This is a genomic window from bacterium (genome assembly GCA_035419245.1).
Lineage (GTDB): Bacteria > Zhuqueibacterota > Zhuqueibacteria > Residuimicrobiales > Residuimicrobiaceae > JAKPUX01.
Map to the genome: position 1 here is coordinate 57,672 of DAOLSP010000011.1, position 57,168 is coordinate 114,839.

General features: G+C 61.9%; 50 protein-coding genes and 1 pseudogene (1 of these 51 cut by a window edge). 22 read left to right on the top strand and 29 right to left on the bottom strand.

Going from position 1 to position 57,168, the window contains the following annotated elements; all coding sequences use genetic code 11:
* The 3 genes from PLH32_12810 to PLH32_12820 form a co-directional block, all read left to right on the top strand.
* Positions 1–1,168, top strand: the 3' portion of a protein-coding gene (locus PLH32_12810) for a hypothetical protein (GenBank protein HQJ65487.1). Its footprint begins 920 nt before the window's first position; the window shows 1,168 of its 2,088 coding nt (coding positions 921–2,088); its start codon lies off the left edge, out of view; its stop codon occupies positions 1,166–1,168.
* Positions 1,169–1,244: 76 nt separating this feature from the next.
* Entirely contained in the window at positions 1,245–1,889 is a 645-nt protein-coding gene (locus tag PLH32_12815) for a rhomboid family intramembrane serine protease (protein HQJ65488.1), read from the top strand.
* Between the two features lie 13 nt (positions 1,890–1,902).
* The gene (locus tag PLH32_12820) at positions 1,903–2,469 is read left to right on the top strand and encodes a manganese efflux pump MntP family protein (GenBank protein HQJ65489.1); all 567 of its coding nucleotides are present in this window, start codon (positions 1,903–1,905) and stop codon (positions 2,467–2,469) included.
* On the opposite strand, the gene PLH32_12825 is transcribed toward PLH32_12820, so the two are convergent.
* The 3 genes from PLH32_12825 to PLH32_12835 are packed head-to-tail and all read right to left on the bottom strand — an operon-like array spanning position 2,466 to position 5,375.
* Positions 2,466–3,410 carry an AEC family transporter gene (locus PLH32_12825; GenBank protein HQJ65490.1) on the bottom strand — a complete coding sequence of 315 codons (945 nt, stop codon included), beginning with the start codon at positions 3,408–3,410 and terminating at the stop codon, positions 2,466–2,468. The two genes, PLH32_12820 and PLH32_12825, sit on opposite strands and share 4 nt — an antisense overlap.
* Positions 3,411–3,423: 13 nt before the next feature.
* Entirely contained in the window at positions 3,424–4,797 is a 1,374-nt protein-coding gene (locus PLH32_12830; protein ID HQJ65491.1) for an MFS transporter, read from the bottom strand.
* A complete protein-coding gene (locus PLH32_12835; protein ID HQJ65492.1) occupies positions 4,797–5,375 on the bottom strand; it encodes a nitroreductase family protein in 579 nt (192 codons plus the stop codon). Before PLH32_12835 ends, PLH32_12830 begins: the two co-directional genes overlap by 1 nt.
* A gap of 245 nt (positions 5,376–5,620) precedes the next feature.
* On the opposite strand from PLH32_12835, the gene PLH32_12840 reads away from it, so the two are divergent.
* Both PLH32_12840 and PLH32_12845 read left to right on the top strand, forming a co-directional pair.
* Positions 5,621–6,100 (top strand): nucleoside deaminase, encoded by a 480-nt coding sequence (locus PLH32_12840; GenBank protein ID HQJ65493.1) that lies wholly within the window; start codon positions 5,621–5,623, stop codon positions 6,098–6,100.
* Between the two features lie 16 nt (positions 6,101–6,116).
* On the top strand, positions 6,117–6,548 hold the full coding sequence (locus PLH32_12845; GenBank protein HQJ65494.1) for an HIT family protein: 432 nt from the start codon (positions 6,117–6,119) through the stop codon (positions 6,546–6,548).
* 77 nt (positions 6,549–6,625) lie between these two features.
* Here PLH32_12845 and PLH32_12850 read toward each other — a convergent pair whose 3' ends face one another.
* A complete protein-coding gene (locus PLH32_12850) occupies positions 6,626–7,054 on the bottom strand; it encodes an Hsp20/alpha crystallin family protein (protein ID HQJ65495.1) in 429 nt (142 codons plus the stop codon).
* Between the two features lie 498 nt (positions 7,055–7,552).
* Here PLH32_12850 and PLH32_12855 point away from each other — a divergent pair, with 498 nt between their 5' ends.
* From PLH32_12855 to PLH32_12865, 3 genes are all read left to right on the top strand, one after another.
* Positions 7,553–8,158, top strand: coding sequence for a CDP-alcohol phosphatidyltransferase family protein (locus tag PLH32_12855; protein ID HQJ65496.1), 606 nt, complete (start codon positions 7,553–7,555; stop codon positions 8,156–8,158).
* A gap of 242 nt (positions 8,159–8,400) precedes the next feature.
* A complete protein-coding gene (locus PLH32_12860; GenBank protein ID HQJ65497.1) occupies positions 8,401–9,999 on the top strand; it encodes a L,D-transpeptidase family protein in 1,599 nt (532 codons plus the stop codon).
* 51 nt (positions 10,000–10,050) lie between these two features.
* Complete coding sequence (locus tag PLH32_12865; GenBank protein HQJ65498.1) at positions 10,051–10,995, top strand: D-Ala-D-Ala carboxypeptidase family metallohydrolase; 945 nt, start codon at positions 10,051–10,053, stop codon at positions 10,993–10,995.
* 70 nt (positions 10,996–11,065) lie between these two features.
* On the opposite strand, the gene lysM is transcribed toward PLH32_12865, so the two are convergent.
* Together lysM and PLH32_12875 are read right to left on the bottom strand one after the other, a co-directional pair.
* Positions 11,066–11,509 (bottom strand): peptidoglycan-binding protein LysM, encoded by a 444-nt coding sequence (lysM, locus tag PLH32_12870; protein HQJ65499.1) that lies wholly within the window; start codon positions 11,507–11,509, stop codon positions 11,066–11,068.
* Positions 11,510–11,664: 155 nt separating this feature from the next.
* Positions 11,665–12,894, bottom strand: a complete 1,230-nt coding sequence (locus PLH32_12875) for an anion transporter (GenBank protein HQJ65500.1) — start codon at positions 12,892–12,894, stop codon at positions 11,665–11,667.
* Positions 12,895–13,054: 160 nt separating this feature from the next.
* Here PLH32_12875 and PLH32_12880 point away from each other — a divergent pair, with 160 nt between their 5' ends.
* From PLH32_12880 to PLH32_12895, 4 genes are read left to right on the top strand one after another with little or no spacing between them, the layout of a single operon-like run.
* Complete coding sequence (locus PLH32_12880) at positions 13,055–14,038, top strand: MlaD family protein (GenBank protein ID HQJ65501.1); 984 nt, start codon at positions 13,055–13,057, stop codon at positions 14,036–14,038.
* Between the two features lies 1 nt (position 14,039).
* The gene (locus tag PLH32_12885; protein HQJ65502.1) at positions 14,040–14,660 is read left to right on the top strand and encodes an ABC-type transport auxiliary lipoprotein family protein; all 621 of its coding nucleotides are present in this window, start codon (positions 14,040–14,042) and stop codon (positions 14,658–14,660) included.
* A 2-nt stretch (positions 14,661–14,662) separates the two neighbouring features.
* Positions 14,663–15,772 carry an MlaE family lipid ABC transporter permease subunit gene (locus PLH32_12890; protein HQJ65503.1) on the top strand — a complete coding sequence of 370 codons (1,110 nt, stop codon included), beginning with the start codon at positions 14,663–14,665 and terminating at the stop codon, positions 15,770–15,772.
* 3 nt (positions 15,773–15,775) lie between these two features.
* Positions 15,776–16,510: an ATP-binding cassette domain-containing protein gene (locus PLH32_12895; protein HQJ65504.1), complete on the top strand. Its 735-nt coding sequence runs from the start codon at positions 15,776–15,778 to the stop codon at positions 16,508–16,510.
* Between the two features lie 197 nt (positions 16,511–16,707).
* Here PLH32_12895 and PLH32_12900 read toward each other — a convergent pair whose 3' ends face one another.
* The 4 genes from PLH32_12900 to PLH32_12915 all read right to left on the bottom strand — a co-directional run bounded on the left by PLH32_12900 (position 16,708) and on the right by PLH32_12915 (position 20,879).
* On the bottom strand, positions 16,708–17,469 hold the full coding sequence (locus PLH32_12900) for a hypothetical protein (GenBank protein HQJ65505.1): 762 nt from the start codon (positions 17,467–17,469) through the stop codon (positions 16,708–16,710).
* A 578-nt stretch (positions 17,470–18,047) separates the two neighbouring features.
* Positions 18,048–18,635, bottom strand: a complete 588-nt coding sequence (locus PLH32_12905; protein HQJ65506.1) for a YecA family protein — start codon at positions 18,633–18,635, stop codon at positions 18,048–18,050.
* Positions 18,636–18,709: 74 nt separating this feature from the next.
* The gene (locus PLH32_12910) at positions 18,710–19,201 is read right to left on the bottom strand and encodes a ferritin (protein HQJ65507.1); all 492 of its coding nucleotides are present in this window, start codon (positions 19,199–19,201) and stop codon (positions 18,710–18,712) included.
* Between the two features lie 88 nt (positions 19,202–19,289).
* Complete coding sequence (locus PLH32_12915; GenBank protein HQJ65508.1) at positions 19,290–20,879, bottom strand: aspartate:alanine exchanger family transporter; 1,590 nt, start codon at positions 20,877–20,879, stop codon at positions 19,290–19,292.
* A gap of 133 nt (positions 20,880–21,012) precedes the next feature.
* Here PLH32_12915 and PLH32_12920 point away from each other — a divergent pair, with 133 nt between their 5' ends.
* Together PLH32_12920 and PLH32_12925 are read left to right on the top strand one after the other, a co-directional pair.
* Positions 21,013–21,522 (top strand): rhodanese-like domain-containing protein, encoded by a 510-nt coding sequence (locus PLH32_12920; GenBank protein HQJ65509.1) that lies wholly within the window; start codon positions 21,013–21,015, stop codon positions 21,520–21,522.
* On the top strand, positions 21,515–21,958 hold the full coding sequence (locus tag PLH32_12925) for a MauE/DoxX family redox-associated membrane protein (GenBank protein ID HQJ65510.1): 444 nt from the start codon (positions 21,515–21,517) through the stop codon (positions 21,956–21,958). The genes PLH32_12920 and PLH32_12925 overlap by 8 nt, the downstream gene beginning before the upstream one ends.
* Before the next feature lie 45 nt (positions 21,959–22,003).
* On the opposite strand, the gene PLH32_12930 is transcribed toward PLH32_12925, so the two are convergent.
* The 9 genes and pseudogenes from PLH32_12930 to PLH32_12970 form a co-directional block, all read right to left on the bottom strand.
* Positions 22,004–23,374: an MmgE/PrpD family protein gene (locus tag PLH32_12930; protein ID HQJ65511.1), complete on the bottom strand. Its 1,371-nt coding sequence runs from the start codon at positions 23,372–23,374 to the stop codon at positions 22,004–22,006.
* A gap of 166 nt (positions 23,375–23,540) precedes the next feature.
* Positions 23,541–24,257, bottom strand: a complete 717-nt coding sequence (locus PLH32_12935; protein ID HQJ65512.1) for a class I SAM-dependent methyltransferase — start codon at positions 24,255–24,257, stop codon at positions 23,541–23,543.
* Between the two features lie 309 nt (positions 24,258–24,566).
* Positions 24,567–25,820 carry a DUF438 domain-containing protein gene (locus PLH32_12940; protein HQJ65513.1) on the bottom strand — a complete coding sequence of 418 codons (1,254 nt, stop codon included), beginning with the start codon at positions 25,818–25,820 and terminating at the stop codon, positions 24,567–24,569.
* On the bottom strand, positions 25,813–26,928 hold the full coding sequence (locus PLH32_12945) for a 4Fe-4S binding protein (GenBank protein HQJ65514.1): 1,116 nt from the start codon (positions 26,926–26,928) through the stop codon (positions 25,813–25,815). Before PLH32_12945 ends, PLH32_12940 begins: the two co-directional genes overlap by 8 nt.
* A 1-nt stretch (position 26,929) precedes the next feature.
* Entirely contained in the window at positions 26,930–27,388 is a 459-nt protein-coding gene (locus PLH32_12950) for an Rrf2 family transcriptional regulator (protein ID HQJ65515.1), read from the bottom strand.
* Between the two features lie 193 nt (positions 27,389–27,581).
* Positions 27,582–28,493 carry a UTP--glucose-1-phosphate uridylyltransferase gene (locus tag PLH32_12955; GenBank protein ID HQJ65516.1) on the bottom strand — a complete coding sequence of 304 codons (912 nt, stop codon included), beginning with the start codon at positions 28,491–28,493 and terminating at the stop codon, positions 27,582–27,584.
* Positions 28,494–29,009: 516 nt separating this feature from the next.
* A pseudogene (locus PLH32_12960) lies at positions 29,010–29,210 on the bottom strand (GHMP kinase).
* A 454-nt stretch (positions 29,211–29,664) separates the two neighbouring features.
* Positions 29,665–30,399, bottom strand: coding sequence for a 23S rRNA (guanosine(2251)-2'-O)-methyltransferase RlmB (gene rlmB, locus PLH32_12965; GenBank protein ID HQJ65517.1), 735 nt, complete (start codon positions 30,397–30,399; stop codon positions 29,665–29,667).
* A gap of 67 nt (positions 30,400–30,466) precedes the next feature.
* A complete protein-coding gene (locus tag PLH32_12970; GenBank protein HQJ65518.1) occupies positions 30,467–32,635 on the bottom strand; it encodes a CHASE2 domain-containing protein in 2,169 nt (722 codons plus the stop codon).
* A 216-nt stretch (positions 32,636–32,851) separates the two neighbouring features.
* Between PLH32_12970 and PLH32_12975 the strand changes: the two genes are divergently transcribed.
* From PLH32_12975 to PLH32_12985, 3 genes are all read left to right on the top strand, one after another.
* On the top strand, positions 32,852–34,186 hold the full coding sequence (locus PLH32_12975; protein HQJ65519.1) for a pitrilysin family protein: 1,335 nt from the start codon (positions 32,852–32,854) through the stop codon (positions 34,184–34,186).
* Positions 34,183–35,568 (top strand): pitrilysin family protein, encoded by a 1,386-nt coding sequence (locus PLH32_12980; protein ID HQJ65520.1) that lies wholly within the window; start codon positions 34,183–34,185, stop codon positions 35,566–35,568. The genes PLH32_12975 and PLH32_12980 overlap by 4 nt, the downstream gene beginning before the upstream one ends.
* A 132-nt stretch (positions 35,569–35,700) precedes the next feature.
* The gene (locus PLH32_12985) at positions 35,701–36,576 is read left to right on the top strand and encodes a DUF3078 domain-containing protein (GenBank protein ID HQJ65521.1); all 876 of its coding nucleotides are present in this window, start codon (positions 35,701–35,703) and stop codon (positions 36,574–36,576) included.
* Positions 36,577–36,733: 157 nt separating this feature from the next.
* Here PLH32_12985 and PLH32_12990 read toward each other — a convergent pair whose 3' ends face one another.
* The 4 genes from PLH32_12990 to PLH32_13005 all read right to left on the bottom strand — a co-directional run bounded on the left by PLH32_12990 (position 36,734) and on the right by PLH32_13005 (position 42,440).
* Positions 36,734–38,845 carry a pitrilysin family protein gene (locus tag PLH32_12990; GenBank protein HQJ65522.1) on the bottom strand — a complete coding sequence of 704 codons (2,112 nt, stop codon included), beginning with the start codon at positions 38,843–38,845 and terminating at the stop codon, positions 36,734–36,736.
* A gap of 24 nt (positions 38,846–38,869) precedes the next feature.
* Positions 38,870–40,354, bottom strand: coding sequence for a pitrilysin family protein (locus PLH32_12995; GenBank protein ID HQJ65523.1), 1,485 nt, complete (start codon positions 40,352–40,354; stop codon positions 38,870–38,872).
* A 57-nt stretch (positions 40,355–40,411) separates the two neighbouring features.
* Positions 40,412–41,146: a nucleotidyltransferase family protein gene (locus tag PLH32_13000; protein HQJ65524.1), complete on the bottom strand. Its 735-nt coding sequence runs from the start codon at positions 41,144–41,146 to the stop codon at positions 40,412–40,414.
* Positions 41,147–41,219: 73 nt separating this feature from the next.
* On the bottom strand, positions 41,220–42,440 hold the full coding sequence (locus PLH32_13005; protein ID HQJ65525.1) for a galactokinase family protein: 1,221 nt from the start codon (positions 42,438–42,440) through the stop codon (positions 41,220–41,222).
* A gap of 229 nt (positions 42,441–42,669) precedes the next feature.
* On the opposite strand from PLH32_13005, the gene PLH32_13010 reads away from it, so the two are divergent.
* From PLH32_13010 to thrC, 3 genes are read left to right on the top strand one after another with little or no spacing between them, the layout of a single operon-like run.
* Complete coding sequence (locus tag PLH32_13010) at positions 42,670–44,139, top strand: aspartate kinase (protein HQJ65526.1); 1,470 nt, start codon at positions 42,670–42,672, stop codon at positions 44,137–44,139.
* Positions 44,139–45,092 carry a homoserine kinase gene (locus PLH32_13015; protein HQJ65527.1) on the top strand — a complete coding sequence of 318 codons (954 nt, stop codon included), beginning with the start codon at positions 44,139–44,141 and terminating at the stop codon, positions 45,090–45,092. Before PLH32_13010 ends, PLH32_13015 begins: the two co-directional genes overlap by 1 nt.
* Positions 45,089–46,396: a threonine synthase gene (gene thrC / locus PLH32_13020; protein ID HQJ65528.1), complete on the top strand. Its 1,308-nt coding sequence runs from the start codon at positions 45,089–45,091 to the stop codon at positions 46,394–46,396. Before PLH32_13015 ends, thrC begins: the two co-directional genes overlap by 4 nt.
* A gap of 1 nt (position 46,397) precedes the next feature.
* Here the strand turns inward: thrC and PLH32_13025 are convergent, their stop codons facing one another.
* The 5 genes from PLH32_13025 to PLH32_13045 all read right to left on the bottom strand — a co-directional run bounded on the left by PLH32_13025 (position 46,398) and on the right by PLH32_13045 (position 51,573).
* Positions 46,398–47,969: a glycerol-3-phosphate dehydrogenase/oxidase gene (locus tag PLH32_13025; GenBank protein ID HQJ65529.1), complete on the bottom strand. Its 1,572-nt coding sequence runs from the start codon at positions 47,967–47,969 to the stop codon at positions 46,398–46,400.
* 173 nt (positions 47,970–48,142) lie between these two features.
* Complete coding sequence (locus PLH32_13030; GenBank protein ID HQJ65530.1) at positions 48,143–48,967, bottom strand: succinate dehydrogenase iron-sulfur subunit; 825 nt, start codon at positions 48,965–48,967, stop codon at positions 48,143–48,145.
* Positions 48,964–49,329, bottom strand: a complete 366-nt coding sequence (locus tag PLH32_13035) for a hypothetical protein (protein ID HQJ65531.1) — start codon at positions 49,327–49,329, stop codon at positions 48,964–48,966. Before PLH32_13035 ends, PLH32_13030 begins: the two co-directional genes overlap by 4 nt.
* 66 nt (positions 49,330–49,395) lie before the next feature.
* Positions 49,396–49,830 (bottom strand): succinate dehydrogenase, cytochrome b556 subunit, encoded by a 435-nt coding sequence (locus PLH32_13040; protein ID HQJ65532.1) that lies wholly within the window; start codon positions 49,828–49,830, stop codon positions 49,396–49,398.
* 24 nt (positions 49,831–49,854) lie between these two features.
* Positions 49,855–51,573, bottom strand: coding sequence for a succinate dehydrogenase/fumarate reductase flavoprotein subunit (locus tag PLH32_13045; GenBank protein HQJ65533.1), 1,719 nt, complete (start codon positions 51,571–51,573; stop codon positions 49,855–49,857).
* Between the two features lie 152 nt (positions 51,574–51,725).
* Here PLH32_13045 and PLH32_13050 point away from each other — a divergent pair, with 152 nt between their 5' ends.
* A complete protein-coding gene (locus tag PLH32_13050) occupies positions 51,726–52,145 on the top strand; it encodes a hypothetical protein (GenBank protein ID HQJ65534.1) in 420 nt (139 codons plus the stop codon).
* Positions 52,146–52,576: 431 nt separating this feature from the next.
* Complete coding sequence (locus PLH32_13055; protein HQJ65535.1) at positions 52,577–55,594, top strand: hypothetical protein; 3,018 nt, start codon at positions 52,577–52,579, stop codon at positions 55,592–55,594.
* Between the two features lie 25 nt (positions 55,595–55,619).
* On the opposite strand, the gene rfbA is transcribed toward PLH32_13055, so the two are convergent.
* A complete protein-coding gene (gene rfbA, locus PLH32_13060; GenBank protein ID HQJ65536.1) occupies positions 55,620–56,489 on the bottom strand; it encodes a glucose-1-phosphate thymidylyltransferase RfbA in 870 nt (289 codons plus the stop codon).
* Between the last annotated feature and the right edge of the window lie 679 nt (positions 56,490–57,168).

The window sequence follows — 57,168 nt, forward strand, 5'->3', positions numbered from 1 at the left end:
CGAGGCCCTCTGGTATGGCGCCCTCGAATGCGATCCCGCCAGTATGGCCCACTCCTGGTTGACCAGCATCACCCGCGCCCTCGGTTTCTTCTGGGACCTCCCCGCCGGCGTGACCATCCTGGAGAAGGGGATCCATCTCTTCCGCATCGAGGCTCGGGATTTCAGCGGCAACTGCACGACGGTCGAAGGAAGGCTTCAGGCCGGACCACCTGAAGCGGTACGCCAGCCGGAAACCGGGGGCCTCGCGCTCGACAAGGCCGGCTATACCATCGATGCCGATTATTATGACGCCTACGTCCGTCTGACCGTCGCCGCTTCCCAGCCGGTCCGGCAGATCCCCGGGCTCCAGGCCACCTGGGGAGACGGCCACCAGGAGAACCTCCTCCTCGCACGCAGCGGCCGCGCGGGCTTCCGCAGCGGCCTGACGCTCTACCCGAACCACCCCGGCCCGGTGCGACTCCGGCTTTTCGATCCGGAGACCGGAGAGGGAAAAGTCCTCCACGAGGTGATGCTCCAGTACGTCACCGTGCGCGAGGGACGGGAGAAGATCTTCGTGACCCAGGACGGGCTGTGTGAACTCTTCTTCGACAAAGCGTCGTTGTTCAAATCGATTTCGGTCCGGGCGCGCACGCGCAACCGCGGCGCCGAAAAACTCCCGCTGGCCAGCAAGATCTATCAGATCGATCCCGTGGATGTCCCCTTGAGCGGAATGGTGACCGTGCGCATCCACGTCGAGGACACGATGCATCCGGAGCAGGTGGCGCTCTACCGGCGGGCGCCGGGCGGCGACTGGCAATATCTCGGCAGGGAGGCAGGCAGCGGCGGCAGCGTCGGTAGTCGCAGCCGCGAGCTGGGTGAGTTTGCTCTCATCCGCGATAGCGAGCCGCCCGCGATCACCGCGCTGCTGCCGGCGGAAGGGGCAAGAACCACGCGCACACCCCTACTGCAGGCGCGCGTGCACGACGCCCTCTCCGGCATTGGCGATGAGGAGCAGTACGAACTCCGCCTCGACGGTCGGCCGGTCATCGTCGAGTACGACCCCGAGGGGGAACGCCTCCTTCATCCGGTCGCAACACCGCTGCGTCCGGGCCGGCATACGCTCGAACTCACCGTAAGCGACCGCTGCGGCAACCGCGCAGGTAAAGCACAGAGCTTTTATGTCCGGTAACCGCCTGAGGGGCTGAGCCGTCGCGGCGACTGCCGGCCCCGAGGGCAGGAAATGACCTTGAAAAAGGGGCCAGGCCATGATTCCCATCCGTGATGAGAATGCCCGCAATCACTTTCCGGCGGTTACGCTGGGATTGATCGCGATCAATGTGATCGTCTTCATCCACCAGAGCCTGCTGCCCAGCATGCAAATGAACGAATTCATCGTGCAATACGGCGCTGTGCCGTATTACATAACCAGCGGCTCGCATCTCTCCACCATCCTCACCTCGATGTTCCTGCATGGAGGCTTTTTTCATATCGCCGGCAACATGTTGTACCTCTATATCTTCGGCGATAACATCGAATCGATGCTGGGGCCGATCCGTTATCTGTCCTTTTATCTGGTCTGCGGTTTCTTCGCCTTTGCGGCGCACTATGTTTTCGATATGCAGTCGATGACACCGATGATCGGCGCGAGTGGCGCCATCTCCGGGATCCTTGGCGCCTATGCCGTGCGCTTCCCGCGCGCCCGGGTCACCGTGCTGGTGCCGCTATTCCTCTGGATCTGGCGGATTTTTGAGATTCCCGCGGTCTATGTGCTGGGATTATGGTTTGTCATGCAATTGTTCAGCGGGGCGGTTGGCTCGGCCCAGAGCGGTGGCGTAGCCTGGCTGGCTCATGTGGGGGGATTTGTCGCGGGGGCGCTTATCATGTCCGCCTGGCAGCGGCGGCTCACTTAAAACGGAAGGCGGTATGGATTTTTTCACCCTCCTCTTCATCGCAGTCGGACTTTCCATGGATGCCCTGGCCGTCTCGATCTCGAGCGGCCTAACCATTCCCAGCGTCAACAGCTCCCATGGACTCAAGATCGCCTTTTCCTTCGGCTTCTTCCAGGCCCTGATGCCCATCCTCGGCTGGGTTGCCGGATCAAGCCTGCGCCGTTACATCGAAGGCGTCGACCACTGGATCGCCCTGGCCCTGCTCTCCCTGGTGGGGGTGCGGATGATCTACGAAGCCCTGACGGGGCACGATTCCGGCGATCCGCTCATCGCCACCGAACCCCGGGTACTGCTGCTGCTCTCGGTGGCCACCAGCATCGATGCCCTGGCCGTGGGCCTGAGTTTCTCCCTCCTGCATGTGCCGCTTTTTCCGGCGGTGCTGATCATTGGCGTCACCACTTTTCTCTTCTCGGGGGCGGGAGTCTATCTCGGCAAGATCGCCACGGCTCATCTCGGCCGGTTTGTTGAGATCCTCGGCGGCCTGATCCTCGTCGCCATCGGCGTCAAGATCCTCCTTGAACATCTGCAGCTCCTCCCTTAAAAAACCCCCAGCCATTTCAGCACGATGATGCCGGCGGAGATGGTAAAAATGCTGCCGAGCGTCGAGGCGAGAATGATATGCCCAGCCAGCCTGGCATTACTGCCCATGGCGTCGGCCATGGCATAGCTGGCGATAGCGGTGGGTGATGCGAAGAAAAAGAAGAGCACGCCCAATTCCTGTCCGCGAAAACCGGCGTAAACGGCGGCGGTGATGGTGATCAGCGGCAGTAGGAGGATCTTGAGAAACGCGGCCAACACGGAGAGGCGGAGATCCGCGCGGATGCCCTTGAAACTCAGGGTGCCGCCAATGCCGAGCAGAGCCAGGGGCAGGGTAAGGGAGGAGAGATAGGTGACGCTTTCGAGGATCATTCCCGGCAGCCGGATCTGCAGCAGCGAGAAGGGCACCGCCACCGCCGCAGCGAGGATGAGGGGATTGGTAAGAATCTGGCGGGTGACGGTCCAGCCGCTGATGGAACGCTCGCGCTTCTGTGTCAGCGAGAGGGCCAGCACAGCGAGGATGTTGTAGGGGGGCATAATCACCGCCAGCACCACCGCGGCTGGGGCGAGCACCTCCGGGCCATAGGCGCTGTTGAGCATGGCGAAACCCAGGATGGCAAAGTTGCCGCGAAAAGCCCCCTGGATGAAAGCGCCACGGTCGCGCCCAGCCCGGACCCACAGGATCCCCGCCAGCGTGCTGAGGGCGAAGGTGATCAGGATGAAGAGCCAGGCGAAGAGGATCTGGCGCCCGTCGAACAACTCCTGAAATCGCGTGGCCGAGATTTTGGTGAAGAGCAGCGCCGGCAGGGTGACGGTGAAAACCAGCCTCGAGGCGACCGCGTTGAAATGAGCGTCGATGACCCCGGCGCGCTGCAGCAACAGGCCCGCGAAGACCAGGATGAAGACCGGTGCGACAATGTTCGCGGCCTGGATAAAGATCGTCATCGGTGCGCCTCTTCTATGCGTGCATCCTGCCGCGCGCCAGCGAGGCGAAAATCCCGGCGAAGCAGAGCGCTGCGAAGCCTCCGAGCAGCAGGTGCATGGCGCCGAGAAACTGCCCCTGATTCTGCAGCGTGATCTGCGTGTGTCCGACGTAGAGGGCAATCACCATCGCCGCCATCCCCATACTGAACATCTGCCCGAGCATCCGCATCGTGCTGACCATCGCCGAGGCCAGGCCATAGTGGCGCCGCTCGACCGAGCCCATGATGGCATTGGTGTTGGGTGAGGAAAAGAGCCCGAAGCCGATGCCCAGGAGAAACAAGCTTGCCCCGATGAAGAGCAGCGGGGTGGCGGCTGTAACGGTCGCCAGCATCGCCAGTCCGATGCTCGACAGCGCCATTCCGGCTGAGGCGATCAGGCGCGGCTCGTAGCGGTCGGAGAGATAACCAGCAAGGGGCGAGAAGAGCGCCTGCATCACCGGCTGCGACATCATCACCAGCCCCGCTTGGCGCGGCTCCAGACCCTGGACATACTGCAGATAGAGACTGAGGATGAAGCCGACCGCAAAGGTTGCGCCGTAATTGATCAGGGCGGCGAGATTGGACAAAGCGAAGACGCGGTTATCACGCAGCAGTCGCACATCCATCAGCGGAAAAGCCCCGAGCGCTTCCCAGCGTAAAAAGAAGAAGAGCCCGATGAGGGATGCGGTCAGCGCGAGATAACCCTGGCGCCCAGGGAGGGCCGAGAGTCCATACATCAGGGCGATCACCGTCAGGGCGTAGAGCGCCGCCCCCCTCCAGTCGAAGCACTCGCCGGCGGCCTCGCGCCATTCCCGATCGAGATAGCGCCAGGTGAGCAGCAGCGCCAGCGCGCACAGCAGGGCGTTGATCCCGAAAATGGTGCGCCATCCCCAGGCCCCGACGATCCAACCGCCGATGGGCGGGCCGAGCGCCAGCCCGAGATAGACCGCGGCGATGTTCCAGCCGAGCACCCGGCCGCGCTGCCCGGGAGGAAAGACCGAGATGAGCATGGCAGTGGCGGTGCTGAAGACCATGCCGCCGCCGAAGCCCTGCACCACCCGGCCTACGATTAGCAGCGTTCCGCTGCGGGCGAGGGCCGCCCAAGCCGATCCAGCCAGGAAGATGAGCACCCCGAAACTGAAAACCCGCTTGCGGCCGCGGATGTCCGCCAGCCGCCCGAAGGGCAGCAAAAAGACCGCCGCCGCCATGAGATAGGAAGTGGCGATCCAGCTCAGCATCACGGCATCGAGACCCAGCTCGGCACCGATTCGGGGCAGCGCCAGATTGACGCCGGCGCCCATGAAAGGCGTACTGAACGAAGTGAGGATCGCCACCGCCAGGGTGGCGCGCTGTAGCGATGTGCCGGACATCATACCGCCGCGAAGGCGCCGAGGTGATACAGATCCTGCAGGGATTTGCGCATGGAGGGGTGCTCACGCTGCTGCAACTCCTCGCTGAGTTCCAGGGGGTCACCATAGTAACCGACGGCGATGGCCACCTGGGCGGTATACTCAGCAGCCGGGATATGGAGGGCGGAATAAACCCTCTCGCGATCGAAGCCGCCCATGGCATGGGCGAAGAGGCCGAGCTTGCGCGCCTGTAGCGCCAGGGCCAGCCAGGCCGCGCCTGCATCAAAAGGCCCCCATTCGAGCGTACGGCCTGAACTGCTGATCCGCCGCGCCAGGAGAAAGAGGAGCACCGGCGCCCGAGCGGCCCAGATCTGGTTGCCGGGGTGAAGGAGGTCGAGAAACCGAGCATGCTCCTGCGGGGTGACGGCCGCGAGAAAGAACCAGGGCTGGGAATTGGCGGCCGAAGGTGCCCAGCGCGCAGCTTCGAAAAGGGAGAGCAGATCGGCTTCGGCGACCGGCCGGGGCGAAAAGGCGCGCGGTGACCAGCGTTCCGGGAACTGGGGGTCGACGTGGGCTTCGGGAAGACGGGGTAGGTTCATGATTCGATTCCTTTGATTTTAAAAGATAAATATACGTGATTTCCGGTTCTTGCTCAATCATTTTTAATCGGGGCCGCCGCCCCGCCCGGCACGATGCACTTGCGGCACTCTACGGCGCCCATCCATACTCCGGCGCCCACCCGGCCGGCCGTGCATCAGACTTTTTGCTTGATTTTGACTCACCCGATTGGCTATATTTAACATGAAGGTGTACAGCACAGCGAACTGGAATGGGCCAGGTGATCTTGGCAAACGAACACACCAATTCACATCTGGCGGCGGCGATCCGGGAGGCGAAGAAAGGCCTCCGCCATAATCACGGCGGGCCATTCGGAGCAGTCATCGTCCATCGCAGCCGAATTATTGCGCGGGGGCACAATGAGGTTTTAAGGACCAATGATCCCACTGCGCATGCCGAGATCGTTGCGATCCGCAAGGCCTCGGCAAAACTTGGCCGCTTCGATCTTGGCGATTGTGAAATCTGGTCCACGTGCGAACCCTGTCCGATGTGTTTTGCCGCCATCCACTGGGCCAAGATACCTCTGCTCTATTATGGCTGCACCCATGATGATGCCGCGGCCATCGGCTTTGATGATGCTTTTATCTATGCGGTAATACGCGGTGAAACCAGTGAGAAGCGCCTGCGGCTCGTGCAGCATGGGCGGCCGGAGTGCCTTGAGCTTTTTAATGAATGGCGCAGCAAGCAGGACCGGCGAAGTTACTGAGAGGAAAGGAGAAAGCATGTTCTGCATCTTTTGTGAAATTGCGGCGAAGCGGATTCCGGCGCAGGTCATCTATGAAGATGAGCGATGCATGGCTTTCATGGACCTGATGCCCATCAATCCGGGCCATGTCCTGATCATCCCGAAAGAGCATGCTGCCAATATCTGGGAACTCCCGCCTGCCGCAGCACAAGCCTTGCTACCGGCCGCACAAAAAGTTGCAGCCGCACTGCGCAGCTCGGGCCTGCGCTGTGAGGGCGTCAATCTGCACATGGCGAATGGCGAAGTGGCCGGGCAGTCGGTATTTCATGCCCACCTGCACGTGGTGCCTCGCTTCGCCGGCGATGGCTTCGGTCTGAAATTTCCGCCGGGTTATGGCGCTGAAGCCGACAAGAACGAACTGGCTGCGGCGGCAGAGCAGATCCGCCAGGCTCTGGTCAAGGCCCGCTGATCCAGCTGCGATCGCTGTGGAGAGAAATAAAAAAGCCCCATTCCTGTTCAGGAACGGGGCTTTTTGTTTATGCGCGTTTAGTTGATTTCGATCTGGCGCGGTTTGACCTCTTCCACCTTGGGCAGAACGATGGTCAGGACACCATCCTTGTAATCCGCACGAATTGCATCGGATTTGACCCGGCTGGAGAGGCTGAAGGTGCGCTGAAAGGCGCCGAAGTGGCGTTCGGAACGGTAGATGTTCGCCTCTTTTTCTTCAACTTCCGATTTGCGCTCGCCCTTGATCGTCAAGAGGTTGTTCTCGACCGAGATCTTGAGGTCCTTTTTGTCCATGCCGGGAACATCGGCCTTGACCACGATCTCATCCGGATTTTCCCGCACATCCACGCGCGGCGACCAAACCATCGAATCTTCCTCGTAACGACTCCAGAACGGCCATCCCATGAAGGCTTCATCAAACCAGGGATTGCGCACCAGATTCTCACGATCACGTTTTACCAGAAACATAACGACCTCCTTTTGATGTATGTTAAGTGGATTGGTTGATCTTGAACGCTTTCGTTGACCTGTGTTACAAATGGCGTGCCAAATTTTAATGAAGGACTTAATAAATTGAAATTAATTAAATTAGAAACAGTTTCCGGTTTCCGCGTGAGTTCTGCCAGGACGACGACAATACTGACAAAAAGACAGACTATATCGGACAGGCTGACAAAATGGCAGATATGCTGTGGACTAGGGAGCGGGAATCCAAATGTTGGGTGAGCACGAGACTTTCGCCGAGGCGCGGGTTCGAGACCGGGTCGGCGTGAGAGGAGCGCAGGGAGGGAACGAGGGGAGCGCCGGGTGAGCGCGAGATTGTTGAAGGGGCGCGAATCGGCCTGCGCGCAGGCACTTTTTTGTTGGTTTTCGCCGGCCGTTTTGTTAAATTAATTATTAATAACGCAGACTTGTTTCCCTGAACCGCCGAAAATCCGGATCCGAACCGGCAGGAGACCCCTCCCCTTGATCAAGGAATTCATCGACATGCCGCGCCTCGAGCGCTGGATCGGCAAAGCCTTCGCCTTTCTGTCGCCCAATTCCTGGACCACCCTCTCCCTGCTGCTCGCCCTCGCCGCTTATGGCGCGGTGGTCCTTGGTTCGCCAGTCAGTGGGGCGCTTCTTTTCACTCTGAGCGGCTTTATGGATCTGGTGGACGGCAAAGTGGCGCGTCACACCCGACACGCCACCGGCCTCGGCGCCTTCTGGGATGGCACTGTCGACCGCTTCGTTGATGCCCTGATGATCCTCTGCCTCTTCCGACTGGACTTTCCGCCGGCGATTTTGCCCATGGAGATCCTGCTCTTCCTGCTCCTCTTTTGCACCCTGCTGCCGCCCTTCATCGTCGCCTATGCCAACCATCGCGGTGCGGTGCCCGATCCGACGGAAAAGGTGGTCTGGCGCTTCGCACTGCGGATTGAGTATCTCGTCTTCTTCATCGCCGCCATTCTGGTCAATCCCTTTTCCGCCGCCTGGAGCCTCGGCTTGGTCTATGCCGCCCTGGCGCTGATGGCTGCGACCGTCGTGCAATCGATCGTGCTGGTTTTCATCAAATCGCGGGACTATGCGTGAAGCGAGGATAGCGCGTTCGCCCGCTGGGGGTCCCCCCACGCGGTTTGCGGCGCGCCGGATCGACGTGTAAAATTGACATTGTCTTTCTCCTTGGAGAGTTTTATTTTGTGACGGGCCGCTCGAGCCCGGCCGCTGTGGCATCACTCCCAACCAGAGGCACGACATTGCGCTCCGGAACCGGTATCCTCTTGCTAATCGGCCTTTTGGCTACCCCCTTAACGGCCCAGAATGGAGCGCTGCAGATGCGCCTGAACGGCCTGATCCAGGAGCGCCTGCAGCAACTGCCCGCCGAGAACCAGCTCGCCACCCGCTACGGCGTCGAGCGGCTCTCGCCAGACCTTATGACCCTCTATGGCCGGCGCGGATTCCGGCCGATCTGGGTCAATGAAGCGGGCGTACGGAGCGAGGCCGATACCCTTCTCGCTCTGATCCGCAATGCCAGAGCGCATGGTCTGAATCCCGGCCGGTATCATCTGGCGGCGCTCACCGGCCTGCTCAGGAGCGGGCGCGATCGTCTCGCTTCCGCGCCGGTCGACCCGGTCCAGCTGACCGATCTCGAACTACTGCTCAGTGATGCTTATCTGGTTCTTGGCGTGCACCTGGCGGCGGGACAGTACAATCCCCACGAGGTGGATGCCGAGTGGTATCTCCATAAAAACGAGGCGGATCTGGTCACCCGCCTCAATGCTGCGGCCGAATCGGGCAACCTGCTCGAGGACCTGCGCCGTCTGCCGCCGCAAGAGGAGGACTACCGCCGCCTTGTGGAAGCTTATGGCTACTACCGCCAGCTCGCTGTCGAGGGCGGCTGGCCTTTCGTCGCCGAAGGCCGCAAACTGGAAAGGGGGATGTGGGACGAGCGGGTGATGCAGGTCCGCGCCCGGCTGCGTGCCACCGCCGATCTCAGCCTCAAACCGGCCCCGGTCGAAGGGACCTTCGACGCAGAGCTCGAACAGGCCGTGCGCCGCTTTCAACTGCGCCATGGGCTGGATCCCGACGGCAAGATCGGCAAGAGCACGCTGGCCGAAATGAATGTGCCAGTCGAAGCGCGGATTCGCCAGCTGGCCGTCAATCTGGAACGCTGGCGCTGGCTGCCACGCAATCCCGGACACCGCCACATCCGGGTCAATATCGCCGATTTCCAACTTCAACTCTTCGAGGCGGACACCGTGGCCTTGACAATGCGCGTGGTCGTCGGCAAGACCTACCGGCGCACCCCGGTCTTCAGCGATATGATGACCTATATGGTGGTCAATCCCTACTGGACGGTCCCTACCACCATTCTGCTCAACGACATTGTGCCCAAGGCAAGGCGGAATCCCGACTATCTTAAAAAGGAGCGGATCAGAGTCTACGAGGGATGGAGCGAAAATGCCCCGGAACTGGATCCAGCTGCCATAGACTGGAGCAAGGTTTCAAAGAATCGTCTGCCTTACCGCCTGCGTCAGGATCCGGGGCCCGGTAATTCACTGGGGACGATCAAATTCATGTTCCCCAATCAGTTCGATGTCTATCTTCACGACACGCCGCATCATGAACTATTCAGTCGCTCGACCCGGGCCTTCAGCTCCGGTTGTATCCGCATCGAAAAGCCGCTGCAGCTGGCCCTTTACCTCCTGGATGATCCGGCTTGGGACGAAGCCCGGCTGCGCCGCCTCATCGCCTCACGCGTCGAGACGGTCCTCAAGGTGCCCCGACCCATCCTGGTGATGCTGGTCTATATGACCGCATGGGTCGACGAAGACGGGATCGTGCAGTTCCGCCAGGATATCTATGAGCGCGATAAGGCGATCCCGGTAAGCCTCGATGCCGCGCCTGCTTTGGCGCAGCTGACAACGCCCTGATGCAGCGGATGGCGCGGCAGATGCCGCCCTTTTAAACGAAAAGGTCGCCCGATGGCAATCCCTAAACAACTCGTAACCGTTTTGCTGCTCTTCCTGATGACCGCTGCTCATGCCTTTTCGCCTGGAGCGGCTGGTTTCACCCTGCATTTTAAAAATGAAGTTACTTCCTTCACCTGGGCGCCCATCTTCCTTCTCCCCGGCGATGAAATTTCACTACGGGTTGAGGAGAACGCCGCGCATCATCACTTCGTTGTCCAGGTCGACAGCGGCACCCTGCGCTTCAAGGGATTGAACACCTGGCTGTATACAGCGCCGACAGCGCCGGGATTCCACCAGGGACAGATTATCAGCCTGGACCGCGCTGACACCATGCATCTGCAGATCTTCGTCATGGTACCGCGCAGCGTCATGAAGGGCGAAACGATGAACGGCTATCTCATCGGCCATTATCCCGCGGTCGCCTTGCGCGAACTCGATGTCTACCGCCCCCCCGCAGGTTTTATCAAGGTGACAGCGGCGGATCTGGAGCGCCGCCTCACCCCCCATTTCACCCTGGGCCAGTTCGTTTGCAAACAGCAGGGCGATTTCCCGAAATACATGGTCCTGCAGGAGCGGCTGCTTTTCAAACTGGAATACCTGCTGCAAAAGGTCAACGAGAAAGGCTACGCCTGCGAAACCTTTGCGGTCATGAGCGGCTATCGCACCCCAGCCTATAACCGCCACATTGGCAACCGCAAGTACAGTCAGCATTGTTACGGTGGCGCTGCGGATATCTATATCGATGCCGATCTCGATCAGATCATGGACGACCTCAACAAGGACGGTCGGCGGGATTACGCGGATGCCGGGGTGCTCCTGCAGGTGGCCGACTGGCTATCCCGGGCGGAGTGGTTCACGCCCTATGTCGGCGGACTGGCGCGGTATCGCGCCACCCGGCGCCATGGTCCTTTTGTGCATGTGGATGTGCGCGGTTTCAGTGCGCGCTGGGGGGACTGAGCGCTCCCGGACAATGAAAAAGCCCGCCTCTCCAGGGAGAGGCGGGCTTTTTTTTGGGCATTACGCCGATTCAGTTGATCTTGGGGATGCGCAGCTTTTGACCCGGATAGATCAGGTCCGGATTCTTGATCACTTCACGGTTGGCCTCAAAAATGACAGGGTATTTCATGGCATTGCCATAAAAGGCCTTGGCAATTTTGGACAGGCTGTCACCCGACTTGACTTCATAGTAGACCGTTTCTTCCGCTGGTGGAGCTTGCGGGGCAGTCAGATAGACGTCATTGACCTTGGCAACACCCTTGATATTGCCAGCAAGAAGGACCGCCTTTTCCTTGACGGCCTGGGAAGCGGCCTGGCCATAGAGATCGACCACGCCGTCATCGAACTTGACCTGCAGGTTGGTGATCTGGTTCGGCAGTTCGGTGTTGAGCAGATTGGTGATGGTCGTGGCTTCGTCCTCACCTTTGCCGAATAGGTTGGCGCCAACATTTTTAATGAAATCGATGAGTCCCATTATACTTCCTCCGGGTTAGGGTCAGGTACGGATTGCGTTGATTAACAAGGATGCCAATACCTTTTAAACAGCACGGCAGGGGAATTTCTTCCCGGCGCGTGATGAAATCGCCCGGCGCTGGGGTCTGGTGGTTCAGGGCATGGTGGTCATGCTCCTCAGGCGGCCAGGGTGAGCCAGAGGATGCCCCAAAGGAGGGTCAGGAGGGTGATGGGCACACCGGCGCGCAGGTATTCGCGGAAGGAGATCAGCACGCCGCGCTGGCGCGCCGACTCGGCGACGATGAGGTTGGCGACCGACCCGAGCAGGGTGAGGTTGCCCGCCAGGGTGGTGGCCATGGCCAGAGTGAGCCAGGAGAGCTCTGGCCGGGTGAAGTGGGGGATGAGGGGACGGAAGAGCAGCACCGCCGGCACATTCGAAACCAGATTGCTGAGCAGGGCGGAGGCGATCGCGAGCGGTGCGACGCCGCGGTCGGCGACCGGGGCGATCCAGCGAAAGATCCGCTCGCTCAATCCGGCCGCCTCGATGGAGCCGGTGACGACGAAGAGCCCGCTGAAAAAGACCAGCAGTGACCAGTCCATTTCGCGGAAGACGCGCTCCGGCTTGAGACGGCGGGTGATGAGCAGAAAGGCCGCGGCCGCCAGGGCCGAGAGCGGGATCGGCAGACCAGAGAGGAGATTGACCAGCATGAAGAGGACGGCGGCGCAGCCCTTGATGAGCAGGGCTTTATGCCAGACGACCGCCTCGAGAGGGGGCGGCATGAGCCGCCCTTTGCCGAATTCGCTGCGATAGAACAGCACCAGAACAATCCAGGCGATCACCAGTCCGACTGCCGCCACCGGCAGTAGCCGTGCCGAGAAGCGGGCATAGCTCAGCCCCGAGGCGATGCCGATGATCATGTTTTGCGGATTGCCGGTGATGGTGGCGGTCGAGCCGATGTTGGCGGCGGTGGCCAGTCCGATCAGGTAAGGCAGGGGATTGCGGCGCAAGGCCAGGGTGATCTCGAGCACCAGGGGGGTGAACATCAGCACGATGGTGTCATTGAGAAAGAGGGCGCTGAAGAGCCCCGACACCGCCATGATCCAGGCGAGGAGCTGCCGCGGCGAGCGCGCCCACTGCATCACGCGGCGGCCGGTGAGGCGAAAGAAGCCGGCCAACTGCAAATTGGCGATGATGATCATCATCGCCAGCAGCAGGACCAGGGTGTCGAGATCGAGGGCGGCATAGGCCTGGCGCAGCGGTATGGCACCGAGCAGCACCAGCAGGGTTGCGCCGCTCAGGGCGATGGTGGCGCGGTTCATGCGCAGCCGGGGCAAACGGCCGACCGCGACGCCGGTCAGGGTGATCACCAACAGGGTGACGATAAGCCCCAAGGGATAGTGCAGCATGGACGACTCCTCAAATAGCGTAGTAATGTACAGGTTTTGCCCCTCTCTTGCCACTATTTTATCATCACTCCGGACGGCAGCGGCGTATATTTTAATCTTGCTTATCAACTAAAATCATCGTAAAATTATTCTAAACCGGTCTGTTCGCAGAGGAACCTCGATGGTAACGCGTTCGCAGAAAATACGCCTCGGCCTTTTCCTCACTGTAGCCGCGATCGCCCTGATCGCCCTGCTGGTCGCCGTGCTGGCGCCGCGTTTCATTCAGAAACGGGAAACCTACAAAATCGGCTTCAGCGATGTCTCGCTGACCGGCCTGCTCGAGGGCGGGACGGTCAAGTACCACGGTCTGAATGTGGGCTTTGTCAGCCAAATTTATATCGATCCCGACAATATCCGCCGCGTTATCGTCGAGGTCAGCCTCGATCCGGCGACTCCGATCAAGCGCGACACTGAGGCGGAGATCACCTTTCTGGGCATCACCGGCCTCAAGGTGATCGAGTTGCATGCCGGCAGCGACACCTCGGCCTTCCTGCAGCCCGGTGCGTTCATCCGGACCGGCCGGTCGATCACCGACGAGATCACCGGCAAGGCGGAGGTGATCGCCGACAAGGCGGAACGGGTGCTCAACAATATCGCCCTGCTCACCGATGCCGCCAACCGCGCCAAAATGCTCACCCTCATCGACAACACCAACGCCGCTCTGGCCGAACTCAACGATATCCTGGCGAAGAACAATGCACCCTTCACCCACCTTATGGCCAACGGCGAGGCGATCTCCAGCGATCTGCAGGAGAGCGCGGCCTCGGCCAAATACGCCATAAAAAGCCTGCGCGGCTACGCCGAGTCCGATTCCGTGCGCGAGATCATCGGCAACCTCGCCCGCTTTTCGCGCACCATCAACGAGGCCGACCTGCTCAAGATCGTCCACGATCTCAATGTGACGCTCGACCGCACCAATTCCATACTCAAGGAGATGGGAAGGCGGTATACCGAGAGTGAGGCGGAGGTCACTGCGACGCTCAAGGCGACCCAGGAGACGCTGGACAACCTCAACGAGTTCTCGCGCCAGATCAGCGAAGACCCCTCGATCCTCTTGCGCGGCGGCAAGCCTAAAGGCATCCCGGATTACCAACTGGAGAAATGAGATGAGACGGATGCAAGGGATAGCGGTGCTGCTGGGTGCGCTGCTGCTGGTCCACTGCGGCAGCCGGACGACCCTGGTGCGCCGGTACTACCTCATCGAATCCGATGCCCGTGTCGATACCCGCCTGCTGGCGGTGCCCTCCCCCTTTCTGGTCAATGCTTATATCAGTCCGGTGCGGATCGCAGAGCCCTATGAAGGGCTGCGCATCGCCCACCGCAGCAACTCCAATGAGCTGGTCTATTACTATTACCATTACTGGGCCGAAAAACCCGCCCAAATGATCGTGGGAGTGGTGGAGACCGCTTTTGAGCAGGCGGCGATCTTTAAGAGCTGTACGCGCCAGAACCATACCGCCGCCGATGTGATGATTGTGACCGAGATCGATGCCCTGGAACGGGTTCTCGAGGCCAAAGCCGAATATGCCCGCATCTCCGGCCTCTTCCAGATGGTCTATCTGCCCACCAATACCGTCATGCTCAGCTATCCCTTCGAACGTCGCACCCGCCTGCGCAGCGACCGGAGCATGAATGGCTTCGCTGATGCGATCAGCCGGGCCCTCTTCGCCGAGGCGGAGGAGTTCATCTTCCGCGTTGCCGACTATTATCAGTATCCTCCGGAATAAACATGCTACGGATTTTGCTCATCGGCGACAGCCTCAGCCTGAATGGCATCCTGAGCCGGGAGGAGGCAGCTGAGGCCCTGACCGAGATCCGCCTGCGGCTCGAGCGCTGGCAGGGGGAGAAACTGCAGATCGATCTCTCCGGGCTTGAGCGCATCGACAGCGCCGGCGTAGCCGTTCTAGATCAGCTTCGCGCCGAGGTGCAGCAGCGCGGCGCGGCTATGGAACTGGTGCGCATTCCCGCGCAGGCGCAGGAGGCGATCAAGCTCTTTTCCAGTCTAGAAGCACCCGCCGTTGCACCCCTGGTGAAGGAGAGCTTTTTTTACCGCCTCGGCGATTCCGCTCTGAGCATCGCCCGCAGCGCCCGCACCATCCTCTACCTCATCGCCGATGCCGCTTTTTTTGCGGTAATCGGACTCTTCAACCGCAAGGGGATCCGCAAGGGCGAATTTGTCAATCAATGTATCCTGATCGGGGTCAATGCCCTGCCCATCGTCGCCCTGATCGCTTTTCTCATCGGTTTCATCATCGCCCTCCAATCGGCAGCCCAACTGCGGCAGTTCGGCGCAGCGATTTACGTCGCCGATCTCATCGCCATCTCTATGACCCGCGAGATGGGGCCGTTGATCACCGCCATTATCTTCGCCGGACGCAGCGGTTCGGCGATTGCCGCCGAGCTGGCAACCATGGTGGTCACCGAGGAGACCGACGCCCTGCGCTCGATGGCCCTCCATCCCACCCGGTACGTCGTCGTGCCCAAGATCTACGCCATCACCCTGACCATGCCCCTGCTCACCGTCCTGGCGATCATCATCGGCATCGGCGGTGCCATGGTCATCGGTTATACCTATTTGGGCATCGGCCCCAAGCCCTTTTACCAGGAGGTGATGACGGTCCTGTTTTTTCGCGACATTGTCACCGGACTGGTCAAGAGTCTGGTCTTCGCACTGATCATCGTGTTGGTCGGGGCCTATTACGGCTTTAGTGCCAAGGGCGGCTCCGAGGATGTCGGCCGGGTGACCACCGCAGCGGTTGTGGCCTCGATTTTCTGGGTGATCCTCGCCGACAGCATTCTCGGCCTGATCTTTTATTTCGGCCAGGGATTGGAGTACTGAGTGATGGCCCGCGAGATCGTCAAAGTGGATGGCCTGCATGCTGCCTATGAGGGCGAGGAGGTGCTGCGCGATGTCTCGCTCCGTGCCTTTGAGGGGGACGTGACGGTCATTCTCGGCGCCTCGGGGTGCGGTAAAACCACTCTGCTCAAACATCTCATCCGACTCTATCTGCCGGTCCGGGGGACGATCGAGATCTTTGGCGACGAGATCACCGCCATGGATGAGCCCGAGTTCGATGCCTTGCTGCAGCAGGTCGGTGTGCTCTTCCAGAACTCGGCTTTGCTCAACTCGATCAGCATCGCCGAGAATGTTGCCATCCCCCTCGAGCAGCACACCACCCTGCCGCCGGAACTGATTCAACGGCTGGTGCGTACCAAGCTGCGGCTGGTCGAAATGGAGGGCGCACTGAACAAGCTGCCGGCGGAACTCTCCGGCGGGATGCGCAAACGCGCCGCCCTGGCGCGGGCCATCATTCTCGATCCCCGCCTTCTCTTTTGCGACGAGCCCTCTGCGGGCCTCGACCCCATCACCAGCGCCGGTCTCGATTACCTGCTGCTCAAATTGCGCGACGAGCTGGGGATGAGCATGGTCATCGTCACCCACGTGGTATCAAGCATCAAGCGCATCGCCGACCGCTGCATTTTCCTTGACCACGGCCAAGTGCTTTTTTCCGGGACCTTGCAGGAGGCGGAACGCTCCGGCATCGAGAAGATCGAGCGTTTTTTCCGGGAGGGATGAGCCGGAGAGAGGTGCATAAAAAAAGCCCCGAATGGATCGGGGCTTTTTTTGTGTCGCGACTGCTGGCAAGGCCAGCCTGTATCGGGCGACGTGGTTCACGGAACAAGGCCCGGCTGCATTTTCCGGAGGTACAGGAGGTAGTAGAGCCCGGGGTCGGGAGCACGATCGTCGGCGGAACGGGCGCTGCAGCCGGGTCGTCAAATTTCAGAAAGATAGAACAAAACCGGGTTGCCGGCAGTCTGCATCCCGGCAGGATGAAGGTGCTGGCTGCTCTGCTGCGGAACCGCAGTGTTGGAAAGATAGATGACCTCGTCGTAGGGCATGGGATCGATATAGCAGTAAAAGGTGGCGGATTCGCCCGGCTGCAGGCAGTGGCCCGGAACGTCGGCGAATGCGCGCTGGTACTGCACCATCTGCCCCCCTTTGTAAAAGCAGATCAGCACCGAGGGATAGGCGATCAGGGCCCTCGAACTGTTACGGACCTGGCCCACGATTTTTTCGCCGGCGGCGTATCGCATCGTGCGCGTGCGCAGCACTTGGAGGCCCTCCTTGTTGAGCAGGGGTTTCATGCCCGTGCTGCTCTCATAGGAGATGCTGAAGGCGATACTGTCAAATTCGGTCCGGTGAAGAATGCTGGAAAAATAATTCTCTCTGCCGGGCCGCATGCCGCTCTGGCCGTAGGTGCCATAGTCTCCATACAGTTCCGCCGTTCCTGCCGCCAAACCGCGCCTGTAAAAATGGCATTCCAGCCGTACGTAATCGACCGGCTGCTTGCCGGTATAGAGCAGACGCGAGTAGCCCATCAGATAGGCATCCGAGTAGGTGTAAAGGCAGAAATCCCGGATGATAAATTCCGGCGTCACCTCCAGATCCCGGACCGAATAGGCGGGATGTTCGTCAGCAAGCAGCGGCCAGGCGCAGGCCAGTGACAACAGCAGCGCAGAAATGGACTTGCTCATGCTTTCCTCATTGAACCCGTACAACGGAACAGAACGCTGGTATGCTGCACTCTCAAACGGATGCGGCGATTTGTTGCGGCAGAGTCACGCTGATGCTACACGCTGGTTCTCAGAAGCAATACAATAGCGCCCGCGCAGAGAGCGGAGAGGGGCGGGGCTAAATGGCGTAGCGCGGCGGATGAGATCCGCGCGGACGCTTATGGATTACTCTGAGTTGCTGGAGACTATCGGATGCTGAAAAGGTGTCTTGGAGGGGATAAAACAGCGCACCCGGCTGCCCGGAGATTGCGCCTCGGTTCTGTATTCCACCCGTCCCCATCCCATCACAATGAGCAGATACCCGTCAAGGGGAATTTTTTCTGATGCGAATCTAAGAACTAGAATCAAAAAAGGCAAGGAAAAATATAAAATATTTTATTTTCGCCATTATTGAATTTATTGGGCTTGGCCGGGCCCCGAAAAGGAGCGAGCCCGGCGACGGGGTGATTTTGGCGTCAAATTATTGCGCCGGGATTTAGTGCATTATCTCTAATGAAATCAAAGGATAAGTCTAGTGTGGATAACTCTGAAAACTGGAGTTAGCACCCGGACGCCTGTGATTTATGCCAATAGTCATGGATCGCCAGGACCGACTCGGTGAGCTGGCTTTGCATGATCAGATCCAGCTCGAAACGGTCCTCCTCGTCCGCCCCTTCCTTGAGATAAAGAGGGGTGAAGCGGCCCGGATCGATGAAATAAAAAATGGGCACCAGCAGCTCCGCCACCTTTTTGTCTTTCTCGGTGAACCAGCGCCCTTCATTGAATTGCATGCCCTTGGAAAAACCTACGCACCAGAGTCCGAGATTCTGCATCTGGGTCTCTGGATCCATGGCCTCTCCCAGCCAGGGCTGGAACCGGCTGTCGGCAATGTCGGCGACGGTATCGTTATATAGACCGAAAAGGGAGAGGATGAGGGTCTCCAATTCCTGCTGGTCCTGGCCCTCCGGCAGCTGGCCGTTGGCCGCGAGGGCGAAGGGGATCCAGCGTTGCGGCGGCAGCGGCTCGGGACCGACGATAACGGCGGTCATCAATCCGTGTGCGGCGGCGAGCGGAGGGGTGCTGCTGCAGAGAGCCGCAAGTCGCCGTTCCAGCTCGGCGGGCTTGATCAGAGTAGGCGAAGTGGCCATGATCATCTCCTCACATTAAAAAAAAAGGAATGGACCGCTGGATCCATTCCTTGACGGGATTCAGGTCTGGAAGTTCAGTCTCCGCGTTTGCCGAACTGTCCATCGAGCATCATCAGGGCATGCGGCGCATTCTTGGCCATTTTGACCAGATGCAGCCCCTTGTCCATGTTGCCCTCCTCTTCGATCTGCTCCTTGACGAACCAGTCAAGCAGGCCGGCGGTGGCATAGTCGTTTTCCTTGACGGCCAGCGCCATCAGCTCGTTTATCGATCTGGTGATGAACTTTTCATGCTCCAGGGTCAAGGCAAAGATCTCCTCGACATCCTTGTAACTGGTCTGGGGCTTTTCGATGGCCTCGAGGACAACACGGCCGCCCTGTTCGTTGACATAGGCGTAGAACTTCATGGCGTGTCCCATCTCTTCTTTGGCCTGAATCTCAAAGAAGCGGGCGAAACCATCGAGATATTTTTCCTTCAGGTCCGCTGCCATGGCAAGATAAAGATAAGCGGAGTACATCTCCTTGTTGATTTGCGTATTGATAGCGGCTTCCATCTTTTTGGAAATCATCAGGTCCTCCTTTGCGAAGCTTCATAGTGCGCTGATTAGAATATTCACTCACTTGTAACAAAAAATCCCCTGAAATAGTTCCGGACTTTCATAAAAGCGAAATAATCTGGGCGCAAATGATGGTGCAGACCAGCGCGACCGGATAGACGGTGGCGTAGGCGACGGCCGGGGCGGCACAGTCGCTCATCGGATCGAGGGCGCCTAAGCCCGGCGTGCTGGTCATCGCCCCGGTCAGCGTGCCGAGGAGGGTGAGAATGTTGATCCGCAGCAGGCCATAGCCCAGGGCGATGCCGGCGATCATTGGCAGCAGGGTGATGACCGCGCCGATCAGAAAGATGCGCGCGCCGTATTGCCCGATCGCCGTGCTGATATGAGCGCCGGCCTCGGTGCCGACCGCGGCGAGAAAGAGGAGCAGGCCGAGCTGGCGCAGCACCTGGTTGGCGGTCCCGGAGAGGCTCCAGATGACCGGCCCGGTCTTGCCGATGCGGCTCAGGATCAGGGTGACGGCAAGCACACCGCCGGTCAATCCCAGGCTGAATTCCATGCCCCCCGGAAGCGGTATCGGCATCTTGCCGAGCAGGATGCCGGCGACGATGCCGAGAGCGATGGGCAGAAAATCGGCCTCCGAAATGCGCTTGTCGTCATTGCCGAGCAGCTTGACCACCTGATGCATGTTATCCGAATCACACGCCACCAGCAGCTTGTCGCCAAAACGCAGCACACTGCCGCGCCGGGGGGCGATGTCGATATCGCCGCGACGGATGCGCGTGATGTTGGCGTTGTAATTGGTATGCAGGTGCAGGGTGGCCAGACTTTGACCGACGACCGTGCGGTTGGTGACCAGCACCCACTGGACCTCATACCCCTTGGACAGGGGGATCTCGCGGTCGGTCTCCGGGCCGATCAGCAGCCGGGTCTTCTCGAGGGCCTCGGTGGTGCCCACCGCCTTGACCAGATCGCCGAGATAGAGCCGGGTTTCCGGTGAAGGCGTGACCGCCACGCCATTGTGCATCACCCGCGAGATCGTGGCTTCCGTCATCGAGCGGATCGTCAAAGCCCCGAGGGGTTGGCCGTCCATATTGACGTTCTCGACGATAAAATTGCGGTTGAGGATCTCCGGATGGGCGATGAAGGCCTCGGCGGCATAGTCGCGGGCGGCGAGGGTGAGATCGGCGCGCAGCAGACGAGGCATCAAACGAACAAAGAGAATGACGCCGATCACACCGAAGGGATAGGCGACGCCATAGCCGATCGAGGCGAGCGGCGATCCGGCCGCCTCGATCGCCGCCGCCAGCCCGGGCGTGCTGGTGAGCGCGCCGGTGAAGAGACCGCTGGCCATCTTGAAATCGACGTCAAAGGCATAGGCCAGGGCTACCGTGACACCGGCCCCGGTGACGACGATCAGGACCGTCGTCAGTACCAGCTGCAGGCCGCGCCGCTGAAAGGATTCGAAAAAACCCGGACCGGCGGAAATGCCAATGGTGAAGATGAAAAGAAGCAGACCGACATTCTGAAAATCGGCTGGGACGCGATAGCCATAGTGGCCGAAGATCAGCGCCACGAAAATCACCGCCGAGACGTCGAGCGAGATGCCCTTGATCTGAAAGCGGCCGAGGACGATACCCAGGGCGACGATGAAAAAGAGAATGAAGGCGCTGGACTGGAACAGGGCGGTCATCTGCAAATTCTCCGAAAAGGGAGAAAATTTAGACAATTTCAGGCAAATATCAAAATTATTTTGCCTATGGAGGGTCAATTTTCTATATTAGACGTACACGAATCCGCAGATCTCCTTGGAAAGGATATCCCCGATGTTGCGTTGGTTTCCCGCCTGGGCGCTGCGCCAGGCGCTGCTGCTGCTGCTCGCCGCCGGACTGACCGGCCTGGTGGCCAATCACCTCAATCCCCGCGGCGTCGCGCTCCAGCCGGGTGGCTCGGCTATAGCCGGCATGGCCGCCATGGAAGAGAGCGATGGGGCGGAACTGCCCCGTCCCATCACCCTGGTACAGCTGCAGCTGCTGCTCGGGCGCGAGGCCGCGCTGCTGCTTGACGCGCGCAGCCGTGACGAATACCGGGCCGGCCATCTGCCCGGGGCGGTCAGCCTCCCCTTCGAGGACGGGAGCGAAGAGCGGGCGCGGATCGAACTGCTGCCGCGCGACCGCTGGCTGATCTGCTATTGCGACGGCGGCGGTTGCGAGCTCTCTGAACATTTGGGGCTGGAGCTGGTCGGACGGGGCTTTAAAAAAGTGGCGGTGTACCGCGGCGGGATCGAGGAGTGGCGGCAGCACCATGCCCTGGTGCAGGAGGAAGCCCATGAGTAACCCAGCCGGCGCCCGCCTCGCCACCCTGCTGCGCCTGGGACTGGCGGCGCTCTTTATCTATGCCAGCCTCGACAAGATCGCCCATCCGGCTGCTTTCGCCGTGGCTATCGGCCACTACCAGATGCTCCCCGGCTTCCTGGCGGCCCTGCTCGCCGCCATCCTCCCCTGGCTCGAACTGGGCTGCGGCCTGGCGCTGCTGCTCAACCGCGGCGTGGCCGGCGCAACCCTGCTCGTCGCCGGGATGAACCTGCTCTTCATCCTCGCCATCACGGCGGCGCTGGCCCGGGGACTCGATATCTCCTGCGGCTGCTTTTCCACCTCCGGCGCGGGCAGCCGTGTCGGGGTGACGCGTCTGCTCGAAGACCTCGGGCTGCTGATCGCCGCCGTCTGGCTCTACCTGCGCGCCATCGCAGCGCCGCGTCCGGATTTCGCCTGAGCCGGTGCAAGCGCGCCGGCTCAGCACCGGGGAACCGGATATCCCTTAAACCACCACCAGCTGCATGTAATCGCGGATTGCGAGCGGCCGGGTGCCCAGCGCCCAGGTCGCCTCGATCAGCCGCTCCCGCTGCTCCGCCCCCATCACCGCCTCCGCATTGGCCGTAAATTTGGCGACCACCTCCGCATCGCTCATCGGATTCTCAGGGCTGCCCTTGGCATGGTCCACCTGGGCTGTATGCGTCCGCCCGGCGGTATCGGTGATCTCGACAATCGCCCGTTTGGTCCCCGGAAAAAGCCGGTCGATCTCCGCATCCGCCACTACCTTGATCTTGCCCAGCATGCTCCAGATGCGCGGATCGGCAAGCTTTTCCTCGCTGAAGGAGGAGGGGAGGACATGGCCGTCCACCAGGGCCGCGGCGATGCAATAGGGAAGACTGTGGTCGGCGGTCTCCTTGGTCGTCGGCTTGTATTTGCTCGGATCGGAGAGGATGTCCGCTCCGCGGGTGGTGGTCCGCACCAGGACGCGAGCGATCGTGGCCTCGGTCAGCTGCTGTTGTTCGCGCAATTCGAGCGCTGCGGAGATCGCTTGATGGGTGAGGGCCTCGGTGGGGAAAGGCTTGTAGCCGCATTCGGTGATGAGCCATTTCTCGCCCAGACCATCGAGCAGCGCCTCAGTCGACCACTTTACGTTGTGGAGGACGTGAAAGAGGCCCTCTTTGCCCTCGATCACCTCGACCGGTCCGGTGTAGTTTTCGGCGGCCAGCAAGGCCGCGGCGACGCCCGCGGCGGTGGCCATCGGATCGGCGGTGTTTTTCATATTGGTGAGGTGGCCGGCGACCACGCCGCCGAGAGTGAAATGGCTTGAACCGCTGATGCCTGCGGCGGCCACGGTCTGTTCTTCTGACAGACCAAGCAGGCGGGCGGCGACGAAGGGGGAGACGAACTGGGTGAGGGTGGCGTGATGCCAGCCGACCTCGCGCACGCCGGGCGTTGCGGCAAGGCACCAGCGCATCTCCAGTTCGTAGGCGATGAGGATGCCGGCGATGAGATCGCGGGCATCGCGGCCGGCCTTTTCGCCGGCGGCCAGAGCGGCCGGGATGATATCGGAGGGATGGCTCGGGTCCTGCTTCCAGTAAATGTCGTTATAGTCGATGGCGCGGATCAGGAGGCTGTTCATCAGTGCGGCGTTGGGGGCGTTGGTGCGCAGGCCGCTGCCGATAAGCGTGGCGTCCGGCGTTCCGCCCAGCTTTTCGATGAAGCGATGCGCGGCGCGCATGTCCTCATTGCCGAGGGCGGCCAGGGCGCAGCCGAAGCTGTCGAGCAGAAAGCGGCGCGCCTCCTTGCGGGCGGGTTCGGGGATGGCGTCATAGTGCAGACCGAGGGCGAAGCGGGCCATTTGTCGCGTGATGCTCATGGGGGCTCTCCTTGTACAATGGAATGTGGCAGTATTCAGGCGGGCTAATTTAATAAAGCTGCGGGAGAAAGCAAAGAAAAAGCGCCTCAGGGCGTGCGCGCCGCTCTCCGCTCGCTTGGCCTGGTCCGGCTCAGGCCGACAGGGCCGGCGCTGGCCCGGCCTCGACTCAGCGCCGGGCCGCCACCACCAGGTTCGGCGAGGTCCCGTCCGCAAAGCTTGCCCGCTGCAGATCGCCATAGATCTCGAGGTCGCCGAATCCGGCCTCACCCAGCGCCGCTTCCACCTCCGGCCGCTGCCATGGATAGAGCGGAACACTCTGCAACCGGTGTCCGGGCGGCCGCTGTGCCCAGTCGATCTCGAGGATATTAAAGCGCAGCAGGGGCTCGCCGAAATCGTAGAAGCGGATGAATTCGCGTTCTCCCTCGCGGCTGAGGCCGATCACCCGCCGCTGCCAGGCCAGAACAAGCGTGTAATTAATCAGCTGGAGAAGCAGATGGCCGCCGGGCGCCAGCAGACGGTGAAATCCGCTCAAGGCTGCGCTGAGCGCGCCGGCATCGAGCAGATGCGGCAGCGAATTGCCGAGGCATAGCACAAGATCATAGGGGGGGGCGACCGCCTGATCGAGGCGCTCCATGGCGGCCTCGACCCAGCGCACAGTCACCTTCTCCGCCGCGGCATGCCGGCGCGCTTGCGCCAGCATCTCCGGCGAGAGATCAGCGCCCGTCACCGCCACCCCCAGCTGCGCCAGGGCGATGGCGTGCAGTCCCGTGCCACAAGCGGCATCGAGGGCGCGCGAGAAACCGAAACGTTCCCGCCAGTGCGACAGCATCTCGCGTTCCCCCGGCAAGCGCGCGCCAAAACGCGTCATCGTGTCATACTGCACCGCCATCTCCCGGTAGAATGCGGCGGCATCGCGGCCGCTGACCCTATCCCTCGGCCTCCCCCGCCCGCTCCCGCTCCCACCCCGGGACGCACGCGTCGATACCGGCCCCGCACTTCGGCTCCCACCCGCCGGCTCTTTCTTCTCACCGCGGCTCACAGTCGCTCCTTTCCTGTTCCGTCAGACCTTGCAGAAATAGTTGCGGAAGAGATCCGTCTCCTCCTACAGGATCCAGACCGCAAAGCCTTTCTTGCCTACGGCCTCGAGCAGGTCATGCCGTTTGGTATCCTGGGTGATGGCCAGACTCATGGTTTACTCCTTCGCATAGCTGAGCAGGCGCTGGTCGCCGGTCAGCTGCCGTTTTCCGGTGAGGTCCTGCGTCACCTCCAGGGTGCCGAGATAGTCGCCCGCGGCATTGCGCAGAGCGAAATATTCGATATGAACGAATTTGCCGCCCACGGTGAGCCAGAAAGGAGCACGGCTCCGCCGGCCGCTGCGGAAATCGTCGAGGATTTGCTGCACGATATGCATCGATTTCGGGGGATGGCAGAGCTGCACCTTGCGGCCGATCACGGCGAGATTGCGCTCGAAGACCCGTTCGCGTCCCTCGGAGTAAAAGCGCACCGTATCCTCGGCGTCGACAAAGGTGATATCGAAGGGCAGGGTGCTCATCACCGCGGTGAGTTCCTCCAGCGAAAAACTTCCAGTGGGCAGCTGGATCCGTCCGGTGAGGGCGGTGCCCAAGGCCGTCGCGGCCCTCTCCGCCGTTCCTTCGGCCGCAAGGGACTCCGGGGCCGGCGTCCAGACGGCTGACGGGGCGAAGAGAGAGTAGCCGATCTCGGCCGAGCCTGCCTGGATCCGTGCCCACTCGCCCTCGGTGAAGCTGTCGAGGCACATCGGAAAGAGGATCTGCTCCTCCTTGTAGATCATCTCCGCGACCGCATCCGCCGCCGGCCGGAGCAGTAGATCGATGGAGTCGGCCAGGGCCTCCTGGTCCGTCCGCGTGAGGGCCTGCAGGGCCTCGCGGGCGGCCTTGAGCTTAGCGCGCGCCTCGTCATGCTTGCCCCACATCACCGTCGGCGGACCGGTGATCCCCTTCTGTTCGAGGATGGGAAAGAGGAGATACTCCTTGCGGCGGTAATGTTTGTCCACCTCGGCCAGGGCGTTGAAATGATCGGCTATCTCGTAGATGAGGTCGGTGGAGTAGCCCTCCGCTGCGCGGGCGAAGAGCGCCTCCAGGGCCGCCATTTCCAGCTGGAGGGCGCGATTCTCCTGGATGAAGGTGTGCACCGGATGGCCCTCCGGCGCGGTCCGGGCGCCGCTGTCGTCGATCTGGCCCTTGAGCACCGCTCCGTGGATATCACAGAGCTTGAGGACCTCCTCGGTCGGCAGCCCCTCGGCGATCAGCTCCTGCTCGACCGCGACCACATCTTCATAGGGCACCTGGCCCATCAGGTCGGCGAGCTGCTGGCGCACGGCCTCGGGCGCCGCCCCCTTGTGCAGTTGCAGGATCATATGTTTGAGCAGTTGCTTGCGCTGCCGGTCGTTGGCGATCAATTCATTCATGAGGTACTCCTTTTAGTGGTTCGTTCGGATGATGGATGAGGGATTCCGGCTGTCCGGGCGCTGCCGGCGCGGGCCCGGGTACTGACGGCGGCGTCTGGCCGCGGAAATGGTTGTATACTGGACGGTTGATGTTGCGGATATGCTGACGATACTCCTCGGTCGAGATCGAGCTGTGCCAGCGGCCGGCAAGACGGGCGGCGCCAATGCCGGCCGCGAAGAGCAGGAGCAGAACGAGGGGATACCAGCGACGCGGCAAAATCCCCCCCCGTTCCGTAACCGACAGTTGCAGGGTCTCCCTGACAGGGCAGGCGTCGACACATTGCAGGCAGCCGTTGCATTCGTCGGACCAGACCGTGCGGGCCTTGTCGACCTTGATGTCGGCCGGGCAAACCCGGGTGCATTTGCCGCAATCGATGCAGCTTTCGGCCTTGCGATGGATCTTGAGCGGGCTCAACCCGCTCAGCAGTCCCAGCAGGGCGCCATAAGGGCAGAGGTAGCGGCACCAGAAGTGACGCACCAGGATGGAGAGCAGCACCAGCGCGGCGAGCACCTTGAGGGTGACGGCCGAGGCGTGCGCGAAAAAAAGATACATCTTGATATCCGCGGCGCGGTTGTAGGGGGTGTCGAGAAAAGCCGCCAGGGCGTTCGTGTCCATACCCCAAAAGATAGCATAGGCGAAAAAGCCGAGGAGGAGGTACTTCACCCCGCGCAAAGGATAGTCGAGCCATCGCGGCAGCCGGCGGGGACGGCCGAAGATCCAGAGATGGATCCTGCCCAGATACTCCGAAAGCAGGCCGAAGGGGCAGACCCAGCCGCAAAAGCCCTTCTTTAGGACCACCGCCGTGGCGGCAATGATCAGCAGCAGCACCAGACTGGCGGGGTGGATGGTCGTAAAGTGGCCGGTCAGCAACCAATACTTGAGGCTGATCAGGGCGCTGATCGGGAGAAAGGCCTCAACGCCGGGAGGACGGGTGACGGTGATTGGCCCGGTGCCGCCGGCCTGGTGGACGAAGCGGACGAACTGCACGCCAATCCAGAGGATGAGCAAGAGAAAGCCCCACTGAACGATGCGGCGGATGCGCTGAGGTGACAACGGCCTGCTTTTCATATTATGATTTCACGGCTTCAGTCGAGTGCAAATCAGTCAGGCGGAATCCGTCCTGACAGACCCGCTCGGCCAGGTCGGCGAGGGTTGTGGCGCTGAAAAGCTGCTCCAGATTAGAGCGCAGCCCGCTCCATTGATCGTGTATGGGGCAGGGATGATCGTCGTCGCAGTGATCCAGACCGATCATGCAGCCGTTGAAGATTCGGTTGCCGTCGATCGCCAGAACGATCTCTTTCAAAGAGATCGCAGCGGCCGGCCGCGCCAGGGTTACGCCGCCGTTGGGCCCCTTGAACGAAGCCATGATGCGCGCTTGCGTCAGCAACTGGAGAATCTTGGTGAGAAAATGGAAGGAGATCTCCAGCGCGGATGCAATCTCGCGGATGGGCACAAAGGCACGATCGGCTTGCAGCGCTATATACAACGAGGCGCGGATGGCATGGTCGCAGCTCCTGGAGAGGATCATAGTTGGTCCGCCTTATTATAAGATAAAAGAGTATTATGTCTTAAATATAACACAAGTATTGAAAGGATGCAAGCATTTTTTGGCCCGGCCGGATCCGATCGGGCTGAGAGGGGACGGCCGCGGAAGGCGGCCGGGTAGGCGTGGGTGCGCGCGAAAGGGTGCGGGCGTGGGAGACTGCCCGGCGGGCTGCCGCTCACGCCGACGCGAAATCGATCACCGACTGACGGTAGGCGGCCGGATTGCCGATGTCATACCGCCGTCCTCTGACCAAACAGCCGACAAAACCCTCCTCCTGGCGCAGCCGGTCCAGGCACGAGGTGAGCTGGAACTCACCCCGCTCGCGCAGGTTCAGCCGGATGTTTTCCTCGAGATAGGCAAAGATTTTGGGGTCGAGAACGTACTGGCCAAAGACCGTCAGGAATTCATCCTCGCCCATGCCTTCCATATGGAGATGCTGGCGGGCATACTCGGGCGTAGGCTTTTCGTAAAACTCGGTGATGGAGAGCGAGACGTGTGCTTCCTTCCATACCCCGGTCATGCAGCCGAAATGACCCACCTCGGCGCCGGGATTGATCTTGGCACCGACGACGCTGACGCCGACTCGTTCGTAGAGATCGAGCAGCTGGCGGGAGCACGATTTTTCGACCTCCGAGGCATAGAGGTGATCTCCGAGCAGCAGTAAAAAGGGCTCGTCGCCCACCCAGTCATGGGCGCAGTAGACGGCATGACCAAAACCCTCCTGCACATCCTGGGTGAGAAAGGTGATGCGGTTGCCGATCTCCATCAGGTAGCGGCTGTACTCCTGATCCTCGTGAGAGAGCTTGTTAAAGTTCTCGATCGGCGGCGGCGTGCAAAAGATCTCCTCGAAGAGCTCGCGGTCCTGGCTCTGAACGATAATGCCGACCTGCTCGACACCGGCGGCGAGGGCCTCCTCGACGATTGCCAGAATCACCGGCTTGGCGCGCCCCTGGCGGTCAATAATCGGGAAAAGCTCCTTCTTGACCGCCTTGGTGGCCGGGAAGAGCCGGGTCCCGAAACCGGCGGCGGGGATGACTGCCTTGCGCACGCGCCGGCCCGCCTTGAGCACGAGCTTGAGGCAGGACATCCCCATCTCCTTCTCGATCAATTCGATGGCGCGCGCCTGGCTCTTTTCGTCACGGCAGATGAATTGGGCCGAGCCGTCGCCCTGCGAGCCGACGCCTTTGCCGCCATAGATGTAGGGCTGCAGCTTGTCCCAGCTCAGGAGCTGGTGCAGCACCGGCGCGGTAAGCTGCGAGGGGCAAGCGGGCTGGAGATGGCGGTCGAATTCGGCCTGGGCCTCGGTCATGCAGGCGCCGATGCGGGCCGCATCGCCGGAGGTGAGGGCCTCTCCAGCCGCGGCGACGATGCGCTCGTTGATCGGCCCGAGATAGGCTTGAACCTGGCGCTGCTCCTCGTTCTCCGCGAAGGGGTAACAGTGGTTGAGCTGGTTGAGGATCTCGCGCGTGTCCTTGCTGGCATGGAGATCAACGATGATGAAGTGAAGATCGTTCGGCACCGAGATCTCCTCGACATCCATGCGGTCGCCGTCAAAGGTCATCAGGATAGGGCGGTTGCCATAGGCGCAGCCCTGGTCCAGGCGTCCGCAGCGGGAGGGGGTGGTGATTTCGCCGAAGTAGGCCAGTTCCATCTCGCCCCGGATGGTCAACTTGAGGTCATAGACGCGGTTGAAGGCGCGGGCCACCAGAACGCAGACAGCGGCGCTGGAGGAGAGCCCTTTCTTGACCGGCAGATCGGTGAGAAAATTGTCGATTTCGAGCCCGCGCACCCGATGCTTGGTCATGATCTGATAGGCGACTCCAGCGGCGTAGCTGAAAAAGCCGCCCTTCTCGGCCTCGGCCAGAAGGGCGTCGCGTTCCATGGCGACCTCATAAGGGCCCTGCCGGGTGCCGTCGCCGAGGGTGGCGCGAAAGATGAATTTGCTCGGATGGGGTTTGACGTTGGCATGAAGGCCCTGATTTGTGCCGGCGATGATGGCATAGCCCTTGGTAATGGCGGCGTTGATCCGGCGATACCCGCCCGCCCAGTCACTGTGTTCGCCGAACAAACAGATGCGCCCCGGCACAAAAAGCTTCATTGTTGTATCTCCAATAGGTTAAGAGAGCAGAGTGCTTCTAAGGCTGTACAAGCAAACCTTTTCTCACGGAGCCAAAGAGGCACAAGGAATACGATCTTGGATAATCACTTTTTCTCTTGATGTCTTTGTGCCTCCGTGAGAAGCCTGTATGGAAAAAATGTCAGAATCCACGCTGGCGGCGGGCCTCGAAAAAGAGCAGCGCGGCCGCCACCGAGACATTGAGGGAGTTCACTTTGCCGCTGAGCGGGATGCGGGCAATGAAATCGCACTCTTCGCGGACCAAACGGCGCAGCCCTTTGCCTTCGCTGCCGAGCACCAGGCCGGCCGGCCCTTTGAGATCCAACTCGGTATAGAGTATATCCCCTTCCTCGTCGGTGCCGGCGAACCAGAGGCCGCGCTCTTTCAAATCGTCCATGACGCGGCTGAGGTTGGTGACGCGGGCGACGGCGACGTGGGCAGCCGCGCCGGCTGAAGCCTTGAACACCGCGGCGGTCATCGGGGCGGCGTTGTCTTTGGGGATAATCACCCCGTGCACGCCGGCGCCATCAGCGCTGCGCAGGATCGCCCCGAAGTTATGCGGGTCCTGGATGCAGTCGAGGACGGCAATCAGGGGCGGCTCGTTACGCTGCTCAGCGCGCGCCAGGATCTCGTCGACCTCGACGTAATCGGGAAGAAGGATGCGCGCGGCCACCCCCTGATGATGGTCGCTGCCGGCGGCCCGGCTCAGCTCGGGACGCGCCACCGTTTCAAATGGAATCCGGCGGCTGGCGGCGAGCTTTTCGATCTCCTGCAGGGCGGCACCGCTCAATTCGCGCGAGAAGAGCAGCTTCTCGGCGGGGTAGCCGGCGCGCAGCCACTCGAGCACCGGGTTGCGGCCGTAGATATAGGCTAACATTGCATGCTTCTCCGGAACGTATCGGTTTTCCGCCTCTGTCGGGGCGGTCATCGCCGGCGCGGCGTCCCTACTTGGTCTTCATCTCGAAAACCCCGTCCCACTCAGCGCCCACCGGATTCTCCTTGAACCAGGCACAACGTTCGATGTAGGTCTGACTCGGCCCGTCCTCGGGATGGGCGGCCAGGGCGCGCTCGAAGGCGGCGATCGCCGCGTCCCACTGCTGCGCGCGGTAGAGCGCCAGCCCCTCTTCATAGAGCGGCACCGCCTTCCGGACACGGGCGTCAACCTCGGCCGCGGCGCCGCCGAGCAGCTCGTAGACCCGCACCGGCTGGTTCTTGCCCTTGACGCGCAGCAGGTCGAGTTCGCGCAGCGGGAATTCCCCGTTCAGAAGTTCCTTGGTGAACTCGCTGATCATGATGCTGGTCCCGTAGGCCTTGTTGGCCCCTTCGAGGCGGGAGGCGAGGTTGACCGAATCGCCGATCACGGTATAGTCGAAGCGCTCCTTGCCGCCGATGTTGCCGGCGATCATCGGCCCGGAGTTGATGCCCATGCGCACATGAAACTCGGGTTTGTTCTCCGAACGCCAGCGTTGCCGCAGCCCGACCAGTTTCTTCTGCATCTCGAGCGCGGCGAGGCAGGCCCGGCGGGCGTGGTCTTTCATCTCGACCGGCACACCGTAAACCGCCATAATCGCATCCCCCTCATATTTGTCGAGGTAGCCCTGATACTTGAAGACCACCTCGGTCATCGCGGTTAGATAATCGTTGAGCTGTGCGACCAGGGTTTCGGGCGAGAGGTTCTCCGAGACGGTGGTGAAATTCTTGATGTCCGAGAAAAAGGCGGTGGCCATCCGTTTCTCGCCCCCGAGCTTGAGCATGTCCGGCCGCTTGAGCAGCTCGTCGACCACCGAGGCGGTGATATAGTGCTGGAACATATTCTTGATGAAGCGCTTGTTGCGCTCCTCGTCAATAAAGCGATAGAGGATGACGAAGAGATAGGCGATGACGATGGCCATCACCGGGCGCACCAATTCGAGCCAGAAGGCCTGCTCGGCGAACCAGTGGCGGCCGAGCAGGGCGTAGCCGGTGATGATCAGGGCGCCGGCGAGACCGCCCAGGACCGGTTTGAGCAGCACGGTGAGGAAAGCGACCAGCAGGGCCAGCCCGATCAGGGTGAGAACCGTATACAGCAGACTCTGTTTTTCGATATACTGATGCTGGAGAATGTTGTAGAGGACGTTGGCGTGTACCTCGACGCCGGGAAAGGAATCCTGGAAAGGGACCGGTCGGATATCCGAGAGCCCCGCCGCCGAGGTTCCGACCAGGATGATCTTGTCCTGGAAGGTCTCCTGCGGCACCCGCTGCATCAGCACGTCGTAATAAGAGATATAGCGGAAGGTCTGGAAGGTGCCCTGGTAGCTGATGAGCATGCGGCCCGCCTTATCGATGGGGATGCGCATGGCCGCTTTGCCGGCCGGGGCGATGGTGATGGCCTTGCCGGGGATCACCGTGAGATCTTCGGGTCGCGCTCCCATCATGCCCATGGTCATGGCCAAGGTGAGGGCGCAATAGTGGCGGCCGGCGAAACCGATGAACATCGGCATGGTGCGGATGACGCTGTCGTTATCGGGCGAAAAGTTGGCAAAGCCGATGCCGGCGGCGGCGTTGTAGAGGGGAACCAGGCGGCCGTCCATGCGGTCGGCGCTGCGGATGCCGGGCAGGGTGCCGGCATGGAGCTGCAGCGCGAGGCGCCCGGCCTCGAGTCCCGCGGGCGGTTCTTTCATAGGGTAGAGAAAGGCGTCGGGATTGGCGCTGGAGAAGGCCATGGCGTGATAGACCATGCCGGCGCGAGCGGTGGCGGCGACCAGGGCGGAGTCCATCGCCGCGTCACGGTCGGGTTCCATGAAGAGGACGTCAAAGCCGATGGCGCGGGCGCCGCCACCGGCGATATAATCGATGAGGCGGGCATGGTAGTCGCGCGGCCACTGATCGAAGCGGCCCAGTTTTTCGAGGCTGCGGTCGTCGATGTCGACGACGATGATATCCTCGATGGTCGCGCCCTGGCGCCGCTCCCAGAGGGTCTTGAGGCGGCCGAGGTAACGCCAGTCGAGGGACTTGGCCTCGAAGGCGTCGAAGAGCCGGGGCTCGACGGCATACGTGAGCAGCAGCACCAGCAGGGCGGCGAGAAGTCCGAGGGCACCGCCGGCGAGCGAGCGGCGCAAGAGTGAGCTGTGCATGCGAGGGCCTCCTGGTCAACGATCCCTATATGGTACCGACAATATAGACATCCTGGCGAAAAGATGCAAGGGCCAAGCAGGCGACGCCTCGCGCCCATCCGGGCAGCCAGCCATCGCGGCTGCAGCGCCATCTTGCGCCGACCCCCACCAAGAAATTTCCTTGCTAAAGTTTTTGGAAATGAATACTTTGATATCACAAATCAGAGGAGAACCACCATGCACCTCAAACTGCTCCCCCTCTTTGGCCTCTTCTTCCTGCTCGGCTCGACTGTCAGTCTGGCGGCGACCTTCAGCCGGGAGAACATCACCAGCGCCAAACTCGACAATGGCCTCAAGATCCTCCTCTTTGAGGATCACGCCATTCCCAATATCGCCTATTTCACCTTTTTCCGCGTCGGCTCGCGCAACGAGCGGCCGGGGCTGACCGGCGTCTCCCATTTCATCGAGCACATGATGTTCAACGGCACAGCCCAGACCGGTCCGGGTCAGCTCGACAAGATCATGGAGTTCAACGGCGGCTCCAACAATGCCTACACCAGCGATGACCTGACCGCCTATACCGACTGGTTTCCCGCCGCGGCCCTCGAGAAGATGATGGCCATCGAGGCCGACCGCATGCAAGGCCTCACCTTCGATCCCGAGGTGCTCGAATCAGAACGCGGCGTGGTCGCCTCCGAGCGCCGCATGGGCGTCGAAAATGACAATGCCAGCCTGCTCGATGAGACCGTCCGCGCCACCGCCATTATGGCCCATCCCTACCACTGGTCGGTGATCGGCTGGATGAGCGATATCCAGAACTGGCGCCGTGACGAGATCATTGCTTATTATCGCACCTATTACGCCCCCAACAATGCGGTGCTGGTGGTGGTCGGCGATTTCAGGACGGCCGAGATCCTGCCGATGATCAAAAAGTACTACGATAAGATCCCGGCCAGTCCCGCTCCGGCGGCGGTGACCACGACCGAGCCGGAACAAATCGGTGCGCGCCGGGTGACGCTGCACAAGCAGGCCCAGTCGCCCAACTTCCAGATGTCCTGGCATGCACCGGCCTGCCTCGATGAGGCGTTTCCGGCGATGCGCATTCTGGAAATCACCCTGCTGCACGGCGAGAGCAGCCGCCTCTACCGCAGCCTGGTGAGCGACCGTCAGCTCGCAATCGATGTTCACGGCGGTATGCAGGAGAGCGTCGATCCTCTGCTTTTCAGTATCTATGTCGATCCGCGCCAGGAGGCCGATCTCGACACGATCGAGGCGGCCATTGATGCCGAGATCGCGAAGATTGCCGCCGCGGGGATCAGCGAGGCGGAACTGACCAAGGCGCGCAACACCATCCGCACCGATTTTTACCGTCCACAGCAGAGTATCAGCGGCAAGGCTAATATCCTCGGTACGGCCGAGCTGCTCTTCGGCGGTTGGGAACAGCTTTTCTCCTGGCCCGAGCGCTTCGATACGGTGACCGTCGCTCAGGTCCAGAACGCGGCGAAAAGGTGGCTTGGACCCTTGAAGAAGACCACCGGGGTACTGGTTCCGGAACAGGGAGGTGCTGAATGAAACCGACGTTGATTCTGACCGGACTGATGGTCGCCGCCCTGGCGCTGCAGGCGGGGGCCTTCGAACTGCCCAAGCCGCAAAAATTCACCCTCGCCAACGGCCTCACCGTCTATCACCTGGCCCAGCACGATCTGCCGCTGGTCAGCTTCCGCCTGATCATTTCGGGCGCAGGCAACTGCGCTGTGAGTGCGGAGCAGGAGGGGTTGGCGGATCTGACCGCCGAGCTGCTGCTGAAGGGAACCAGGAGCAAATCCGCAGCCGAGCTTGCCGAGGCGATCGACTTCATCGGCGCCGAACTGGATACCCGCGCCCGCGCCGAGTACGCCGAGATGAGCGGCAGCGCCCTGAGTGGAAATCTGCCCACGCTGATGGCGCTGGCGGGCGAGTGCCTCCTGCAGCCGGCCTTCGCCGCCAGCGAGTTCAAGTTGGAGCAGGGCCGGCGCATCGATGACCTGGTAGCCATCAAGGATAATCCCCAGGAGGCGGTCCGGTATTACTTCCAGAAAGCCTGGTTCGGGGCGCATCCCCTCGGACGGCTGAGCATCGGCAACGAGAGCGCTCTGGCTGCCATGACCCCGGAAGCGCCCGCCGCCTTTTACCGCGCCCATTATCACCCCAATATGGCGGTGATGGCGGTGGTGGGTGACATCCGGCTCGAGGACCTCAAAGCCCTCGTGAGAAAGCATTTCGGCGGCTGGAAGGCCGCCTCGGGCGCCACTGCAGCGGCCAGCCTGCCTGCGCTTCCTCCGCGCGGTCAGAGCCGGTACCTGCTCATCGACAAACCCGATGCCACCCAGGCCTATTTCATGCTGGGCGCCCCCGGCCTGCCGATGGGCGATCCCCGGATTCCCGCCGCGACGGTGATGAACACCCTCTTCGGCGGGCGCTTCACCTCCTGGCTGGTCACCGAGCTGCGGGTCAAACGCGGCCTCACCTACGGCGCCCGCGCCACCCTCCAGTCCTGGAATCATCTCGGCCTCTATTCCATCAGTTCGTATACGCGCAACGAAAAAATCGGCGAGATGTTGCAGGTGACCTTCGACCTCATCAACAAGGCGCGGCAGGAGGGATTCAGCGACGAAGAGATCACCAGCGGCCGCAACTACATCCTTGGTCAGTTTCCGCCCAGCCTCGAAAGCCAGATGGCCAAGGCGCAGGCCTACACCGACCTGCACTTCTACGGACTTGGCAGCGACTATTACACCCGCTTCCTGCAGTCGATCGCGACAGTGCAGCCCGACCAGTCCAGGGAGATGGCGCAAACGCTGATGCCCGCCGATCCGGTCGTCCTGGTTGTGGTTGGCAAGGCTGCGGAGATCCGCGCCCAACTTGAGAAATTCGCCTCATTCGAGGTGCGCTCCATCGAGGAGGCGGGATTCTGATTGGGCCTCACACTGAGGCGCAGTGCCACGGAGAGAGGAAGGGTCCGGGTCCACTGCATACTCTGATCTCCGCGCCACTAAAAGTGCTTGACGCACCCTGTACCGCCTGTTTTGGAAACCATGGAGGCCATTATGAAAAAGTTGATCTGTATGATGCTCTTCTTTTCCCTGTCCGCCTGGGCGCAGGAGACCGCCCCGGCGGGTGCCGCGGCGGCGGATACCGCCAAGCCGGCGCCCCCCTGGACGCACAAGCTGGTCGGCTCCTTGCTCGGCAACCAGGTCTCTTTCACCGACTGGAAGCAGGGCGGTGAGGATGCTATCGCCTGGAATCTGCTGCTCGACGGCAAGTCGGCCTTGGAGGCGGGGAAGAACAACTGGAGCACCTCCTATATTCTTGGGTTCGGCAATACCAAGCTCGGTTCCAAGAGCACCCGCAAGACCGATGACCGCTTCGAGGTGCAGAGTATCTACACCCGTAAATACAACTTGTTCGTCAATCCCTATGTAGCGGCGACCTTCAAGACCCAGTTCGCCCCGGGCTATAGCTACGACGCCAAGGATGTGCGCACCCAGGTTTCACGCAGCTTTGATCCGGCCTACCTGACGCAGACGGTCGGCATCGGCTGGCAGACCCTGCCGCAGGTCAAGATCCGTCTCGGCGCCGGCTTGCGCGAGACCCTGGCCAGCAATTACGCCGCGATCTATACCGATGACAAGAAGACGAAAGACAAGCTCGAGAAATCGGTGGTCCAGGGCGGCGCCGAGTCGGCGGTCAATGTGGACTGGAAGCTTTCGCAGAACCTCCTGCTCACCTCTCTGATCGAGAGCTTTACGGGGTTCACGGATTTCAGTCACCCAATGCTGCGGACCAATACCGCGCTGGCCGCCAAGGTCAGCAAGTATGTCACGGCGATGTTCAACGTGCTGACGATCAACGAACCGCGGGTCTCGCCACGCGCTCAGGTCAAGCAGGCGGTCTCGCTGGGGTTGAACTATACCTTTTTTTAGCGGCTGAGCCGGCCCTTTCCGGCGCCCCACACTCTGGTTCCCACCCGGCGGGCCCTCGCGCCCGCCTCAATTAAAAAGCCCTGTGCAACCGCACAGGGCTTTTGAGTTCGCGCCCACCCGGAAATCGGTGTACGCGGGCCTGAACCGCATTTCCGCCTCATTTCTCGAAAACGGTGAGATCCACCGGGCCGTCCAGCACCGCTGTCTCCAAAAGGGTCTCCGAGACCTTTTGCCCCTTCTCGAATCCCAGGGTCTTCCAGGCCACCTGAATGCCATTCACCGGGCGATATTCCTCATAGCGCTCCTCCACCTCGGTCGGGCCCTGCTGGCTCAGCGTCGTATACTGGATGGCCAGCGGCAGGTGCGTCGCCGCATCGATGAAGAGATGATAACTGAGCTTGCCTTTGGCGACGATCACCTCCTGCGCCGGCTTGCCCAGATAGCCCGGCTCGCCCACCCACTGGACCTCGAGCGCGCCGAGCTGGCGGGCGAGCATGAAGGGGTCGCGGAAGAGGTTCTCGATCATGTTCTGTTTCACCGGTTCAGGAGCCGGCATGCTCCCCTGCGGCGCCACCAGCAACCCCTTCTCCCCGTTGAGGATCATCTTGATTTCCCCTTGCGGCAGCTTCATCACGCTGCAGCTTTTGTCCGGAAAGACCACCATGATTCTGGCGTTCATGGTCATTTCGCCCATCGGCGAAGACTGCACCAGTTTTGCGGTGTATTCGGCGCTTGTAACCGCGGCGAGCTTGTCAACGCCGCCCATGGCCTCCAGCATCGAGAGGACCGCCGTCTTGCCCCGCTCCCTGGTCTCGGCGGTGGCCTCGGGCATGGCGGCGCCTCCCGGCACCGGGATGGCGATGTCGATCTCGTTCACAGTTCCGAGCGAGTTCAGCGGCTCGCCGAATTCGGACGGATTGCCGACTACCAGAATCTGCACCTCCTCCGGATGGAGATATTTCTGCGCAACCTGCTGCACATCCGCCACCGTCACTTTTTCGATCTGCTGACGCAGCCGCTGCAGGTAATCCAGCGGCAAGCCGGTGAAGGCATATCCAGCCATGCGGCGGATAATCTCATCCTTGCTATCGAAATTGAAAACATAGGAGTTGAGCCAGCTCTCGCGGGCATAGCGCAGTTCCTCCTCGGTCACCGGCGTGGTAGCCATCAGCTTCATTTCGCGCAGCATGGAGTGGATCGCTTCGACCGTGCGGCTCGATTTGGTCTGCAGCAGCATGTAGAACATGCCGGGATAAAGTACATTAGTGCCATACGCTCCGGAGACATGGTAGGCCAGCCCTTCAGTGGCGCGCAGGCGGTTGAAGAGCCGGCTGGAAAAGCCGCCGCTGAGGATCTCATTCATCATCACCAGCGCCGCTTCGTCCGGGGTGTTCTTGAGCCCGCCGATATGTCCGAGCCAGATATTGCTCTGGTTGACATCGGTTTTTGCGACGAGATTGACCGTCTGTTTGAAGGCATACTCCACCTTGGGTGCCTTGGGCAAGGGCGAGGTGCCCGCAGGCCAGGCCTCGAAGGTGCGGCGCAGCTTGCTGAGCATCTCGGCGGTCTTGAAATCCCCCCAAACCGCCATCACCATGCCTTTGGGCTGGACGTAGCGCTGATGGAAGGCGATGAGGTCATCGCGGGTGATGGCGTCGATGGTGGCATACTCCTCATCGCGGGCGTAGGGCGAATCGGCTCCGTAGATGAGCTGGGTGTACTCGCGCCGGGCGATCTGGTTGACATCATCGTTGCGCCGGGAGATGCCGCTCTTGTACTCGATCCTGGCCAGTTCGATCTTTTCGGGTGGAAAGGCGGGATGGCGGAGGATATCGGCATAGATGGCCAGCACCTTGTCGAAATGCTCCTTAAGGGTGGAGAGGCCGGCGCTTCCTTCGAGGAGGCCGATGCCGGTTTCCACTGAAGCGGCGATCTTTTCCAACTGCTCATCCACCTGGTCGCCCGGCATGCTCTGGCTGCCGCCGGTGCGCATCACCATGCCGGTGATCCCGGCCAGTCCGGCTTTCTCCGCCGGCTCCCAAGCCGATCCGGCCACGAAGCGCGCTTCCATCTTGATGAAGGGCAGTTCGTGGTCTTCGAGCAGGAAGAGACGAAGGCCGTTATTAAGGGTCACCTCTTTGGGCTGCGGGATGGTGACATCATTGAGCTTGCCGTATTGCAGATTTTTGTAATAGGTCTGGCCGGAGGAGAGCGGGGCCAGGCTGAAGATCAGGGCGAAAAGGATCAGCCCCGGGACCATTCTGATCATGTTTTTCATTCCTGTGCCCTTTCTTTAATTGGCTTTAGCCGGGGGAACGATCTCCGCCGCGGTGCAATTGCGTTTGGTAAAGATGGCGGCGGCCACGCGCTGGATGTCGGCGGCCTGGATGGCTTCGATCTTGGCGACGCGCGTGAACATCTCATGATAGTCCTGGAAGCGGATCTCGGCTTCGGCCAGCTGCTGCGCCAGACCGCTGTTGGAATTGAGCCCCTCGAGGAAGCCCGCCTTGGCGCGGGTCTTGACTGCGGTCAGCTCTTCGGCTGTCAGCGGCTCCTTTTTTAGCTTTTCGATCTCCGCCAGGATGGCCGATTCGCACTCGGCGTTGGTGTGGCCCTGCGCCGGCACCGCCAGAAAGATATAGAGATTGGGATACTTGTCGGCGATCCCCGAGACGGCCAAAACCTGGACGGCGATTTTTTTCTCCTTTACGAGGCTCTTATAAAGGCGGCAGGTGCGGCCGCTGCCAAGGATGTCGCTGATCGCATCCAGCACTGCTGCATCTTTTGAATAGATACTGGGGCGGTGATAGCCGAGGATGATGATCGGCTGCATCGCATCCTCCACCTCGATGCGCTTCTGCCCGAGCTGTGCCGGCTCTTCGGTGAAGACCGGAGTCGGTGCGGCGCCCTTGGGCAGACGGCCCCAGTAGGTCTCGGCCATTTTGATCACCTCGGGGGCTCTGACATCGCCGACGATAGCCACTACCAGATTGGCCGGATTATAATGGGCCTTGAAATATTCGATCGCATCCTGACGGCTGAAGGTCCTGAGATCGGACATGTGACCCACCACCGGCCCGCCATAGGGATGCGCCTTGTAAGCTGCGGCGAAAAACTCCTCCAGCAGTTTGCCGATCGGCTGGCTTTCAACCCCGAGCCGCCGCTCCTCCTGGATCACCTGCTTCTCAGTGTAGAATTCGCGCAGGACCGGGTTGAGAAAACGGTCCGATTCGAGCGACATCCACAGTTCCACCTTGTTGGAAGGAAGGTTGTAAAAGTAGACGGTCTGGTCGTAGCTGGTAAAGGCATTCAGGCCGGTGCCGCCGGCCATCTCGACGGCCTGGCCCAGCTCGTTGGTGACGACGTATTTCTTGGCCTCTTCGATGGCCGCCTTGTGGTCTGCGGCGAGCTGCTGCAGCCTGGCGGAATCGGCGAGCGCCCCTTTGGCATACTCGTCACGCCAGGCGTAAAAGGTCTCATCCTCCCGGGCCATCGCTTTGAACTCAGCGTCGATATCCTTCGTGCCGATGGTGCGGGTGCCCTTGAAGGCCATGTGCTCGAAGACGTGGGAGATGCCGGTGATGCCGATCCGCTCATTGACCGCGCCGACATCGGCATAGGTGACAAACGAGACCACCGGAGCGTCGTGGCGTTCGAGGATCAGGATCCGCAGGCCGTTGTCGAGCGTGTGTTTGACCACCCGGTTCTGGAGGTCAAGATAGCCCTGGGCCTGCAAACCGGCGGCGGCGAAGAGCAGCAGCAGGATAGTTTTTCGCATGGTTCTCCTCCTTGGTTAATTCATATCCTGTCAGGCGATCTCCTCCGGCTCCGGAGGTCAGGCCGAAAAAAGCTTGTTCACCGCTTCGTAGGAGTCGAGATCGCCGATGTCATAACGCCGGCCGGGCAGCACCCAGGCGTGCATCGGGGTGCGGCGGCAGAGCCAGGCCGCGAGGTTGCCCGGGGCATCGGAGCCGCAACCCTCCGCGAGCGCGTTGCGGATGAGTCCGAGATCGCTCGCGCGGTAGAGATAGAAGGGCGGAACGGCCCAGTGCGAGGCCGGATGCTGCGGTTTCTCCTGGATCGCCTCGACGCGGAAATCCGCATCCGCGATCAGTACCCCGGTCTTTTGCAGTGCAGCCCGTGAGGGCTCGTGATGGCAGGTGATGCAGCTCGTTGCTTTAGTCTCGGCGTAGTCCACCAGACCGCGGAAGGAAAAATCGACGACGTTGTCTCCGGCGAGCACCAGCAGATCCTCATTCAATTGCAGGGTCTCGATAACATGGAGGAGGTCGCGGACCGCGCCGAAGCGGTTCTCGTTTGAGGTGGTGCCATCGTTGACCAGGACGAGCTCTTTCGCATAGCGGCTCCGCCTTTTCCACTGCTCAAAGTGGGGGAAGAAGGTGGCGTTGGTAACGACGATATGGCGGCGGACGGCCGGGATGGCCTCGAGGTCTTCCAGGAGGCGGTCGAGGATGGCGCGGCCGCCGACCGGCAGCAATGGTTTGGGGAAGTTTCGGGTCAGCGGGTAGAGGCGCGTCGCATAGCCCGCCGCGAGGATCAGGCCATTCATCGCACCTCCTCTCTTCTCCCAACCTTCTCGCGCCCACCCGGCGCCGTGCGCGCCGGCTGCCCGCTGCTGTGGCTCATGCCGGCGCCCCGACGTGGCCGGCCCCGTCGGCGGTCTTGCAGACATGGGCTGAGTACTCTCCCTCCAGCCGCGGGAACTTGTCCAGGTAGCGAGCGCCGACCGAGCGCATGATCTCTTCGCGCCGGGCCGGATCCGCGATCGCCACGCAGCACCCCTTGAAGCCGGCGCCGCTGAAGCGGCCGCCGTAGATGCCCGGCGTATCGCGCATGATCTCGTAGAGGGCGATCATCTCCGGGCAGCCCGATTCCCACTGCTGGATCGAACTCAGCCCCGAGGCGAACATCACCTGGCCGAAGTGGACGATATCGCCGGCCTGATAGGCCGCCACGGCCTCGTCGACGCGGGCGAACTCGGACATGTAATGCGAAGCGCGCCGGGCCAGCGGCGCCGGCAGCTTGTCCTTCCACTTCTCAAAGATGGCCTGATCGACATCCCGCAGGCGCGTTTCCGCAAGCAGGCCATAGGGCAGCCCCTCGTACGCGAGGAGATCAAAGGCCGCCACCTTGCACTCGTCCGTGCGGGTGTTGTAGCCGGTCTGCATGAGGGTTCTGGTTAAGCCACTGAAAAAAATAAGAATATCGAATGGCGGCATTTGCGGACCGGGCGGGATCAGACGGTAGGATTCATCCTTGGTGTCGAGGTAGAGCAGGTGATCCTTGCGGCAAAGCACCTCGCAGCTTTGATCGAGTTTGCCGAGGTTGAGGCCGATGTACTCGCGCTCCGCCTCGAAAGCCAGCTGGATGAGCTCGAGTTCACCGACATCGATTCCGTTGACGTCGGCGAGGGCCATGATATAGCAGAGCAGCACCGCGGCTGAGGAAGAGAGGCCGCCCACCGGCAGAGAACCTGAGATGAGCCCCTGAATGCCCACCTTCAACTTGTGCTGTTTGGAAAGGGCGTAGATGGCCGCCTGGACGTAGCGGCCCCAATGGCTGTATTTGTGGGGAACATTCTCGAGGGGAAAGAGCACCTGCTCCTCAAAATTGCGGCTGAAAAGGTTGATGACAGCCGTTTCGGTCGGCACATAGAGGAGATCGACGCCGTGGTCGAGCGCAAAACCGGTGACATGACCATGCTGATGGTCGATATGGGCCCCAACCGGGCAGACCCGATAGGGGCTGTAGACGTGCCGGATCTCCGATTTGCGTGTCCCCGGAAAGAGAGAGTGGAAGTGTTTGAGCATGATCCGTTCGCTTTGGCTATGAGAGTTGGACATAGGAATTTTGCCCCCTGGGCAGAGTCTGGCCTCTTACAGTTTAGGCAATATTCCGCTGCAATTCAAGGGAAAAAATCGCCACGGCGGAGCCGGGTGGGAACGAGGGGGGAGAAGCCGCGGGCGCGAGCGGGATCGGAGCTGAGAGCCGCGGTGGTTTTTGCTTGACATAATGACCGTGATCCAGTATATTGCAATCTTTAAAGCAAATCCTCATCCGGAACGGGGCTGTATGAAAATTCTGAAATTCGGCGGCAGCTCGCTGGCCGACGGTCCGCGCATCGCGGCGGCTACCGCCATTATCGCGGACGCCGCCGCGGCAGACTCCATCGCCGTCGTCTTCTCGGCCATGCAGGGGGTGACCGACCGGCTCATCGCCGCTGCGCGCCAGGCGGTCAAGGGCGCCGAAGGGGGGCGCAGCGCCCTCGAGGAGATCCGCGCCCGCCACCTCGCCGCCGTGCGCCACCTCTTCGCCGCCCCCGGCCAGTCGGCGGTGATCGCCCCCCTGAGCTTCCTGCTCAATGAACTCGAGGAGATACTCCACGGCATCGAGCTGATCCGCGAATGCTCGCCGCGCACCCTCGATCTGGTGATGAGCTTCGGCGAGCGCCTCTCCTGCACCCTCGCCGCAGCCCATCTGCGAAGCCGCGGGCTCGACCCCCTGCTCCTCGACGCCCGCGAGCTGATCCGCACCGATGCCGCTTTCGGCGCGGCGGGCGTCGATTTCCCGGAGACCTACACCCGCATCCGAAGCCGCCTGCAGGGCCTCCGGGGCGTCGCCGTCCTTCCCGGCTTTATCGCCGCCACCGCCGACGGTGTCACCACCACCCTCGGCCGCAACGGCTCGGACTATACCGCCTCGCTCGTCGCCGCCGGGGCCGGCGCGGCGGTGATCGAGATCTGGACCGACGTCGACGGCGTCCTCTCCGCCGATCCGCGTCTTGTCCCCGACGCCTACGTCATCCCCGAAATCAGCTACGAGGAGGCGATGGAACTCTCCTATTTCGGCGCCAGAGTGCTGCATCCCTACACCATGCTGCCGGCCGTGGAGAAGGGCATTCCCATCCGCATCCGGAACAGCCTCAATCCGGCGGCGCCGGGCACCTTGATCGGAGCGCCGCACCACCTCGAGGGCCGCAGCAACGGCCGGGATGGGGAGAACGGCCACCCCATCACCGGCATCGCCTCCATCGAGGACATCTCGCTGGTCAACATCGAGGGCGGCGGCATGATCGGCATCCCCGGCATCGCTGCCCGGGTCTTTTCGGCTCTCGCCCGCGAGCGCATCAACATCATCATGATCTCCCAGGCCTCCTCCGAGCATACCATCACGCTGGTACTGCGCAGCGGTGAGGCCGCCCGCGCCCTCGCCGCCCTCGAGACCGAACTGGCGATGGAACTCTCCAGCCGCCGCATCCAGGCCCTCGAGCGCATCGACGAACTCCTCATCATCTCGGTGATCGGCGAAAAGATGCGCGGCAAGCCCGGGCTTGCCGGCCGTCTCTTCACCGCACTCGGCGAAGCGGGCGTCAACATCCTCGCTATCGCCCAGGGCTCGGCCGAGCGCAACATCTCCATCGTCATCGAGGAAAAGAACCACGCCCTGGCCCTGCGCGCCATCCATGCCGCTTTCCTCGCCGCGCCGGTAACAGCGGCCGGCCGCCCGGCGGCGGAGCCACCCGCCGGCAGGAGAGAGGCCTGATGGAACAGATCCGCGTCTTCGCGCCGGCCACCGTGGCCAACGTCGCCTCCGGATTTGACGTCCTTGGTTTCGCCCTCGAACAGCCCGGCGACGTGGTCACCTTGACCCGCACACGCCTGCCCGGCGTGCGCGTCACCGCCATTCACGGCGACCAGGGACGTCTCCCCTTCGATTCCGGCAAGAACACGGCGGCGGTCGCGGCCGGAGCCCTGCTCGCGGCGATCGGCGATCCCTTCGGCCTCGAACTGGTTGTGGAGAAGCGCATGCCGCTGGCCTCGGGACTCGGCAGCTCGGCCGCCAGCGCCGTCGCCGCGGTGACCGGCGCCAACCTCCTCGCCGGCAGCCCCCTCGGCAAAGAGCAGCTGTTACCCTTCACCCTGCTCTCCGAAAAGGCCGCCTGCGGATCGGCCCATGCCGACAATGTCGCGCCGGCGCTGCTGGGCGGATTCGTCCTAGTGCGCAGCACCGAACCCCTTGATATCATCCAGCTGCCGGTGCCGCCGGGGCTGGCCTGCGCCGTCGTCCATCCCCACACCGAGGTGCGCACCGAGGATGCCCGCCGCATCCTGCGCAAGGAGATCCAGCTCGCTGTGGCCATCCGCCAGTGGGGCAATCTCGCCGCCCTGGTTGCCGCGCTCTACCGCGGCGATCTCGAACTGCTCGGCCGTTCCCTTCAGGATGTAGTCGCCGAGCCGGTGCGCTCGGTGCTCATCCCCGGCTTCGACGCGGTCAAGGCGGCCGCGCTCGCCGCCGGCGCCCTGGGCTGTTCGATCTCGGGGTCGGGCCCCTCGGTCTTTGCGCTCTGCGCCGATCTGGCGGCTTGTGCTTCGGCCGGCGCCGCCATGACCGCCGCTTTCCGGCAGGCCGGCCTGGCCTCCGATCTCTATATCTCGAAGGTTAACACCGCGGGGCCGAAGCTCCTGGAGATCCCGGGAAACGGGGGCGCGGCATGAAATTCGCCAGCCGCCTGCATCCGCACGATCCGGTCAGCTTCCGGGAGGCCCTTTTTTCAGGTCTCGCCCCCGACGGCGGACTTTACCTTCCCGTCGATCATCCCGATCTCTCCACCCTCATCGCCGGATTGGACGAGAGTGTCACTTTTGGCGATCTGGCCGCCGCGGTCAGCGCGGCCCTGTTCGCCCCGGAGATCGATGCGGCGGCGGCGCAGCGTATCGCGCGCCGCGCCTTTTTCTTCGCCCCGCGCCTGGTGCGCCTTGACGGCCGTATGCTCCTCCTCGAACTCTTTCACGGCCCCACCTGCGCCTTCAAGGATTTCGGCGCCAATTTCCTCGCCGCCTGCATCGAGGAACTGCTCGCGGGGGAGCGCTGTCAGATCCTGGTCGCCACCTCGGGCGACACCGGCAGCGCTGTGGCCCACGCCTTTTACAACCGCGCCAACATCGACGTCATCCTCCTCTATCCCTCGGGACGCGTCAGCGCCTTGCAGGAGCAGCAGCTCACCACCCTCGGCGGCAACGTTCACGCCCTCGAGGTCCGAGGCAGCTTCGACGACTGCCAGCGCCTGGTAAAGGCGGCCTTCCGCGACCGCCGCCTGCGTGCCACGCTGCGCCTGACCTCGGCCAATTCGATCAACATCGGCCGCCTCCTGCCGCAAAGTTTCTATTATCTGCATGCGGTGTCGCAGCACTCCACCCTCCGTCAAAAGAGACCCTGGTTTTGCGTACCCAGCGGCAATTTCGGCAATCTCACCGCCGGACTCTACGCCTGGCACTGGGGGATGCCTGTGGCCGGCTTTCTCGCCGCCACCAACATCAATGATGTCGTTCCCGATTATCTCAAGTGCGGAGTCTTTTCGCCGCGCCCCTCGCGGCACACCCTGTCGAACGCCATGGACGTCGGCCATCCCGGCAACTTCGAGCGCATGGAGCAGCTGTTCGCGGGGGACTGGCGGGCGATGAAAACGGTGGTGAAAAGCGGAGTGGTGAACGATGAGCGGACCCTCTGGAGCATGAATCAGATGCACCGCCGCTTCGGCGTGCTCGTTGATCCCCACACCGCGGTGGGATGCGCGGTCGCAGAGGATTTTATCGAGGAGAAGCCGCGGCGGGACGCGCAGGTGGTGATCCTCGCCACAGCGCACCCGGGCAAATTCGCTGAAACAGTGAAGCGGGCGACAGGAGAGGAGCCCGAACTGCCCGAGCGGCTGGTGCGCTGCCTCGCCCTGCCCAAACAGTCGGTATCGATGGCGCCGGAGTTGGCAGCGCTCTCGAACTATTTGCTTGAAACGTTCGCTTGACCTATTCCACCAGGTATCCCCTCGCAAGGGCTGAATAGGCCTCGACCTGCCCGCGAGTCCAGGCAGCATCCCTCCCCAACTCCCGCGCCATGATCTCCGCGACCGCCGGGGCCGCCTCGATGCTGCTGCGCGCGTCGAGAAAGAGGGCTCGCACCCGGCGCGCAAGAAAATCCTCCACCGTCCGCGCCATTTCGTGCCTCACCGCCCAGGTCACCTCCCCCTTCAGATAGGGAAAAGCCGGATGGAGCCGCTCACGACCGGCCGGCTCCTCCGCCAGCACCGTCTCCTCCAGCACCCCCCGGTCCGATCCGTAATAGCTCAGCGGAGCGTCGAACTCCATATTGCGCAGATAGCCGTGCACCGGCAGGGTTTTGGTGATGCACGCCTTTTCGGGGAGACCGCCGACCTGCACCGCCTTGTCGATGGCATCTTCGGCCATCTTGCGGTAGATGGTCCACTTGCCGCCGGTCACGGTGATCAGGCCGGAGGGGGAGATGAGGATCTGGTGCTTGCGGGTGACATCCTTGGTGGGGCCGCTCTTCTCCTCGGGGACGGCCAGGGGGCGCAGTCCGGCGAAGACGCTGAGGATGTCCGAAGGGCGCGGATCCTTGCTGAGATAGGCCTCGCAGGTTTTGAGGATGAACTCGATCTCCTCGGCCGAGGCCCGCGGCTCCAGCAGCGGCTCCTCGACCTCGGTGTCGGTGGTGCCGACGATCACCTTGTCGTGCCAGGGGACGGCGAAGAGCACGCGGCCGTCCGAGGTGTGGGGGATCATGATCGCCGCCTCACCCTGGAGAAAAGAGTGGTCCAGGACGATATGGACGCCGCGGCTGAGCAGGACGGCGCGGTGAGCCTCCTTTTCAGCCATGGCCTGGATCTCGCCGACGAAGATCCCCGCCGCATTGATGATCGCCCGGCCCGAGGCGTGAAAGGATTTCCCGCTCTCCACGTCGAGCAGGTTGACCCCGTCCAGCAGCCCGTCCGGATCCCGGGTCAGCCCGGTGGCCCGGAGGTAGTTGAGGCAGGTCGCGCCGTTGTCAACGGCGGTCTGGGCGAGATTGACCGCCAGACGGGCATCGTCGAACTGGCCGTCGTAATAGATCACGCCGCCGAGCAGCCCCTTTTGGTCGAGATTGGGGATGGCGGCCAGGGTCTCCTCCCGGGAGATCTTTTGCGAGGGGCCAAGCCCCATCTTGCCGGCCATGATGTCGTAGAATTTCATGCCGACATTGTAAAAGGGGCCTTCCCACCACTCATAGAGCGGGATGATGAACGGCTGGTTGCGGACCAGGTGGGGGGCGTTCTGCATCATCAGTCCGCGCTCGTGCAAGGCCTCGAAGACCAGCGAGAGGTCGCCCTGGGCGAGGTAGCGCACCCCCCCGTGGACGAGCTTGGTGCTGCGGCTGGTGGTGCCCTTGGCGAAATCGGCCTGCTCGACCAGCAAGGTCGTGAAGCCGCGGCTGGCGGCATCGACCGCGCAGCCGAGACCGGTCGCCCCGCCGCCGATGATGATCACATCCCAGATTTTACCGGGCTCGGATGTCAGATTCTGCAGAAATCGGTCTCTGTTCATGCACTTTTCCTGACTTTGGACGCCTTCTCGTTCTCTCCGTCTGGCCGCCGCCTCATAGCCGACCGGTCATTCGGGCGGGAACCAGAGCGGGCCGTAAACACCAGGGGCCTGGCATGTCGACCACGCCAGGCCCCTGGGTAGATACAATCAGCAGAAAGCTGCAGGCCGGCCGCTCACACCGAATGCTCCGGGGCCTTCGGAACGCCCTCGCGCGGCGTCCAGTTCTCCACCGGCGGCGCCACCGCGGTGCCATGCTGCTCCTTGCATGCGCCGAGCTTTTGCCGGAACATGTACTGCTTCATCAGCTGGATGGCAAAAGCCGGATCGACTCCCTTGGGGCAAACTTGCGAGCAGGCACCGGCGAAATGGCAGCGGAAGGCGCCATGGCCGGAAAAGACCTCCTGCGAGCGTGCGGCCGCCCCCTCGTCGCGGCTGTCGGCGATATAGCGCCAAGCCTGCGCCAGCGCCTGCGGGCCGAGATAGGACTCGTCGGTCGCCACGGTCGGACAGGCGGCCAGGCAGGCGCCGCACTTGATGCAATAGGCGAACTGGATATAATTGATCAATTCCTCCTGGCTCTGGAAATACTCGCCGGTCGGATGTTCGAGTTCCTCGACCTGCTTGCGGATCAGGTAGGGCTTGATCGCCGCGTGTTTGGCGAAGAAGGGCTCGAGATCCGGCACGAGATCGCGGATGATCGCATAGTTGGGCAGCGGCTTGACCACGACCTTGGCGCCGCCGAGGTGGGCGACCTGATTGGCGCAGGCCAACCGCGGCAGGCCGTTGATGAACATCGCACACGAGCCGCACACCCCCATGCGGCAGGACGAACGCCAGCTCAGAGTCGGGTCGAGATTCTCCTTGATCCAGAGCAGACCGTCGAGGACGGTCAGTCCCTTGGGCGCCGGCACTTCGTAGCTCTGCATCCGCGGCTTGGCGTCCGCGCCGGGGGTGTAACGCAGCACTTCAAAGGTCACTTTGCTGGGGGCTTCGCTCATGACGCCACCTCCTTCATTTGATAGACCGCGATGGCGACATAGGTGCCATAGACGAAGAGAAAGAGCCCGCCGATGAGAAAAAGCCAGGTGATCAGCTTCTGCGTCCCCTTGCGCAGGTTGAGCTCGAACAGAATGGTGCGGAAGCCGTAGAGGCCGTGATAAAGCGCCGCGCCGAGCAGCAGAATATAGGTCACCATGAAGAAGCCCTGCTGACTGCGGGCGATGACCGACTCCCAGCCGGTGGGATCCATATACAAGCCGAGGATTTCATCGAGGTGCATGATCGCCATGTGCAGGCCGAGCAGCACCAGGATCACCGCGCCGGCGATGATGTGCCAGAACCATAATGTGGATTCACGCATTCGCAATTCTCCTTATCCGGAAACACTGCTAACGGGGGAGAGCTTCCCGCCGCCACGATTCCGCGCTTACTCGAACAGATCCACGCCGCCGGCGATGATCAGCACCGCCGCCAGCACCATGACCACGATCAGCACCGGGCGCTGCCTCATCACGGCGCTGCGGTAGGGATAGAGCGGCCGCGTCGGCTTGCCCATGAGGAAACCCAGCTCGGTCAGACCGAGACGAATGCCGTTGAGGGCGTGATAGGCGAAAGCCGCATAGACGAGGTACTCGCCGAATTTAAAGAGGTTGTTTTCGAAAAAGCCCATCTCGGCAGCCCACTTTTGGGCGCCGCCGAGGCGCGAGCCGGTGACGAAAATATGGAGGACAAAATAGAATAGTATTCCCATGCCGGTGAGGCGGTGCAGGGCATAGGCGTAGCGCTCCAAGCCATAGCGCCCGCCGCCGAGCCAGCCCCAGAGGCCGAGTTTGTTGGGGTAGTGATTTGCGCGTTCTGCCATAGGTCAATCCTCATCAAGATCGGGTTAGTACTTGCGCTCCACCGGTTTCCACTTGGTGATGGTCACGGATTTGTAGTCGAGTCTGGGGCCGGAGGGGGTATGGAAGGCCAGGGTGTGCTTGAGCCAATTCTCGTCGTCGCGCACCGGAAAATCGCGCCGGGCGTGGCCGCCGCGGGACTCGGTGCGGGTCAGGGCGCCGGTCACCATCACCTCCGCCAGATCGATGAGGTTCTGCAGCTCGAGGGCGTGGGCGAGGTTGGTGTTGTAGGCCTTACTCTTGTCGGGGATGGCGATGTCGGCAAAACGTTTTTTCAGCGACTGGATGATTTCGAGGGCTTTGCCCAGTTCCTCGCCGGTGCGGTAGACGCCGACGTACTTGTCCATGGTGGCGCGCAGTTCCTTACGCAGATCGTAAAGATTCTCCTTGCCGTTCTTGCCGAGGAGCGAGCCGAAGATCCGCTTCTCCTCCTCCTCGAAGAGATCCTTTGCCAGATCCGGCGGAGCGCTCTGGGAGGCGCAATATTTGGCGGCCTCGGCCCCGGTGATCTTGCCCCAGACCAGGCATTCGCCGGTGGAGTTGGAGCCGAGGCGGTTGGCGCCGTGGAGGCTGACGCAGGCGGCCTCGCCGGCCGCCCAGATGCCGCGCACGCGGGTGGCGCCGTTGATGTCGGTCTCGACGCCGCCCATCGAGTAGTGGGCGACCGGCCGGCAGGGGATAGGTTCATCGATCGGTTCGAGGTCATTGAACTCCATGCAAACCTCGCGGATCAGCGGCAGCCGCTCGTTGATCTTGTCGGCCCCGAGATGGGTGAGGTCGAGATAGATATAGTCGAGCCCGCCGGGTCCCTTGACGCCGCGCCCCTCCTCGATTTCGGTCATCTCCGAGCGCGAGATCAGGTCGCGCGGGGCCAGCTCCATTTTCTGCGGGGCGTATTTCTCCATAAAGCGCTCACCCTTGGCGTTGATCAGAGTGCCGCCCTCGCCGCGACAGGCCTCGGTGATGAGGATGCCGGAGGGGACCAGCCCGGTCGGATGGAACTGGAGGAACTCCATATCCTCGAGGGGCAGGCCGGCGCGGTAGGCCAGCGCCAGTCCGTCGCCGGTGACCGTCTGCGAGTAGGTGGTGAAGCCGAAGAGGGTGCCGGCGCCGCCGGTGCAGATGATCAGGGCCTTGCCGCGGATCAGGGTGAACTCGCCGGTGGTCATGTTCATCGCCGCCAGGCCGCGGAACTGCCCGCCCTCGACGAGGATGGCGGTGACGAAGAACTCGTTGTAGTGGGTGGTGTTGTTATACTTGAGCAGGGTGTCGTAGAGGGTTTGCAGCTCGAAAAAGCCGGTCTTGTCGGCGGCGAGCACGGCGCGGGGGTAGCTGTGGCCGCCGAAGGGACGCTGGGCGATTCGGCCGTCGTCGCGGCGGGTCCAGGGAATGCCCCAATGGTCGAGCTGGAGGATCTCGCCGGGCATGGTGTTGACGAAGAGGTCCACCACATCCTGGTCGGCGAGGAAATCGCTGCCCTTGACGGTGTCCCAGGCGTGCAGCTCAAGGCTGTCACCGTCCTCGGTACGCATGACCGCGGCGGTGCCGCCTTCGGCCGCGACCGAGTGGGCGCGCATCATTTGGTTCTTGGTGACCACCGCAATATCGATCTTGCCTTGGGCCTGGCGTGAGGCCTCGATGGCGGCGCGCAGGCCGGCCAGTCCGGCTCCGAATATGACGAGATCATGGGTCAAAACTTTTGACATGCATCTCCTCCTCTGTTAAGGCGGTGTGATACAACGGCAGGTATGGTATAGGGATGATGATCTTGGGGGGTGCAGCGATGTGGCGACGCCTGCTTCATGCGGGATGGGCCTCAAGTTCATGATCAAGGAAGCATTTCAAGTTAGGATTCTAAATGGATTATGTCAAGGGAAATCTGCACCTCCTTGCGGCTTCGGCCCCCCGGGCCTCCAATCTGGCTCCCACCCGGGCGCCCCCCGGCGCATTCTGCCGGCACAAGACGCTCGCCGGACGCTTTGGCTCTTTTCCCAAACATCAGCAGCTGCAGATGGTAGCCAACGAATTGAACCGGGCCAGCCATCTGCTGGATGATCCCCGGGAATACCGTTACTGCCTGGAGCGCGCGCTGGAATTGCTCGATCTGCTCTCCGGTCAGATGCATTGGCGCCCCGCTCTGCGCGAGCTGCGCCGGGCGCGCCAGTTCATCGCGCAATGCTATATCGGCCCGCAGCCTGGCCTCTCTATGGCTCCAGTGACGGCCGGCCTGTATACTCTTCCCGCGTCAATCCAGGCCAGCCTGGGCCTGGCCCCCTGACGCTCCCTGAAGCCAAATCCGCACGTAGCACCAGGTGGTCGACGCAGCGGAAGGTGATCCAGGCATTGTCCACCGTGTCGCCAACGGTGCGCCAATACCCGGCGGCCAGCACCATTATCGCCAGGGCCAGCATCGGCCCGAAACGTCGCATCTGACTCGTATCGGCCATGCTCTTTTCTCCGCCCCGCCACACACTTCGGTAATATTAAAGTATTTTTCGATTTTCACCAATCATTTCATGTGCAGCGCCGCAAAAAAGGCGTATAACTAAAGCGTTGACAATGTCGCGGCAAAAGTGTAATTTCACGGAGTCTGCGAGCTGGCCCGGGTGGGCACGAAGTGTTTGCGAGTGCGCGAGCTGGCCCGGGTGGGCACGAGCATGTTGTGGGTGGGTGCGAGATTTCGGACGCGAGAAGCTTTCCGGAGGAGCGATGGATGACCAACTGACCCGCCTCAAACGGCGGGCGCAAATCCTCGGCAACCATTACCACAAATATCTTCACGTCATCGATAAAAGCTACGACGGCCTCTGCGCCCGCCTCGAGGTGTGCCGCCTCTGCGAGAGCGTCCATCTCTGGCAACGTCCCTTCGATTACCGCGCCGAGATGCGTCTGGTCGCCGGCCTGGGCCGATCCCAGGAGGAGAAGCTCGCCGACCTCGGCTGTTTCTTCGCCCTCCACTTCCTCCAGCTCAACCTCAACGCCCTCGACACCATGCTCCTCGACGTCGCCCGCGTCGAGGCCCGGCTAAGCGTCTTCCGCGCCTTCATGCTCCACGTCGGCCATGAGGTGCGCCAGCTCGTCGCCGGTTACATGACCGAGCTGCTGCGGATCTTTTTGCCCGATACCTATCCGGGCGATTTCGTCTTCATGGGCGTCGGCACGCGCTCCGACCAGGACGATATCGACGTCGGCGTCGTCGATAGCGGCCCCGAACTCCGCGGCCAGCTCACCAGCGCCATCGCCCGCCTCAACGGCGAGATGCTGCGCAAGGCCATCGTCACCCACTACCACCTTTCCGAGAACGTCTGCCGCGAGGCCTCCTTCTCCGCCTCGATCGCCGATTACAACGCCCTGCTCGATACCGAGATCCACGATTTTGTCATCATCAACGAGATGCTCGGCGCCGCGCGCATCCTCGGCAGCCGTGCGCTCTTCAGCGATTTCCTCCGCCAGGTGACCAGCCGCTACTATTTCCAGCCCGACCGGCCCGAGCTGCATAAATTCCATGAGGGCTACCTGCGCGGCATCACCGGCGAGATCCGCTCCTTCATGTTCAAGTCCTTCGCCGACGACCGCCTCGATCCCAAGGTCGACGGCCTGCGCATGATCAAGGCCAGCCTCTTCGCCGCCAAGACCATCTTCAACCTCCGCCAGGTCAACGCCTGGGCCCTGATCGACGCATTGCGCCTGCGCGACAAGCGCCGCGCCCACCTCTACGAAAAGCTCGATGTCAGCCTCACCTATCTCGAGGTCTTCCGCTTCCTCTACCACCTCCTGGTCAGCCAGGAGGAGGAGATCTATGTCGGCGATCCGGCCACGCGCGACAACCTCGCCCTCGTCGCCGGCTATATGGGCTATCAGCGGACGGGCACAGCCGCGGCCTATGACTTTTTCCTCGCCGATTATTACGCCAAGGCCCGGCTGGCCAAGGGGACGGTCCGCGAACTCCTTCCCGACGTCATCACCCATCTCGGCACCATCACCACCTTTGGCCGCCTCATGCACCGCCGCAAGGTGACCCGCTCCGGCGAGACCCGCGTCGGCAACCTCGCCGTGCGCTTCCTCGAGGAGACGAAATTCTTCCGCGGTACCCGCTTCTGGGATGATATCATCGCCGTCCTGCGCCGTGAGGATCACGCCCTCCTCGGCCGTCTCGTCAACGACCTGACCGCTGATCCGGAGCGGACCGAGGCGCTGCTGCAGGGATATATCGAGTGGGGCTGGAACTCCTTCATCGCCCTCTTCTCCTTCCTCAACCTGCTTTACCGCCATCCCGGCGGACGGCCGCTGCACCGGCGCATGGTCGAACTCTTTTTCGAACGCTCCATCGGCACCGAGATCGTCCAGCGCTTCGCCACGGTCTTTAAATATGTGCCGCACGAGGTCCATGCCTTCCTCGGCAGCCTCACCGGCGAGCAGCAGCGCCGCTTTCAGGAGATCATCGCCGGGGCGCTCTGGGACACCCGTCTCGTGCCGGCGCGCAATCGTCTCAGCTACCTCGCCGGCCTCCATTACGCCTCCTCGCGCTACCTCAAGCGCATCACCAACCGGGTGCTCGAACAACACCCCGCCGTCTACCGCCTGCTCGACGACCCCGAGCGGCTGCAGGAGTTCGGCAAGGGGCTGCTGGCGGAGATCAACCGCACCCCCGCCTACCATGAGCGGCTGCATGGCATCGCCGCCTGGCACGATTTCGAGTTCTTCCGCTGTTGCCTGCTGCTCTTCGGCAACGCCACTTCAGGCCAGATCGCCGACGAATTCATCTACTTTTCCGACACCTATATCCGCCTCCTTTATGATACCTGCAAGCAGCGGGTGGACGAGACCGGACGGCATCCGCGCCGCGAGCGGCCTGCCCTGGCGATCCTCGTCACCGGGGGGTATGGCCATATGCTCGCCTTCGACGACGACCACGACCTGATCATCCTTCTCGATTCGGAGGAGCCCGGCGACCACGCCTATTACATCGACATCCTCAAGCGCATACACCGCGAGATCAGCCGTAGCGGGATTCTGCCGCACTACCGCCTCGGCGACCATTTCGGTTCGTTCATCTGCACCCCGGCGCAGATCCGTTCGCTGCTCGGGCCGGAGAATGCGGAGCGTTTTATCGATATGTCGCAGCTGCTGGGGGCGAGGATGATCGTCGGCGGACGCCGACAGTGGGAGACTTTTTACCGGGAGATCGTGCAGGAGGTGATCCTGGCGCAGAAGGAGGCTTACATTGCGGCGATGCTGGAGGAGATCACCGGGCGGCAGCGGTTTTGCGCGCACGGCCTCGCGCCGGCTCCTGCCCACCCGCCGGCTCCCACCGGGCCGGAGGGGAGCCACGCGGCCGCGCCGGCCGGACTGAACCTCAAGGAATTACCCGGCGGCCTGCGCGACGTCGAGATGCTGCTGGACATTTTTCGCGCCCGGTTCGAGATCCACGAAAACTCGAACTACCGCCTCTTCAAAAAACTCGAGGCCATCCTGCCCGCGCACGCCGAGGCTCTCGAAGAACTCTCGCGTCACTACGAACTGCTGCGGCTGGTGCGCAATCTCAACCGCCTCGCCGTTGCGGCCGACGACCAGGTCGATCTGGAGCACCTCCACCCCGTGCTGGAGACCTGGCGGATCCGTGGACTGCGCGAGAAGCGCCCCGAGACCCTCGAGGCGCGCATTCAGCGCGAGCTGAAGAGGGGGGAGGAGATCATGCAGGAGCTGATCGGGGAGGTTTTGGTCTGAACAGGCGGGAGCCTCCAGCCTGTTATTACACCAGCGATTTCAAATATTTGCCGTATTCATTCTTCTCCAGCCGCCGAGCCTGGGCGAGCAGCTGGCCGCGGTCGATCCACCCCTTGTTGAAAGCAATCTCCTCGAGGCAGGCGATGCGGAACCCCTGCCGCTCCTGGATGGTCTTGACATAGGCCCCGGCGTCGAGCAGGCTCTCATAGGTGCCCGTGTCGAGCCAGGCATACCCGCGCCCGAGGATCTCCACCTGCAGCCGGTTGCGCTCGAGATAGACCCGGTTGACGTCGGTGATCTCGAGCTCGCCGCGCGCCGAGGGCTGAATGCTCTTCGCCACCCGCACGACCTCCTGATCATAGAAATAGAGCCCCACCACCGCGTAATTGCTCTTGGGCTGTTTCGGCTTTTCCTCGATGCTGAGGGCACGGCCGGAGGCGTCGAATTCGACGACGCCGTAGCGCTCGGGGTCCTTCACCTGATAGCCGAACACCACACCGCCACCCTCGCGCTCGATCCGCCGCACCGACGCCTCCAGCAGGCCGCTGAAATTGTGGCCATAGAAGATATTGTCGCCGAGGATGAGACAGGCGCTGTCTCCGGCAAGGAACGCCTCGCCGAGGAGAAAGGCCTCGGCCAGGCCGTTGGGGGCGGGCTGCACCTTGTAGCTGATGCTCAGACCGAATTGCGAGCCATCGCCGAGCAGCTGCTCGAAGCGCGGCAGATCCTCGGGGGTGGAGATGAGCAGGATCTCCCTCAGTCCGGCCAGCATCAGGGCGGAGAGGGGATAGTAGACCATCGGCTTGTCATAAATGGGCAGAAGCTGCTTGCTCACCGCCTGGGTGATGGGATAAAGGCGGGTGCCGGCGCCGCCGGCGAGAATGATGCCTTTCACAGGAGACTTCCTTTTTATTGAATACGTACCTGCAAACCCCCGGCTGTGCGTAGCGTGTTGCGGAACAGAAAATCTCCGCCTCGACCGGGTTTAAAATAACAAACTTTTATCTTCCATGCACCAGAAAAAATAATCTTCTAGAACGATCCGGGACGGCGCGGTAAAAGCCGGCGGGGTGGAGACGAGATGGAAGGGGGCCGCCGGGCCCGTGGGGCGGGGGCCGGATGGAGGTGGGCGCCAGCCCCTCCCGCATCCTGAAAAATAATGTGCAAAGAATGAACATTCGCTTGACTTTGACCGGCCTAACGCGTATATTAATAAGTGACGAAAAACCGCTAAATAAGTTAATTTTTTGAAATGCGGATATACTTCGTCACTTTCGACGTACCTGGGGCAGTGTTTCTCTGCGGTTTAGGGGTTGATGTGCATACGTCGACTTTATCGGTCGTACTTTAACCGCGGCGTTTTTCCAGACCGGTTCCAAGCCCGGCGGCCATCCACCCGGGCCTGGCACACGCTGGAGCGCCCACCGTTGTCCGCTTCACACAGTCCGGATAACGAGATCGGGCGCGCGTCGCAGCACTAACCGGGCAACCGGGACCACAGGGAAGTGTTGCCATGACCTCGGGCACTGTCGGCCTCTTTTTCCCCATCCGCAGCGCGGGATGCCTGCTCTCCG

Coding starts and splice junctions, on each gene's coding strand:
- PLH32_12880 (HQJ65501.1), top strand. CDS start 13,055: ATGGTAACGCGTTCGCAGAAAATACGCCTCGGCCTTTTCCTCACTGTA.
- PLH32_12955 (HQJ65516.1), bottom strand. CDS start 28,493: ATGTCCTGCCTCAAGCTCGTGCTCAAGGCGGGCCGGCGCGTGCGCAAG.
- PLH32_12925 (HQJ65510.1), top strand. CDS start 21,515: ATGAGTAACCCAGCCGGCGCCCGCCTCGCCACCCTGCTGCGCCTGGGA.
- PLH32_12945 (HQJ65514.1), bottom strand. CDS start 26,928: ATGAAAAGCAGGCCGTTGTCACCTCAGCGCATCCGCCGCATCGTTCAG.
- PLH32_12915 (HQJ65508.1), bottom strand. CDS start 20,879: ATGACCGCCCTGTTCCAGTCCAGCGCCTTCATTCTCTTTTTCATCGTC.
- PLH32_13005 (HQJ65525.1), bottom strand. CDS start 42,440: ATGTCCAACTCTCATAGCCAAAGCGAACGGATCATGCTCAAACACTTC.
- PLH32_12900 (HQJ65505.1), bottom strand. CDS start 17,469: ATGAGCAAGTCCATTTCTGCGCTGCTGTTGTCACTGGCCTGCGCCTGG.
- PLH32_12990 (HQJ65522.1), bottom strand. CDS start 38,845: ATGATCAGAATGGTCCCGGGGCTGATCCTTTTCGCCCTGATCTTCAGC.
- PLH32_12910 (HQJ65507.1), bottom strand. CDS start 19,201: ATGATTTCCAAAAAGATGGAAGCCGCTATCAATACGCAAATCAACAAG.
- PLH32_12985 (HQJ65521.1), top strand. CDS start 35,701: ATGAAAAAGTTGATCTGTATGATGCTCTTCTTTTCCCTGTCCGCCTGG.
- PLH32_13030 (HQJ65530.1), bottom strand. CDS start 48,967: ATGAGCGAAGCCCCCAGCAAAGTGACCTTTGAAGTGCTGCGTTACACC.
- PLH32_12895 (HQJ65504.1), top strand. CDS start 15,776: ATGGCCCGCGAGATCGTCAAAGTGGATGGCCTGCATGCTGCCTATGAG.
- PLH32_12885 (HQJ65502.1), top strand. CDS start 14,040: ATGAGACGGATGCAAGGGATAGCGGTGCTGCTGGGTGCGCTGCTGCTG.
- PLH32_12995 (HQJ65523.1), bottom strand. CDS start 40,354: ATGCGAAAAACTATCCTGCTGCTGCTCTTCGCCGCCGCCGGTTTGCAG.
- PLH32_12940 (HQJ65513.1), bottom strand. CDS start 25,820: ATGAATGAATTGATCGCCAACGACCGGCAGCGCAAGCAACTGCTCAAA.
- PLH32_12845 (HQJ65494.1), top strand. CDS start 6,117: ATGTTCTGCATCTTTTGTGAAATTGCGGCGAAGCGGATTCCGGCGCAG.
- PLH32_13000 (HQJ65524.1), bottom strand. CDS start 41,146: ATGAATGGCCTGATCCTCGCGGCGGGCTATGCGACGCGCCTCTACCCG.
- PLH32_13035 (HQJ65531.1), bottom strand. CDS start 49,329: ATGCGTGAATCCACATTATGGTTCTGGCACATCATCGCCGGCGCGGTG.
- PLH32_13040 (HQJ65532.1), bottom strand. CDS start 49,830: ATGGCAGAACGCGCAAATCACTACCCCAACAAACTCGGCCTCTGGGGC.
- PLH32_12815 (HQJ65488.1), top strand. CDS start 1,245: ATGATTCCCATCCGTGATGAGAATGCCCGCAATCACTTTCCGGCGGTT.
- PLH32_12905 (HQJ65506.1), bottom strand. CDS start 18,635: ATGGCCACTTCGCCTACTCTGATCAAGCCCGCCGAGCTGGAACGGCGA.
- PLH32_12980 (HQJ65520.1), top strand. CDS start 34,183: ATGAAACCGACGTTGATTCTGACCGGACTGATGGTCGCCGCCCTGGCG.
- PLH32_12890 (HQJ65503.1), top strand. CDS start 14,663: ATGCTACGGATTTTGCTCATCGGCGACAGCCTCAGCCTGAATGGCATC.
- PLH32_13045 (HQJ65533.1), bottom strand. CDS start 51,573: ATGTCAAAAGTTTTGACCCATGATCTCGTCATATTCGGAGCCGGACTG.
- PLH32_13050 (HQJ65534.1), top strand. CDS start 51,726: ATGGATTATGTCAAGGGAAATCTGCACCTCCTTGCGGCTTCGGCCCCC.
- rlmB (HQJ65517.1), bottom strand. CDS start 30,399: ATGTTAGCCTATATCTACGGCCGCAACCCGGTGCTCGAGTGGCTGCGC.
- lysM (HQJ65499.1), bottom strand. CDS start 11,509: ATGGGACTCATCGATTTCATTAAAAATGTTGGCGCCAACCTATTCGGC.
- PLH32_12850 (HQJ65495.1), bottom strand. CDS start 7,054: ATGTTTCTGGTAAAACGTGATCGTGAGAATCTGGTGCGCAATCCCTGG.
- PLH32_13055 (HQJ65535.1), top strand. CDS start 52,577: ATGGATGACCAACTGACCCGCCTCAAACGGCGGGCGCAAATCCTCGGC.
- PLH32_12875 (HQJ65500.1), bottom strand. CDS start 12,894: ATGCTGCACTATCCCTTGGGGCTTATCGTCACCCTGTTGGTGATCACC.
- PLH32_12830 (HQJ65491.1), bottom strand. CDS start 4,797: ATGTCCGGCACATCGCTACAGCGCGCCACCCTGGCGGTGGCGATCCTC.
- thrC (HQJ65528.1), top strand. CDS start 45,089: ATGAAATTCGCCAGCCGCCTGCATCCGCACGATCCGGTCAGCTTCCGG.
- PLH32_12865 (HQJ65498.1), top strand. CDS start 10,051: ATGGCAATCCCTAAACAACTCGTAACCGTTTTGCTGCTCTTCCTGATG.
- PLH32_12950 (HQJ65515.1), bottom strand. CDS start 27,388: ATGATCCTCTCCAGGAGCTGCGACCATGCCATCCGCGCCTCGTTGTAT.
- PLH32_12930 (HQJ65511.1), bottom strand. CDS start 23,374: ATGAGCATCACGCGACAAATGGCCCGCTTCGCCCTCGGTCTGCACTAT.
- PLH32_12820 (HQJ65489.1), top strand. CDS start 1,903: ATGGATTTTTTCACCCTCCTCTTCATCGCAGTCGGACTTTCCATGGAT.
- PLH32_12860 (HQJ65497.1), top strand. CDS start 8,401: ATGCGCCTGAACGGCCTGATCCAGGAGCGCCTGCAGCAACTGCCCGCC.
- PLH32_12970 (HQJ65518.1), bottom strand. CDS start 32,635: ATGCACAGCTCACTCTTGCGCCGCTCGCTCGCCGGCGGTGCCCTCGGA.
- PLH32_13015 (HQJ65527.1), top strand. CDS start 44,139: ATGGAACAGATCCGCGTCTTCGCGCCGGCCACCGTGGCCAACGTCGCC.
- PLH32_12975 (HQJ65519.1), top strand. CDS start 32,852: ATGCACCTCAAACTGCTCCCCCTCTTTGGCCTCTTCTTCCTGCTCGGC.
- PLH32_12920 (HQJ65509.1), top strand. CDS start 21,013: ATGTTGCGTTGGTTTCCCGCCTGGGCGCTGCGCCAGGCGCTGCTGCTG.
- PLH32_13025 (HQJ65529.1), bottom strand. CDS start 47,969: ATGAACAGAGACCGATTTCTGCAGAATCTGACATCCGAGCCCGGTAAA.
- PLH32_13010 (HQJ65526.1), top strand. CDS start 42,670: ATGAAAATTCTGAAATTCGGCGGCAGCTCGCTGGCCGACGGTCCGCGC.
- PLH32_12835 (HQJ65492.1), bottom strand. CDS start 5,375: ATGAACCTACCCCGTCTTCCCGAAGCCCACGTCGACCCCCAGTTCCCG.
- PLH32_12825 (HQJ65490.1), bottom strand. CDS start 3,410: ATGACGATCTTTATCCAGGCCGCGAACATTGTCGCACCGGTCTTCATC.